The following is a 57,671-nucleotide window of genomic DNA, read 5'->3' as shown; positions in this document are numbered from 1 at the left end:
GGATCAGCAGGTGCCGATTCTTAGTTATCAAGGGCAGACTTTTCGCTTGATTAGTGTCTTCAAAGCTAGTCAAGAGGAAGAAGCTAGAGCCTTATGGAGAGAATTAACGGATAACCGGGGTAAAGCCTGTGTTTTACTAGAGGAACCGGAACGCTTTAGCGTCTGGGGTAAAATCCGTTTAGAGCATCTGGGTACTGACACAGGTGGTCATGGGAAAACGGGGATTTTAATCCAAGCCAGTCTTTTGCTGTTGCAAGGTGTTTATATCGATATTGAAGAGTTTTTAGGTGCTAAACAAGCTGCATTATTTGAGAAAGATATTGCCGAAGCATTAAAGCAGAAGCAATTTCCCCAAGCATCTTCTTTAGAAGCGGTTAAATATTTGGTATCTACTAATCCTTTGCCGACAGCCAAAATACCTGATTGGCAAGAAAATCATGTAGTTATCCTGTTACAAGAACTCCATCGATTAGGAAAGGCGTATTTTGGCAACGCTAATTTTACCAAACAAGTGATTTATAAGCTAGAAGATATGCCAGAAGCCGAGCGATCGCTGTTTATCAGTTGGCTAAATCAATCGCCACTGGGTAAACTATGGCAGTAGCATGGAAATTTTTTAACAAAATTCCTGCCACTGGCACTTGCTTTTGCTGTCCGATTGTGTATTACTTGGCAGACACACTGCTACATATACAGTCTTTTAACTCAAAATATTGCCAGAGTGCATCTACATAAGTCTTGCCCTATGAATAACTCTTACGAGAATTCGTTCCTTTCTAAATCAATTTTCACGACTCAGAACATTGTCTTAACTAATATTGGCTGGGCGGTACTGGCACTGCTATACTTTTTGTTGTTTAGTGCCAAAGTTCCCGGAGCAAATGGCATAGAAAGCCGGGCCCAGTGGTATGTGATTGGCACAAATATTTTTGAAGCTTTAGCTTATTTGGCTGCCAGTATCTTATGCTTGAGGAACTGGCTGAGTCCGCAAATCGTCAGTGGACGGAATGTTTGGCTCTTAATTGGGCTAGGTATGCTTTCCTATTTCGTTGGGGGGATAATTTTCGGCTATACGGAAATAGTTTTAAAAGATGAACCGGATGTGTCTGTAGGCGATATATTTTTTGTACTGACTTATCTATTACTTGGCGCAGGCATGACTTTAGCTGTGGCTTCCAGGCGAATCAACCTGGAAAAATGGCAGTGGCTAATTGTCTTAGGAATTGCAGTATTCGGTAGTTTGTTGGCATGGTGGATTTCTATGCAACAGGAAAAACCCTCAGAACTGCTAATCGCTATTTTGAACTGGTTTTACGTAGTTAGCGATGTGGTTTTGTTAATTATTGCTACCACTCTGCTGTTAGCCTTTTGGGGGGGAAGAGTTTCCCAGTCTTGGCGAATGATTGCAGCCGCGGCCTTTTCGCTCTACATTGCAGATATGTGGTTTAAATATGCCCAAGGCCCCAATTATCAAAGTGGGGAGATATTAGAAGTGTTTTGGGTGTTTAGTGGAGTGTTATTTGGCATGGGCGCTGTCTTAGAATATGACGCATCATTAAGACGAACGCGGCGTACCGGCGGACGGAAACGAACTTAGTAAAGATTTTTGGTATCTACCGTGAGAAAATTAACAGAGTCTGACAAGCAAGAAATTCTTAAGTTATATCGAGAGACTGCCGAAACAACCTCAACTTTGGCAGACCGCTATGGTGTGAGTAACTCGACAATTAGTCGCCTGCTCAAAAGCACTTTACCAGAAGACGAGTATGAATACTTAGTCTCTTTAAAGCGGGCTGCGAGAACTCCTGAGGGAAGGGCACAGGTAAGCTACGAGCAGTTACCCCTGCTGATTCAACCAGAGCCGGAGATACCGGAGATAGAAGTTCCACCTACTGAAAGCCAACCCTTGGAAGTGCCAAAGGTTGAGCCACTGCCACGTCGGGTAATTCGTGTAGATGAGGAACTTTACTCAGAGGAAACGGCGGAGTCAATCGCCGCTAGTAGACGGGTGCGGCGACGCCCCTCGGTGTCGGAAAAACCGAAGCTACGAGTAACAGAGAAATTAGAAACTCCAGAGCAAAAGCCGCCGGAAATAGTCAGCATCTCCATCCCACCGCTAAAGAATGAACATCCAGGTGCGGCCGTCATCGCGCAGATGCTGGGCGAAGATTTGCTAGACGAATCAGAGGATTTGGATGATTTAGAAGATGACGATTTAGAAGATGACGATTTTGAAGAAGAAGACTTTGATGATGATGACCTGGATGACCAAAGGCCGTTAGTCACAAAACGAAGACCAGGTGAAGCATCAGTTCAAGTTTTACCTCTGTCGGTAGCCAATTTGCCTAAAACTTGCTATCTGGTAATTGACCGTTCCTCGGAATTAATTACCCGACCTCTCAAGGACTTTGGTGATTTGGGGCAAATTCCCAGCCTGGAAACTCAGCAAAGAACTCTGCCGGTGTTTGATAATCATCGCGTCGCCAAGCGTTTTTCTACGAAGCGCGATCGCGTGATTAAAGTTCCTGATAGTAAAATGCTCCATAAGGCTCGGACTCATTTGCAAGCTAAGGGCATCACACGATTGCTGATTGATGGTCAGGTCTACTCGTTGTCTACGACGGTTTAGAGGTCATGGAGACACCTGCTGGCTATGGTGTGGTATTGGTGACAGCTGGCAACATGCAGGAGGCAGAAGCAATTGCAAATGCCCTTGTGGAAGCGAAACTCGCTGCTTGTGTGAGTCTGTTACCAATCCACTCAATTTATACCTGGCAAGGGGAACTGCATAAAGAGCAAGAATGGCAATTAGTGATTAAAACTGACTTGGCGCAATTTCCGGCAATGGAGGCCAAAATTCAGGAACTGCACTCCTATGAAGTGCCAGAAATTATTGCTTTACCAATTGTTGCCGGTTCTCAAGCTTACTTGCAGTGGATTTCTCAGCAAGTTAAAAGTAAAGATTGAGGAGTTAGAATTTCCATAACTCCTCACTCTTTACTCTCAACTACTAACTCTAAGCGTAAACAGCTGCTTCAAAACGAGTTGCCAAGTTAATAATGTCCTGCTTACGAGCAATCTGGTTCATCCATTGTTGAGGAATATTTTCCACCCCGTAGTAAATTCCCGCTAACCCACCGGTGACAGCAGCAGTAGTATCGGTATCTCCGCCTAAGTTGACAGCTTTCAACACCGCTTCAGAATAAGACGAGCTATTTAACAAGCACCACAGGGATGATTCTAAGGTATCAATCACATAGCCACCAGAATTAATCTCTTCTAAGCGAACTGTCATCTGACCACGTACCAGCAGGAACATCCCAAGTTCCATAACCCAGCATTGTTGTCACTGGAGATTTTACTCGTTCAGCGCTGCTGGTGAACTCTACTGGCACACCCAACGCATCACCAACACATAAACCCATCAAACCAGACAACGTTTTTGCAGCGGTTAGCATTCTTCAAGCAGCATGAAACTTTTCTACAACTGATTTTACTTGCGAAAAGTCGCTGATTAAACGCTTGGTAAGCTGTTCCACATTTAACTTTCTCCCATTAGGGCGGGCTTTCCGGTCCACCCCACAAGAGTTAGGTTTAATTAGGTTATGCAATTTAGATGTTTTTCAGCTTATAATTTTTAATTCCAAACTAACTGTAAACAGCCCTTGCAAAACGCTCTGCCAAGTAAATAATGTCTTGTCTACGAGCAATTTGGTTCATCCATTGTTGAGGAATATTTTCCACGCCGTAATAAATACCCGCTAACCCACCTGCGACGGCAGCAGTAGTATCAGTATCTCCGCCTAAGTTGACAGCTTTCAGTACCGCCTCAGAATAAGACGAGCTATTTAATAAACACCACAGCGATGACTCTAAGGTATCAATCACATAGCCACCAGAATTAATCTCTTCTACTGGTAACTTGGCAATCTCACCACTGAAAATTCTGCCAAAATGCGGCTTCTCTAACAAAAATTCTCGCACAGAATAAATTGTTTGGATGTCTTGCAATGCTTGTAGATAAGCTGTTTGGAGGTCAGCCCCTTCTAGTAGCGCCACTGCAATACTAATATAAATGCCGCAGGCCATCTGCGATCGCGCATGAGCATGAGTAATCGCCGAAACATCATGCACCCGCGCCAGCAATTCGCCTAAAGTCAAGTTTCTGTGACAATAAGCCATCGGCAAGATTCTCATCAAAGAACCGTTGCCATTACTATTTTCAACCTTACCACCCGCCTGATGGGGAACAACTCCCTGTTTCAGGCGCATAATTGCTGTATGGGTAGTTTGACCAATATCAAAGACATCGCCGCGAGGAGTCCAGTAAGCCTCTTTGTACCAGCGCCAGAAGGAATTGGCTATGGCATCCAACGAATATCCTCTACAAAGACATTCTGCCAAGCAAAAGCTTAAGGAACTATCATCTGACCAAGTTCCTGGTGGTTGATTCCATGTGCCATAACCCAGCATTGTTGTCACTGGAGATTTTACTCGTTCAGCACGGCTAGTAAACTCCACCGGCACACCCAACGCATCACCGACACATAAACCCATCAAACCAGACAACGTTTTTGCAGCGGTTAGCATTATTCAATCTCCACAAGAATTGCTCAAAATTAACTTTATAGATTTCCTCTATAGCTTGTTGCAACAGATGCTACAGCCTACTTTTTCATCCTATGTGAAAAACTCGGCAAAAATTGTTAATCGCGTATTTTATTTCCCATATACCGACCTAGTTTTAGTTCCAAATGTTGCGCCAGTTTCAAAAGCGTCTATCTGGGGAGAAAAAACTAGAATGAAAAAATATTTAAATGTAATTATAACAGCTTATTTAGAAATATAAGGGATAGTTAGCCTGTAAGGCTTATGCATCAATAATAACAGTCACGTCGCTTATCTACGAGACCGGAGGCGAACGCTCCGAATTCACGCATTCACGCATTAATAATCCTCATAAATAAATTTAGTTGCTCTGTATCATGAGTCTGTTTTGGTCATATAAGAATAATTGGGAAACATTTGGAACATGAACGCACGATTTTCGGACTGGAATATAGACGAGTGCCATTATCCCACAACTTTCTGTGGATGTGCCCATCACTAATAGAACTAATGCCTATTTAACTGGTGGTTATTCTTTTGTAGAAAAAGATGGCTAACCAACTCCTATAGGTAAGAGATATTCAGTAGTGTTAGCTGCTGGTGTTGAATCGGAAGTTGCTAACAACTTCCGATTCAACACTAATGCCAAAGTCGGACTTGGTGCCTACCAAAATAGCGATACTCCTGCTGTTAGCATCAATGGCGGTCTTGGCGATCGCTTCAAATAAATAAAAGATAATTGAGTCCTTAGTCGCTTTATACTTTACTAAGTACTCAGGACTCAGCACGGGCTAAACGCCCCGAAGAAAGCTAACAAAACTTACTACTCCAAAAAGCTGGTTTGGTTAAGTGTTACATAACTGACAAAGCCTGCTTTTGCCGTGGTAAAATTAGACTATTCCTCATTATTCCGGCCGGATTACCGGAGATCAACTAGCCGAAGGGTGCTGATTCGGCGTCTACTAATGCTTTATTGAGAATACTATACAAGTCTAATGGTTAAATCTGCTCCTTCCCCCATCGCTAGCCGTAAGCCTTCCAAAGTAGAAGGAATCAAGGAAAATAGTAATTTTTTGCGTGAACCTGTAGCAAGTGAGATCCTTGAAGACACTACCCATTTTACCGAAAATGCGGTGCAGCTTTTGAAGTTTCACGGTTCTTACCAGCAGGATAACCGTGACAACCGCACCAAGGGACAGGAAAAAGATTACCAGTTTATGCTGCGGACAAAAAATCCGGGTGGTTTGGTACCACAGCAGCTGTATTTGGCTTTAGATAAACTAGCTGATGAGTATGGCAACCACACCTTACGAGTAACTACCCGTCAAGGTTTCCAAATGCACGGAATTTTAAAGAAGAATCTTAAGACAGCAATTGCCACAATTGTCAAGAACCTGGGTACGACTTTGGGAGCTTGCGGTGACATTAATCGAAATGTGATGGCACCACCAGCCCCATTTAAGAATCGCCCAGAGTATCAGTATGCTTGGGAGTATGCCCAGAATATTGCTGACTTGCTCTCAGCACAGACAGGCGCTTATTACGAAATTTGGCTAGATGGGGAAAAAGCAATTAGTGCTCAAGAGAACCCAGAGGTGAAAGCAGCCCGACAGCGCAATGGCAATGGCACAATTATCCATAACAACGAAGAACCAATTTATGGTACACACTACATGCCCCGCAAGTTCAAAATTTGCGTGACGGTGCCAGGGGATAATTCGATTGATTTATATTCCCAAGACCTGACGTTGGTAGTAATTACTAATAAAAAGAAACAGCTAGAAGGATTTAATATTTTTGCTGGTGGTGGTTTAGGTAGAACCCACGGTAAAGAAGAAACTTTCGCTAGGTTAGCAGACCCCATCGGTTATGTGGCGAAAGATGACGTTTACAACATAGTAAAAGCGATTGTTGCTACCCAGAGAGATTATGGCGATCGCACTGATCGTCGTCATGCCAGATTAAAATATCTAATCAACGATTGGGGCTTAGATAAATTCCGTGCCCAAGTTGAAGAATATTTCGGCAAATCAATTGAAGCCTTCAAACCACTACCAGAGTTTAAATATCACGACTTCCTTGGCTGGAACGAACAAGGTGATGGCAAGCTATTCTTAGGAATTTCTATTGACAATGGTCGAATCAAGGATGAAGGTTCGTTTCAACTGAAAACCGCTTTGCGGGAAATTGTCGAACAGTTCAACTTGTCCATCCGTTTGACAGCCAACCACAACCTAATTTTTTACGATATCGAACCAGATAGGAAGCAAGCTATTCAAGACATTCTCAGCCGTCACGGTGTCGGAGACGACCCTAGTAAAATTGAACCTTTAGTGCGGTATGCAATGGCTTGTCCGGCTTTACCGACTTGCGGCTTGGCAATCACAGAATCAGAACGCGCAATACCGGGGATTTTGGAGCGGATTCGTGCCTTGTTAGATAAAGTTGGTTTACAAAATGAGCATTTTGTGGTAAGGATGACAGGATGCCCCAACGGGTGCGCTCGTCCCTACTTAGCAGAATTGGGCTTTGTCGGTAGCGCTCCCGAATCTTACCAATTATGGTTAGGGGGTTCGCCAAATCAGACGCGACTGGCGCAACCTTACACAGAGAAGCTGCACCATAATGATCTAGACAGCTTCCTAGAGCCGATTTTTGTTTACTTTAAGAAATCTCGGAAATCTAAGGAAAGCTTTGGTGATTTTTGCGATCGCGTTGGTTTTGATGCCATCCGCGAATTTGCAGCTAGCTATGATCCCCAAACAGCCAATGCTGGAAACAAATCGCGCCATCGGGTAAATTTGAAAGAAGAGGTTTATAGTAAGTTGAAGCAAGTAGCAGAAAGTCAAGGTAAGCCTATGACTCAGTTAGTGACTGAAGCGCTAGAGACTTACTTCCAAAATCTTTCTTGACACTCCTACGGCTGTGAAACTAACAAAGAACGCTCAGTTTCACAGCAGTGGGATTCTGGAATCACAGGAGTTCTAATGAACTTACCCTCATCAAACATCTTGACCGTTTGCCCAACGGCTGCACATCCTCTTAAGAGAACGACTTGAGCGGCTGCAACATCTCTGTTTATATATTGAAATGAGCAGTGGATGCTGTTGGCGAAGTCAAAAGTAGACAGGGGTTCGGTCAGGGCGATTGTTGAAGAGATCATAGAGGAGTATGGTGAATGAACGACGTTGTAGAAAATGGCAACAACGTAAAACTTTTATCCAGTAAACCTTGTAGACGTTGTAAACGACATAATGTCAGCTGTATAGCCGCAATTGCTACAAACATGAACACGTTCTGACAAGTCTTTTTTACCTGTTTCAGTATAGAGTTTAGGTAACACATCCACAGAAAACCTGAATTATGGTAACGACAGCAAAATTTGCAGAAACTAGGGATGTGCTGCAAAACATTAGCTGGCAGACATTCAAAGCCATGCTGGCAGATATGGGATCTGAGCGAAATAAAAGGCTAGCTTATGACAACGGAATAGTAGAAATTATGACGCCGCAGATGCCACACGAGAACTCAAACCGTCTCATTGAAGGTTTTGTTCTTGTGCTGTGTGAAGAATTTGGTTTAGAAGTTAAAAGCGCTGGCTCGTTGACTATGACGCGAGATGATTTAGAACGAGGAGCCGAGCCGGATAGTAGTTACTATATCCAAAACGAATTGTTAGTCCGCAACAAAGAAAATATTGACCTGAGTACAGACCCACCACCAGACTTAGTATTGGAAGTAGAATACTCCAAACCGAAGATAGACAAGTTGACCCTTTATGCTTCAATGGGAGTCCCAGAATTCTGGCGGTATAACGGAAATGTGTTGAGAATTTACACCTTTAACAGTGGACAATACTCGCAAAGCGATCGCAGTCCAACTTTTGCGCCCGTGCTAGTGACGGAGATTCCCCGATTTATCCAAGAAAGCAAGAAAGTTGGACAAATAGCAGCAACTCGTGCTTTCCGTAGCTGGGTTAGACAGCAGATGTCTACAGCAGGACAATAATTTATTAAGAAAAATGTCTCAACTGCAAAGAATTGCGATCGCACCTGACCAACTCCAACAAGGGCAAATTTTACTTACAAAAGAACAACAGCATTATTTGGGGCGTGTGTTGCGCTTGCGTGAAGGCGATCGCTTTATTGCAATGGATGGTAAAGGAAAATGGTGGTTAGCGCAGTTAGCAAGGGAACAAGCAGAGGTTTTAGAACCACTTTTAGTAGAAACTGAATTACCTATATCTATTACGCTGATGGTGGCGTTGCCTAAAGGCAATGGCTTTGATGAAGTGGTGCGGTGTTGTACAGAGTTGGGAGTAACTTGTATTGCACCAGTATTGAGCGATCGCACTTTGCTTCATCCTAGTCCTCAAAAGCTTGAACGCTGGCGGCGCATCGCAGCTGAAGCCGCCGAGCAATCAGAGCGCTCTTTTGTGCCGACAATTTTAGAGCCTGTTACTTTTAGCACTGCTGTCACTGCTAATCAGACAAGTCACCGTTACATTTGTGAGGCTCGTGGAGAGTATCCCCATTTAAACAAAATGCTGAGTAGCATCTCTGGCGAGATTGTCATTGCTACTGGCCCAGAGGGGGGATGGACAACACAAGAAATCGAGAATGCGAAGTCAGCTGGATTTCAACCTGTTTCTCTTGGTCGGCGCATCCTGAGAGCAGTTACGGCTCCAATAGTAGCATTATCCTTGATTACCGCAGCTTGTGAAGTATAAATGATTTATAGCTCACGCAAAAGAGATTTTGCGCGAGACATCACTCCAGCGTGCATTTAAAGTAAGTGATGATTGAGCAAGTTGCGATCGCTTTTGAGCATAAAGACTATGAAACAGCTGCTAAATTACTCAAACAGCTGCAAAAAGAATCGCCCGAGAATCCTTGGGTGCAATATTATCTCGGTCGGCTACATGAAGTATCTGAAAAGCGCCAAGATGCAGAAAAAATTTATCGGCAACTGCTGCTAGATACAAGGAATGCCAAAATAGTGACGCTCGCACGTCAAGCTTTGCGACGGCTACAAGAAATGGAACAAGAAGAAAGACAAAGAGCCATTTCTCAAGCAACAGCCCAACCGAATAACACCCAACTTGGCGTACTAGTCTTAGAACCACTCACTACCGAGATGAAAACAGAAGCGTCTCGAAAATTTGCCCAGATTATGCAGTTAGACCCCTACACTGCACGACTGGTACTACCAAGCCGTGGTTGGAGGTTGTACCGCACTGGCCAAGTAGGAGAACTAAAATTTTATGGCAAACAGCTACAGCAGGCTGGCATTCCTTGCTTTTGGGCAACAATAGCTCAAATTCAGCAAATTCAAGTTTATCAAATCAAATATTTCCAAGAATCTACCCCACAAGCTACTATTGTTTGCTGCAACGAGGCAAATCAACTCGGTTCTCTCAGCTTTGACTGGTCAGAAGTGACAGCAAAAGTAGTGGGGCTTTTGCCCATTTTTGAACAAGTTGTAGATGTTGATGCCCACCGTAAACTGGAATGGAAAACTCAAACACAAGACTATGCTCACTTTTGTGATTTACACCTACCTGGTAGACGTTGCATTCTCCGACTTTATGATAACGGCTATCAATTCCAACAAGGTTTAGAAATTATTCCCCAAGCTAGCCAAAATACAATCAGAATTAATTGGAATAATTTATCGAGTTGGATTGACCAGCAACTACCTCAAGTCAAAATTTGGTCAGATTTTACGCATTTTGCAGATACAACATTAGATAAAACAGAAATGCTGGGTCATATCAAGTCTCATATTCATCTGTTTCGTAGAGAACAGACTAATTGGGACTCGGCTTTTCATTTATATAGTGGACTGGTGTTTATTAAATAATTCGTAGACAAGTATAAAATGACGCGCTTTATACATGAAAAATTCGCCAAGGACTATCTGGAAGAATTACTAAAAGATTACGGAGAAGTCAAGCCATCAGAAAAAGTTTCAGGAGAGATTAAAGAAATAGATGTTTTGTTTACTCCTTCTAAACAGCAAAGCTCTAATTTACAAGTGCTAGGATTGCTAGGAAGATTTGCTGAACATCCTGCAATATTAGAACCCTCAATAAAGGTCGGGTAGGACGGGTAGTTTTAGATGAAAAAGTCTCGACCCTAAAAGATGCAGTTGTAGTGGAGAAAATTAAGCGATCGCTCCTACTTTGGAGAATTCACCCATCTACAACTGGCAAAGTTATCTTAACCTTGCATCTTCACGTTTAACTTATAGAGACCGTAAATTTACGGTCTCTATCAATTACTTAGGCGTTTTAACCTGACGTGCCATGTCTAGGTAAGCACTCATATTTGCCCCTGGACGGCGACGACCATTAGAGCTAATAGCCGAAGGAGCGAGATATTTAGGCGCAAAGGTTGTTTCAGTTGGCTGCTCTTTGAGTACTTTGGCTGCTGCGGCTTTTGCCTTTTTGCCAGGTTCAACTTTAAGACCCTCAGCAGTCTGGACTAGCGTAACATCGGGTGGTTTGGGATTTTTAGCTGATTTTTCCTTACTCTTAGTTGCTGCGGTTTTTGTTCCGTTCAATGATTCTGGTTTGGATGGAGTTGGTGCTTCTGATCCAATTGTCTGTGCTACTTTCTTAGCATTCGATGTAACTGTCTCTGCTATTTTCTTGGCATTCGATGCTACGTCTTTAGCAGCATCTTTGGCAGCATCTTTGGCTTCGTCCAATTCTAAGAAGTAGCCGTTGCTTTTCTTCTTCCCTGGTAACAGTCCGGTAATGAAACCCAGAATACCGTTAAGAAAACCCTGAATACCCGAACTTAACTTTTTGATAAAATCCATTACAATTACTCCTGCCTTTTACCTTTTATATTGGGAACTCGACCGTAATCGTTAAAAATTACGACAAAATGTTACATTTTCTACTTTGCGTCACCCCGTTCTGGTGACAACCCTTAATAGGTTTGTGCTTAATTAACATTGTAGTAAAACTACAGGGCAAATGTTCTATTGCAGGCATTTGCAACCTGCATACACCGAGAACTAATTATTAAATTTTACTGTAACTAAGAGCAAGATTCTGAAAGCAAGCTTTATAATAATTAACATTTCTTTGTTTGATAAATATTTAATTGAAGTTAAGCAAGCAGTTTACTCTCAACCAGTGGGGGGAGTGTCATACCCTATTGGCAGATGGGAGATTAATTAGTTAACTTTTATACAAACTATCTTTAGAAGCATTTCAGTTTTGTTTGCAAAAATATCTTTTAACAGTTTCGCGTAATTGCTGAATTACACGATGGTAGTATACCATAATTCAAGAAACTGAACAGGAGGTGATTACTGTTGGCGTTACGACGATCGACTTTTAGACTATACCCTACTAAACAAGTGAATGATTTATTGCACTATCATAGGCGGTTACACAAGGAACTTTATAACGCCGCAGTACATAATAGAGTCAATTCTTATAAAAAGTTTGGTAAGTCTGTTTCCTACTTTGAACAGCAAAATTGTTTACCTGAGTTTAAGAACGTTTGGATAGAATATAAGCAAGTTAACTCCCAAGCATTACAAGCAACTTTGAAGCGTGTTGACTTCGCTTTTCAACGTTTTTTCAAGGGATTAGGGAAGTATCCCAGATTCAAATCAATCAGACATTATTCTGGTTGGAGTTATCCAAGCTTTACAGGTTGGAAAGCCCATAGTACAGGCGATAACGGTTATTTGGAATTGGCTAAGATTGGTCAAATCCAGATGCGGGGTGAAGCTAGGCTATGGGGGCATCCTAAAGCGATGGATGTTGTTTACCGTAATGGTAAATGGTATGCAAGTATCCTTTTGGAAGTTGATGAAATCTTATTTAAAAATGTCCGACATACTGATACGGGAATAGTTGCTATTGATTTAGGATGCAATGATGCTATTGCTTGGACTAATGGTGTTCGCGTAGCGTCTCGTAGAGAAGAAAATGGATTGATACCAGCACCTCGATTTTTGAGAAAGGCTGAACATAAAAATAAATGTTTAGGTAAAGCTAAACGTCGTAAACGTTCACCCAATTTCAAAAATAAAATAAAGGCTTCTAGACGATGGAACTCAGCCCAAAAACAGGTTAGTAAACTAAATAGACTTGTTGCTAACCAAAGGCAAAATTGGGTTCATCAAGAGACTACACGAATTATTGGCTGTAAATGAACATTGAAAATCAGCAGCGCAATCCCGTGTTATTAGTACACGGGATTGACGACACAGAGGCAGTTTTCCATAAAATGGCGGCTCACTTAAGACTACAGGGTTGGTCTGTATATTCCCTGGATCTGGTACCTAATAATGGTGATGTGGGTCTTGATGAATTGGCAAAACAAGTAGCCAATTATGTTACAGCTACCTTTGCACCAGAACAACCCCTGGATTTAGTAGGCTTCAGCATGGGAGGAATTGTCAGCCGTTACTATGTTCAGCGACTAGGAGGAATTAACCGCGTTCAGAGGTTTATCACAATCTCTTCGCCCCATAATGGAACTGTGGTTGCTTATGGTTCCTGGCGTCCTGGTTGCGTACAAATGCGCCCCGACAGCATTTTTCTCAAGGATTTAAATTCTGATGCTGCAATATTGGGGCAGCTAGATTTTACGTCTATCTGGACACCTTATGATTTGATGATTGTCCCAGCGAATAGTTCACAAATGTCCGTAGGAAACGAAGTAATAGTACCAGTTCCTCTACACCCTTGGATGCTAACAGACCCCAGGAGTTTAGCAGTAGTGAAAGCAGCTTTAGCAGAGGGTATTAAGCTGCCCTTGCTTAAGAAAGTATCCAGTCAGTAGCCAGGATGCTTGTTACGCTTGCATTTCTTAATTTTGAATGCGTAAATGTGTGAATTTTTTAAGTCCTATCCCCAATTTGTGTATGTTCGTAACTCCCAAAAATCGCCTCTGGGTGACGATAATACTTGAACTCCATTAGGTTATAAAAGGGATCTTCTAAAAAGAAAGTACGATGCTCAAGAGGAGACCCAACAAAGCGATTTTTGGTTTCTTCGCGAAAAAGTAGCTGTTGTTGTTGTGCCCTTTCTAGTAAGTCTTGCCAATCACGTTCTTGGCTAAAAATTAGCCCAAAGTGCCTGGGATAGATAGTGTGTTGCGGTGTCAAGGGTTCTTTAGTGACGTGAGCCACTAGTTGATGACCGTAGAGATTGAGAATCAGGGCGTGCTGGTTTTCACGACCAGGAATGCAGCCCAAGCCATCCACATAATATGCTTTTGTTTGGGCAATTTCAGTCACAGGGAAAGCCAGATGGAATAAAGTTTGACTCATAGTTTATGTGGAAAAGACTAGTAGTTGATGCTAAGTAACTGGGCAAGAAGAAATCAAACTATGTTACGCAATGTAAAATTAATTAAATTGGCTCGTAGTAAGCCGCTCCAGCCCTTACTACAAACATTTAATTATTCACGCCCACCAGCTTATCTATAATTTATGCTGTTAAGTCTTGATTGTGGTTAACTTGAACACAGTTTTAATTGACATTAACTTATATTCTTTATTCTAATGACTAAAATTGGGGCCTGAGTAGCAGTTCAGCCGTCACACCATGCGGCTATACTAATTTAGGTTTGCATGAACACACGCTTAGGAACGTAGATTTAATAACTTATAACTTTATTAGAGTGTGTTGGGTGCGTTACGCGCTCGAATAGTCCACCCAATTAAACAAAAGTTTTGCATTTTGTTTAATCCACCTTCTTTAGTCAATATTGGATTGTATATCTAAGACAATGTTTGTAATTTTACACTCAGCTTTCAAAGCGATGCCTACGCTATTGGGTTAATAATACAAACATATTACTTGATCTGGGGAGGTGTCAGAAATTCAGCACTAAGTGTGAGAAATTCGTTATTCTGTTGATATTCAGACAAAATTACTCATGATTAATTGCTGATGTCATCCTTAATTGATTCTGTTAATCCCTGGTTGGTAGCGGTAGGATTAAACACAATTCTATTGGGTTTAGCTGGGATTGCTCCGAAAAAGCTGCTTACCCCAGCAGGATTATTCCACGCTTGGTTTCTGGCTATCCTAATTTGGGTAACTTTAGGCTGGCAAGGATATGTAGTAGTAATGTTCTATTTTCTGGTTGGTTCTGGCGTTACCCGCATCGGTATGGCGCAGAAGGAGGCTGAAGGAATTGCCGAAAAGCGTTCTGGTGCAAGAGGCCCAGAAAATGTTTGGGGTTCGGCTTTGACTGGGGCGCTGTGTGCCTTGGGAGTAGGGTTGATAAATTCGGGATTTATTGTACTTAGTCCCCAATTCCTAGTCTCCAATCTCCAGTCCCTATTATTGTTAGGCTATGTAGCGAGTTTTAGTACCAAGCTGGCTGACACCACTGCTAGTGAAGTCGGTAAAGCATATGGTAAAAGCACCTTTCTAATTACCACACTTCAACCAGTGCCTCGCGGTACAGAAGGGGCGGTAAGCTTGGAGGGAACTTTAGCTGGGATCGTAGCTTCTGTAGCGATCGCATTTGTTGGTTGGGCAGTTGGTTTAATTGATCTATTAGGAGTCGCTTGGTGTGTGCTGGCAGCATTTATTGCCACCAACATAGAAAGCGTGATTGGAGCAACGCTGCAATCTAAGTATACTTGGCTGACCAATGAAGTAGTAAATATTTTCAATACATTAATCGGTGCGATCGCGGCTGTGCTACTTTCCTGGACATGGATAAGTATCATTAAGTAAACCGGTGAGAATAAACAATTACTCATTAAGGTCGCCTCTGGGAAGATTTTTCTACGTCAGTTCCTACAACTTTGGTGACATGAGCAAGCCAGTATCGGGAGTTTTAGTAACTGGCGTAGAAAACTGGCAACAAACAGTTATTAATGTGTTTTGCTTTATTTTCGTCTATCTACCTACCTGATTATTTCTCTGAATCTATAAAGATTTGGTTACACAAGTTGCTTTGCCTTACAACTAAGATTTTCAATCCTGTTTTGTCCCCCCTAGACTGTAAAAGTGATTATCGGAAATTATATTATTTACTAGCTATATAATTTTTTGACCATTTAGATGTAATTAATTTCATGGAATCTTTATCATATTTATCCATCAACGACTAGATGATTTCTATATGATTCAACTTAAAATTCCTATAAGTGTTTAACCATTATCGCATAATTAGTTCATGGAATCTTTATCATTCTTGACAATTAATGACCAAATAATTTCTATTGAGTCAGCAGTAAAGTACCTGCAAGCCTCTGGAAAATTGGGACAGTTTATTGGGGATATTCTTCGCCAGTACGTAATTGAGTCAGAAATCCGAACACGAGACGATGTTGAGATTGGTACAGCAATAACTGAACAGGCAATTATTGACTTTAGGCTAAAAAATCAACTGACTGACCCCCAAAGTTTTCAAGAATGGTTAAAGACCAACAACACAGATTACGCTAGCTTTCACGCATCGGTTACTTTTGGTTACAAGTTAGAAAAGCTGAAAGCTGTAGTCACGGAACCAAAACTCCAAGAATATTTTATTGAGCGCAAAATCTTTTTGGATCGGCTAGTAGTTTCTCGGATTGTTGTTGATAATCGAGAATTGGCAGACGAACTCCAAACCCAAATTGAAGAAGGAGGTAGTTTTGAGCAACTAGCTAAAGAGTATTCCCTTGCAGATGACCGAATTGTGAACGGCATGATGGGAATCATCAGCCGAGGAAGTATGCCGGATATATTACGGGCAGCTATTGATGTGGCGAGTCCTGGGCAATTGATCGGGCCAATAGAAATCGTTGGCAAAGACTCTCCCCAAGGAGAAGGGCCTTATGGTTTGTTTCGAGTAGAACAATTTCTCCCAGCGTCTTTAGAAGATACTCAACTAAAGCAAGCACTACAAAATGAGTTATTTGAGAAATGGCTAGCAGAGAAAATTCAAAAACTGACAGTCAAGTTACAAGTGAGTTAAAAATTCTGGATAATGAATCTTTACGATTAAAAGTGCTAGCTTCTTTGCCTTGGAATCAGCCACCGTTATGCTGGCTGACTCCTGAGCAACAATCCAAATTGGAAAATGAGTGCCAAACCCGTCAATATCGTCTCGGAGAAAAAATCTGGTCTAACGATGTCGGCGGTTATCAATTCTTAATTGTCGCTGGGAAAGTTCGCTTACGAGAAGAGGGGGTTGGCAAACCTTTAACAGCTCTAGAAGTGGGCGATTGGTTTGGTGACTTACAAAAGCTGTCTGCGGATTTTAAAGCTGTAGCTGCTAGTAAAGAAGTGGTAGTAGTGTGTTGGGATAGTGCGCTGTGGGCAGAATTTTCTCACCCACAAATTCAGGAGTTCTGGCAAGTGTTACCAGTAGGCATGGAGAGAGAAAAAGAGACATTTTCCTTTTCTTCGGCTGCTTCACTAGCGCCAGCCTCGGAGGGGACTTCCAGCCCCCACAGCCTCCAACCCCAAAGAGGACTTCCAGCCGCCAATCTAATCGTCTCAAATTATCCGTTTGTTGCCAGCTGGAACACCGCAGCTGCCTGTTTAACAATGGTGGCGCAACAGTTAGAAAATTCTGTGCAACTGGAATGGGTGCAGCGCCAACTCAGAGGACAACGCCCAAAACAGGTTGTGGAAGCAGGAGAAAAGTTAGGGTTATTGTTGCGGCGGTTAGAAGTGAGTTGGGGTGAGTTGCGACAACTGTCATTTCCAGCTTTACTGCTGTGGAATTCTGACTCACCCCATCCATCCTGGGTGGTAGCCTATGGAGTTAAGGGCGATCGCCTAATTATCGCTAACCCTCTAAATCCGGAACGGACTTGTGAAAGCTTGCCGCAGTCTATAGTTGAAGCGTCTTGGGATGGACGATTGTGGCAAGTAGAACTCATATCCCAGCAAGAAAAATTTAACCTCAGTTGGTTTACCCCAGCAGTCTGGAAGTATAAGGGATTGCTAACAGAAGTATTGTTAGCATCTTTTACCTTGCAACTTTTGGGATTAACAACCCCACTAATTACCCAAGTCGTCATTGATAAAGTGATGGTGCAGGGGAGTTTGCCGACTCTCGATGTGATGGCGATCGCACTTTTGTGCGTAGCCATATTTGAGTCCATGCTGGGCATCCTGCGCCTATTCATCTTTACCCATACAGCTCGTCGTCTGGATTTGAGTTTATCAGCACAGCTATTTCGCCATCTGATGCGTCTGCCTTTGGCTTATTTTGAGTCGCGGCGCGTTGGAGACACAATAGCACGAGTCCAGGAACTCGAACAAATTCGTCAGTTTCTCACAGGTACAGCATTAACTGTGATTTTAGATAGCATCTTTGCTGTGGTCTACCTAGCATTGATGTTTTACTATAACATCCCACTCACCTTTGTCTCCTTAGCAGTACTGCCGCTATTTGCCACATTGACGATAGTTGCAACACCAATTCTGCGTAACTGGCTCAACGAAACTTTTAACCGGAGTGCCGATAGTCAATCATTTCTAGTGGAGACAATCACAGGGATTCACTCCGTTAAAGCCCATGCAGCAGAACCAGTAGCCCGCGATCGCTGGGAAGGCTTATTTGCTCGCTTCATTCGCACAGGTTTTAAAGCTTCTACTACCTCCAATATCAGCAGCAACATTGGTGACTTTCTCACCAATTTTTCCACCATGCTGATTCTCTGGTTTGGAGCCAAGTTAGTCATCGAACAAAAGCTCACAATCGGGCAGCTAGTTGCATTTCAAATGCTGTCTGGTAGAGTCACAGGCCCACTTTTGCGCTTAGTACAGTTGTGGCAAAACCTCCAACAAGTGCTACTTTCTGTAGATCGGATTGGTGATATTCTCAACGTCCCCCCAGAAGCAGAACTGGGAACTGGTCTAGTTTTACCACCCCTGAAAGGACAAGTCACCTTCGAGCAAGTATTTTTCCGCTACCGGCCAAACTTTGAAGCAATTCTGCGCGGAATCTCTTTCAATGCCGAACCAGGGCAATTTGTTGGCATTGTCGGACGTAGCGGTTCTGGTAAAAGTACCCTGTCTAAGCTATTGCAACGCCTCTATCAAATTGAATCAGGACGCATCCTTATTGATGGTTTTGATATTAAAAGTGCCGATTTAGCCTCACTGCGGCAACAAGTTAGTGTAGTTCTCCAAGAAGACTTTTTATTCAACGGTTCCATTTTGGAAAATATCACTCTCGGTAGTCCTGACATTAGCGCAGAGCAAGTAGTAGAGGCGGCAAGATTAGCAGTAGCCCACGACTTCATCAGTCAATTACCCTACGGTTACGAAACGAATGTTGGTGAACGCGGTACCGCTTTATCTGGCGGACAGAGACAACGTATTGCCCTAGCAAGGCTATTTCTTTCCCAAGCGCCGATTTTAGTTTTGGATGAAGCTACCAGCGCTTTAGATAGTGAAACTGAACAGCAGGTACTGCAAAACCTGCAAAAAATTTCCGCTAATCGTACCGTGTTCTTGATTGCTCACCGCTTTGCTCCCCTCAAACGTGCTGATTTGATTTTGGTATTGGAGCAAGGTGTGATTGCCGAACGTGGTACTCACTCACAGTTGTTACAACAAAAGGGTTTGTATTGGTCACTATATCAACGACAACAAGCAAACATTTAGTAGATTTAACTAGCTTTTAGCTTGTACCTACTTGATAGATAGTCTTTGGCGAATGGAGTTATGCTTCATTTGCCATTTGATTTGGTTGCAAACTCGGTGTTCCGCTTGATAATGATCAGATGTCTTTAGACGAAACTAGAAAATGAAATCAGCACACGAACGCGAACAATTAATCAAAGATATCAACGTACTGCTAAACCAAGCTTATGACAGTACTCTAGATGAGATTTACGCATTACTTCAAAAAATCGAAGATGAAGATTTAAAAGCCTATGAGCTAGCAAAAAAATCCGCCTCGGTTGACGGCTCAGTGTCATGGGAGGAAGCTAAAAAAGAACTTAAACGAGAAATAAAAAAGGAAGTTGCGTAAGTCATAATAAAGTTGAAATATTAAAGGCAGCATTAAAACAACTTAAAAAATTATCGCCAGAACTTCAAAAACGCATACAAGTTAAAATTGATGATTTAGCCACAGAACCCCGTCCGAGCGGGGTAAAAAAGCTAAAAGTAAAGAAAATGCTTATAGGATTAGAGTAGGTGAGTATCGAGTTATATACGATATTTTCGATGATATTCTAGTGGTGAATGTTGTGGAAATCGGACATCCTAGCAAGGTTTATCAGGATGTAACGTGAGTTACGAAGTTAAATTTTCAAGCTGTGCTAATAGTGCCGCTTGGGGCGAACAATTATAGCTAATCAAAGTTGAAATTAAATATTATTGTATAAGTAGGTAGGCGTAATTAAATATAAGATCAAACCTCACCCTCAATCCCTCTCCTTATTAAGGAGAGGGAAGCCGGAGGCAGGGTGAGGTTTGATATTTAATTTGATCCACTTACTTAGCTTTTTAAAGAATAAATCTGGGCATTTTTCCTGCATAATTTCTTTTTCTAAAGTCTTAATTAATACACTATAAAGATTTAAGAATCACTTCAGTAATTTACTCTTAATAAAAATCACATTTATCAGAAGGTTTTTTGGTAATAAAATTAGCATTTTCTTATGAAATTCCATAGTAATTATTGACAATAGGGCTGATAAAAATCTTTTCCTTGGTAAAGGTTTTAACGCTTCAAACTGCCAAAAAACGATTGATATCTGTGAGAAAGAAATACTTATGCTCCGTGATGATGTTAATCACAATCTGTTATCAACTCAACAGCTAAATGCTTCTTCAACATCCTCATTAGATACCTTTAATACGAAGGATCACTACAGCCTCAACCTCAGCAAAGGTAGTAGCTACAACTCAGCCAATTCTGATGTGCATCTGCTAAAAAATGGTGCCTCCGAAAATAGCAATAACGCTACTGCTAATGCTTTTAGCACTAGTAATTATAACTCCACCAATGGCTATGGTTTAATTAATGCAGCAGCAGCAGTGGCTAAAGCTGCTGGTCAAAATACCTTTGCTGATGTTCCTGATCTTGGTGGCAATAATTGGGGAGCAGACCTTGTTAAAGCACCAGAAGCTTGGGCACACGGATACACAGGTAAAGGCGTTGTTGTTGCTGTTGTAGATACTGGAGTTGACTACAACCACGAGGATTTAAAAAATAACATCTGGACGAATAGCAAGGAAATTGCCGGTAACGGTATAGATGATGATGGCAATGGCTACGTTGATGATAATTACGGCTGGAACTTTGCTAGTAATAGCAACAACACTCTAGACGACAACGGTCATGGCACTCATGTTTCTGGGACGATCGCTGGAGAGAATAATAACTATGGTGTCACTGGTATTGCTTATGATGCCAAGATTATGCCTGTCAAAGCTTTAGATGACTCTGGCTCCGGTTCTTACAGTTCCATCGCTAAGGGCATTCATTATGCTGTGGACAATGGAGCTAACGTGATTAACCTCAGTTTAGGAGGCGCATCTTCTAATGGCACTTTAGAGTCAGCAATTGACTATGCCAGCAGCAAAGGAGTGATTGTCGTCATGGCAGCAGGTAATGATGGTGGCTCATCACCAGATTATCCCGCCAGCTATGCATCCAAGTCGGGAATTGCCGTTGGGGCAGTCGATAAGAATAATAAGCTAGCTGACTTCTCTAACCGCTCTGGAACGAATGAAATTTCCTACGTCACAGCCCCAGGAGTCAAAGTCTACTCCTCAGTTCCAAATAATCAGTATGCTACTTATAGCGGTACGTCGATGGCTGCTCCCCACGTTGCTGGGGTAGTTGCCCTGATGCTTAGTGCTAACTCCAAACTGACTGATGCCCAAGTCCGTGAGATTGTCGCAGACACCGCCGGAAATAGTACACAAACTACAAGCTCTAGTTTGAATATTTCTCATGTCAGTTCTCTAGCGAGTCAGGTGATTGCAGACACAGCCGGAAATAATACACAAACTACAATCTCTAGTTTGAATATTTCTCATGTCAGTTCTCTGGCAACGCAGGCGATGTCTGACGACAACCTGCTACCCATCAATGCACAAACTACAAATTATCTCACATCACAGACAATTTCTAGTTTTAATAGTTCTAATTTTGGTTCTCTAAACGGCGAGGCAATGTCTAGGAGGGGCTACGCCGAAGCAAAACCAGCAAAATATCTGACAGCAACCGAAGATAATAAGGGATTAGCCGATCCCGAATTATGGTCGCAATTCCAAAGCGATGAGAAGATTCTGGGCGGCACCCATGTGGATAGCAATGATGATAATCAAGATGAGAATAATCTTGATTTTCTCAAACTACTAACTAGGTGAGTTGAATTAAATATAAAACCAGTGTAGCTGTAGAGCGATCGCTCATCTATCGTAAATGAATGTAAGGGTAAAGCGCATTGCTAAACCCTTACGTTTTAGGTGTGGGTTGTGGGGTGCGTAGGCTAGTAAAAACCGCAGGCATCGCTTTTGCAATGGTTGTGAAAACAACAGAGGCTACAAACCTATCTAACCGAAAATGCCTCGTTGAACCGCCGTGTCACAGGCTCAGTAATGAATGTCAAAATTGACTTTTTACGAGTGACAATTTCACCTGTAGCGGTCATCCCTGGTGTAAATTCTACTTCTTGATTCCGCACGTTCACTGAGTGTTTACTTAGCTTAATTCTTGTCGGAAAAACTAAGCCTAATTCTTTATCAACAATTGCATTCGGACTCACTTGCATGACTTCGCCCTCCACAATGCCAAATTCCTGGAAGGGGAAAGTCGCCATTTTTACTTTTGCCTTCATTCCTTGACGAATAAATCCAATATCGCGGTTGAGAACTTTTACCTCTAGGAGCATTTCTTCCCCTTCCGGCAAAATTGACAGCAATTCTTCACCTGATTGTACTGGCCCCCTGGTGGCTTTAACTCTGTAAATCGTACCAGCAACGGGAGCCTCGATAGTTTCCAAAGCTTGCTGCTTTGTCGCCTGCTCTAATTGACCTTGAACAGTTGTCAGTTCTTCTTTACGCTTGTTGAACTGGGTCAAAATTTCACTTTGGCGTTCTGATGCTAGACGTTGGGCTTGACTGCGTGCACCGTTGTAAGCTTGTTCTGCTTGACGAATTTCTTGGACTTGGCCAGAAATATCTTTTTCTAATGATGTGACTTTATCTTGAGCCTCTGTGATTTTATTCTGGGCGTTGGTCACTTCATCTTGTGCTCTAGTGATTTCTGTCTTTGCACGAGTTAATTTTTCTTGAGCATCCAAATAATCGACACGAGGTACAGCGCCAGGAGTAATTAGGGTGCGTAAGCTTTTTTCCCTTTCTTGTGCAAGGACTAAATTACTTTCAATTTTAATTCGGATGCTATTTGCGTTCACAAGGTTGGTTTGAGCATTCCCAACACTACTTTTGGCATTAACTAAGTTGTCTTGCAACCGAGTCAAACGGACTTTGGCTTGATTGAGCAGTGCTAGTTGGCGGTTTGCTTCTGCTTCCGCCGCAGCTTGACGCGCTTGAAAGTCTTGCAGGCGGGAGCTTAAAAGTTCATCTTGTACTTTCGTCCCAGCAGTTTTGCCTCCGGTACGTTCTGCATCCAAACGTTGTAAATCCTCTTGAATCAATCTAGCAGATTTGGCTAGGCGGGAAACATCGGTTTTCTGCAAGTCTGGATCTTTTTGAATCAGAATTTGACCTTTAGTAACGTGATCGCCTTCTTGCACTTTCACGCCGACAATTGACCCTCCACCCAAGGATGTTACCGGTCTTACCTGTGTGGAAGCAATTAATTCCCCTGGTGCTGTTGCTACTTCATCTATTTGCGAGAAGTGCGCCCAGGCGATCGCCCCGAATACGATGACGCTCATCGTTCCCGCTAATAATCTAGTGTACAGGGGTGGCAATTCCTGTACCGCCTTCCCTAATTCATAGGTGAGTTGTTCCTCTGGTTGGGCGAATCGCTCTTTTGTCTGACGTGCTTGAGCAGCATTTGCAGCTAGGGAAGATTTCATAGAATTTTAGATTTTAGATTGGGGAGTGGGGAGTGGGGAGTGGGGAATGGGGAATGATTTATTGTTTGTTTGTCATTTATATCCTTTCTTCTACTCTCTACTCCCTACTCCCCATTCCCCTTTCAAACTGCTAGATAGCGCCGCAAAAAATTTTCTAATGTCTCTAACTTGAAGTTATAAATTGCCTCTAAAGTAGCAATTTCATCTTTTGTACAGAAAAATTCATTTGCTAGTAATGTGCGATAAGTTCCTAAAGCTTTTTGGATTTGGGGATTAAATAAACCCAATGCACTCTGTAACCCATCAACGGCCAATAATGGTGAGTTAATTATTACTGGCTGTTTGTTGAAGATCCGACCAAAAATCCGGGGAATATCTTCTCGTAATAAAATCTCCGGCCCTCCCACCGATAAAATCTGGTTACGAGCGCCTTCAACTGTCACAGAATCCACCACTATCTTTGCTAAATCATCGGTACTGACAATTGAGGTACGGTTTTTGCGATCGCCGATCAGCAGATACAATCCCGTTTCCCGAAACCTTTCTACTAGTGGCAGCAAGTTAGATGCTAATCCAGCTGGGCGTAAAATAGTGTAATTTAAGCCACTAGCTGACAAATATCGCTCTACTGCTCGTTTGGCTTTGAACACAGGAGCGTCTTCATATCCGCGATCGGCTCCTAGTACCGAAATAAAGACAAAATGCTCTACGCCATTGGCTTTTGCCTGGTCAATGAGTTCAATATTAGCGCGGTAATCTAAAGATAGGGCATCGCTATCAGAACCGTGAGCGCTGATAATATACCGTACACCCCGACTAGCTTTCTGGATATCTTTTTCCTCTCGCAAGTCACCGATGAAAATTTCTGCACCCCGATGTTCTAACTCGCTGTAGCGCGAGGTCAGGCGAACAAATGCCCGTACAGACTGTTCTCGTTGTCGTAGGAGTCGCACAACTCTGCGACCAATTCCTCCCGTTGCTCCAGTTACTAGAAACATATAAATACCTAAATTGAATAGTTACAGTGTTTATAGTTCTCGAAATGCTCCCTATCTGCTCAAAGTCCCTTCAGCAATACTTAAACAGAATCTCAGCATATTTTTATACTGAGTCATCATGCTCAAGATATCCTCACGCCAACCAAGCCAATAGTTCACACCTTATTTAATCTTAATCTCTAAAAATTATCCCCCATATTTTTAATAAATGTGGGGGCTAGGGTAATGGAATTAGTTTTACTGGCTTAACAAGTTAATAGCTTGTTTAAGCGACATCTTAGCCTTGTGCAAGTTCAGGAGGTTCTCCTGGTCGTCAAGTAATCTCAAAGGGATAGTTGTCCTGAGTGTGTGAATTACTCGAATGAGTCAGCTATCAAGCATATTGCTATCTTGATATGCCATTTTGCTTGCGGAAAATACCGAAATGAGAAAGCAAACAGACCTTTTGAGTAAGTCAAATGCCATTTTGCTTGCGGAAAACACCGAAATGAGAAAGCAAACAGACCTTTTGAGTAAGTCAAATGCCATTTTGCTTGCGGAAAACACCGAAATGAGAAAGCAAACAGACCTTTTGAGTAAGTCAAATGCCATTTTGCTTGCGGAAAACACCGAAATGAGAAAGCAAACAGACCTTTTGAGTAAGTCAAATGCCATTTTGCTTGCGGAAATTATTGTTTAGTCCTCTTGAGAGGACTTTGGCTATTAGCCGTAGGTTTCTAACCTATGGCGGGTGATGGGTTCAAATGTGAGATTTTAGTCCAGAATTTCTGTCTCGTCAGTTGTAGACGCGTAGGCGTAGCCCGTCGTAGACATCGCTTGCAATTAGGACTTACGCACTGTACAAATGCATCGCGATCCCAATTAACGATCTTGAGGAAGTTTTCAGGCTTTTCTTAATTATCCTGCGATGCCTACGGCGGTAAACTACGTAAATAGATCATGCTGTAGGGGCACAGAGCAAAAGCTCATGCGTGTCAACTTAACGTAAAACCCATGTCCCACAAGGAACTGAAGTTCCTTGGCTTTTAGCTCAAGTAATCTTCATATTACTAAATAATCTGAAAAATCTAGAACTTACGCAAAATATCTCTCAAACTCTGATTTGGTATTTCTTGTCAATACGTAAGTCCTAGCAATTACAAAATTTGGTTAATCTATGAGAAAGTTTCTGGATCAACACCAAGCGCTTTCAACCTTTCCGTTAACATTTTCACCTGTTGTTCTACTTCCACACGTCGCTGTTCTTCAAAAGCCGTGCGTTCTTCGGCTTCCCTAATGCGTTCTTCTGGTGTTAGCAATCTTTGCCCTTCCTCGTCATACCAGTACAGCCATTCCCGCACGATACCTTGATAAATTCCCCGTTCTCCCCCAATTCCTAAACCAATCTCTGGTAGCCAAACGGGATTTCCTGACATTAAAATATATTCCCCATCAACTAAGTGATACACCTCCAAAGGTGGATTTTTACGACGAAAGGGACTATATACAACGTAGTACAAAATTCCTAATTCTTTGGCATAAAATTCTTTCTTGGTGCTGTATTCTTCCCGATATATTTGGGAAACAACTTCTAGCGCTAAAATTGGCGGTTTATTTTCTTCCCATAGCACATAACTTAGACGTAAGTCCTCATCAATAAAGCGTTTAACTCCTAAACTGAGAAACCCATCAGGGACAATTGCTGGTTTATCTGGGTGATAATAAATACCCATATCAACACCAAAGAACCAATCCCAGCGATCGCACCAAACCAAAGCTAGGATCGTTTTCAGCAAGCCGGGAATTAAATTTTGGAGTTCATTATCCACAGAGGTATCATCTGAGTCGGGTAGTTCTTCGGAAGATGGCAAACAATGCAACGGATTGTAGTTTAACATGAGTGGTTTTACCAAATCTGATTGTACCTTGATTGTAGGAAATGTATCGATAATTAAGTAGATATACAAGGGTAAAATGATTGTGCATTCCAGTATCCACATTAATCTGACGAAAATCAGCCTCTTGGATAAATATGACCAATATTAGCGATGTCTACGACGGGCTACGCCTACGCGCTGATTTTGATAGCCCTTGGAAAGAAATTATAGAAGCTTATTTTCCCCAAGCAATGCATTTCTTTTTTCCAGAAACTTCTGCATTAATTGATTGGGAACGCCCCTACGAATTTCTAGATAAAGAATTTCAGCAAATAGCTCGTGTAGCTTGCCTGGCGTAGCCATAGCCGAACAGGGTAAGCGATATGCTGATCAATTAGTCAAAGTTTGGCAAACCCAAGGGGAAGAACTTTGGTTATTAGTCCATGTTGAAATTCAGGCACAAAAAGAAGATAACTTTCCTAAGCGGATGTTTACGTACAACTTTCGCATATTTGACCGCTTTGATCAACCAGCAACGAGCCTTGCAATTCTCTGTGATCCAAACAGAGAATGGCGACCAAGTAATTACAGTTACAATTATCCCAATACTCGCTTAAATTTTGAATTTGGCAGTGTTAAACTTTTGGATTACGAAAATCGCTTTCAGGAGTTAGAAAATAGCGATAATCCATTTGCAACTGTCGTCATGGCGCATTTGAAAACGCAGCAGACACGTTCATCACCTGAACAACGCAAAATATGGAAGTTTAGCTTAATTCGCAGGCTATATGATTTGGGCTTAGAAGAGCAGGATATTCGTAATCTGTATCGATTTATCGATTGGGTTATGATATTACCAAAGGCATTGGAAAATCAGTTTTGGAAAGAGTTTAAACAATTTGAGCAGGAGCGGACTATGAGATATATAACTACAAGTGAACGCATCGGCTACGAGCGCGGAAAACAAGAAGGTGAACAAAAAGGTCAACAAAAAGGTCAACAACGGCTGATTTTAAGGTTACTACAAAGGCGAGTGGGAGAATTATCACCAGAATTGCAAGAGCGCATCCAATCTCTTTCTTTAAATCAGTTAGAAAACCTTGGCGAAGCTTTATTAGATTTTACTGCTACGGAAGATTTACTTAACTGGTTGCAAACAAATCAATCAGCTTAAAATCTATTTTTATGAAATTTGAGCAGGAGCGGACTATGAGATATATAACGACAGGTGAGCGCATCGGCTACGAGCGCGGAAAACAAGAAGGTAAACAAGAAGGTGAACAACGGCTGATTTTAAGGTTACTACAAAGACGAGTGGGAGAATTATCACCAGAATTGCAAGAGCGCATCAAATCTCTTTCTTTAAATCAATTAGAAACCCTTGGCAAAGCTTTGTTAGATTTTACTGCTACGGAAGATTTACTTAACTGGTTGCAAACAAATCAATCAGCTTAAAATCTATTTATATGAAAATTGTAAAAAATACATTTACTCACTTACCACATACAGCATTTTTGGGAAGCATCTCAGTGAAAGCAAATATACCAGACAAGAAACAAGATTCTTGCTCCCTCTCCGTGGGTTCGGAGAGGGTTGGGGTGAGGTATTACAAGGCTTTTTACACTCATTGAGATGCTCCCGATTTTTGGGATCAATTCGATGAGTTTTTTGCTTTAACGAATCAAAAGTTACGAGTGAGTAATAAAAAGGGCAGGTATAAAACCCGCCCTCAAAGCAATAAATATTTAAACTAAAGTAGCGATCGCAACTTAATTAGCGATTTGAGGCGCACTCAAAGAAACCTTTAGCGTTTCTTCTTTTTGCTGTGCTAATGTCGGCACGGAACCACGCAATCTTGCTGTCAATTGTACCGTTGTGGAGTCGTACATCTGAGTCAGCAATTTGGGATAGAAACCAATACCAATAATTGGCACCAGCAAACAGGCAATGATAAATATTTCGCGGGGTTCGGCATCTATCAAAGCTTGGTGAGAAACTAATTCCTTGTTCTCTTCTCCGTAGAAAATTTCTCGCAACATCGACAGCAGATAAATCGGAGTTAAAATAACTCCAACTGCCATCAATAATACGACAATGACTTTGAAAGTAGAGCTATAAGCATCGCTAGTAGCAAAGCCAACAAATACCATTAATTCTGCCACAAAACCGCTCATCCCTGGCAGTGCCAAAGAAGCCATCGAACAAGTGGTGAACATGGCGAAAATCTTCGGCATTCTTTTGGCAACACCGCCCATTTCATCCAACATCAGGGTGTGTGTGCGATCGTAAGTTGCGCCAACCAGGAAGAATAAACTCGCCCCAATTAACCCGTGGGAAACCATTTGCAAGACTGCCCCACTCAATCCCAAATCGGTGAAGGAGGCTATACCAATCATCACAAAGCCCATGTGGGAAATTGAGGAATAGGCAATTTTTCGCTTCAGGTTGCGCTGGGCAAAGGATGTCAAGGCAGCGTAGATGATATTAACTACCCCCAAAACCACCAACACTGGTGCAAAATAAGCGTGGGCATCGGGGAGCATTTGGGCATTCATCCGAATTAAAGCGTAACCGCCCATTTTCAGGAGAATACCTGCCAACAACATATGCACGGGGGCTGTCGCTTCGCCGTGGGCATCAGGTAGCCAAGTGTGCAAGGGAATAATCGGCAACTTGACGGCGTAGGCAATTAGGAAGCCAGCATAGGCGGCTAGTTGGAAATTGAGGGCGAAGTCTTTTAAGGCGAGCGATCGCATGTCGAACGTCACCGTATCGCCGTAAAATCCCATTGTCAAGGCAGACAGCAAAATAAACAGCGAACCACCAGCAGTGTATAAAATGAATTTGGTCGCTGCATACTGCCGCCTTTTGCCTCCCCAAATTGACAGTAGAAAGTATATCGGCACCAGTTCCAGTTCCCACACCAGGAAAAATAACAGCATATCCTGGACGGCGAACACGGCAATTTGACCGCCATACATCGCCAAAATCAAGAAGTAAAATAGCTTGGGCTTAAAGGTCACAGGCCAAGCTGCTAAAATCGCCAGCGTGGTAATGAATCCAGTCAAAATAATTAGGGGCATCGACAAGCCATCTGCCCCTACTGACCAATTCAAATCCAGTTGCGGTACCCAAGGGTAACTCTCCACCAACTGCAAATCTGGATTAGAGAAATCATACCCAGTATAAAAAGCGTAAACAATTAGTGCAAAATCGATCAGCCCTACGATCAGGGAGTACCAGCGCACTGTTTTGCCTTCTTTATCCGGGATGATGGGAATCAGTAGCGATGCCGCTATCGGCAACAGAATAATCGTCGTCAGCCACGGGAAATTAGCTGTATTCATCGCAATTTGTCTGCTATCAAAATCATGTTTGGCAAAAACTCACTAGTTATTAACTAACAGCTTTTTGGTGATTTAGTCTTCCTCGTTAGGTTGATTTAATTAAATTGGTAATCTCCGATTTTTTCTCTTGGGAGTCTTTTTTGACACTTGCGCGTGCGGAATGTGGGTTGTGATACTCCCAGTCAAGTCAACAATTTACCCTAAAAAAGCCGATAAAATTATAGTTTAGTGGTGCGATGTCTACGACAAGCCGCTCCGCGTCTACGCGTAGCCTAACCTATCGCTAAAAATACAAAATGCTGTTTGGTGGTTGTTGAAAAAAGCGATTTGGTGCCAAAAAGCATAACAGGAGAACTAAGCATAATGATAATCGCACAAATTGAAAGTCAAATTCGTTATGTCACCAACGTAAATGGAGAAACAACAGATGTACTAATCCCTGTAGAACTTTGGCAACAGCTGATAAGTTCCATAAATTCTGATAACGTCAGTGGTTTAGCTTGGATTGATGAACAAGAGCCAAAAGCACAAATATTAGCCGATTTGCAAGAGTCTGTGCGACAAGCAGCAGTAGGACAAACTTTCCCAGTTTCAGAGCTTTGGGACGATATCGAAGCCTAGATTTATGGCAGAAGTTCGCTTTACACCTCCCTTCAAACGCCGTCTCAAAACTCTGACTAAACGCTATCGGCAAATTTAAATTGATATTCAACCCATTATCGATCAACTAGAGGCTGGAAATTTTATCGGTGATCAAATCTCTGGGATAGACTTGACCGTTTTTAAAGTTAGAGCAAAAAACAGTGATATCCCGACGGGTAAAAGTGGTGGATATTGGGTGATTTATTAAGTTGTCTCACCTGAATCTGTCTTACTTCTACTCATTTATGCAAAATCGGATCAGGCGGATGTGAGCTTAGAAAAGATTGAAGATGGAATTAAAAAGACATAGCCATACATAGATAAAGCGCGATCGCTCGCGATCGCATATCAATTATTTACAATCACCGCTATGCTGATTTTGGAGGTAATTTGGATGTAGCTTTCATTATGGTGGAGGTTATACAACCAAGTAAAAAAGTTGGTGGGACTGAGGCGGAAGGTTGGGTTGATCATCTTAACCGAATATCACATCTTCTCCCCTTGGGAGATGCCCGTTGTAGGATGCAAAGGAGGGCTGTAGGGTGAACGGGGACTCAGCACTGATTCAGGATTCAGCACTGTTTCGGTTAGCAATAAAAAATCAAAAAATGTAATATTGACAGGCATCCTGGGTATCGAATAGATGTAAATTAAAGTAAGGGCAGCTTACCTCGCTTGAGCATACAGGCAGTATCGACCCCGTTATTAAAAATATTTAGATTGGTAGCAGTATTATGTTGGCTCAATTCCAGAGCTTGTATCCCAAGGGCAGTCTGATTTCTGAATTAGTACAAATTTTTCAAGGAAAATATATTGTCCGGGCAAGCGTGCAAATTGAAGGCGTAACCCGTGCTACGGGTATGGCAGCAGCAGAAACAGTAGAAGCAGCAGAAGACCAAGCCAGAACTAGAGCGCTGATAGTTTTGGGTATTACAAATGCGCCACCAGAATCAGTGGCATTTACCTCAGATCCAATTTCCCCGGCGCAGCTAAACCCTTCCTTGAACACCAAAGGTGGATTGAATGAGCCTGCTGCCTATTCCTCTACAAAAGATGAGGATTTTCTTGGTAGTCAATGGTCAGTGGTCAGTGACAAAGAAATATCTCTGCCGCCTTCCAGAGTACGGAACATCAAACCAGAAGTAGTTACAAGCAGTAACGAAGAGTACGGGTACAGTAATACTGTGCCGCCAGCAAGTGATACCTATAGTCAGGATTTAGGTCAAAACCTTCCTCTGAGTGCCAACCGGGAGCTAGAATTTGATCTTCGGGTTGAAAACTTGGAAATGCCCTCTGATAACCAGATGGAAAATCAAAGCTTTCCAGCAATTTCTGTGAATAATGTTACACCATTTACACCTCGGAGTTACAGCCCTCAAGAGGATATCGCCACCCCGCCAGCGACAGGAAAGAGAAAGAAGAAAGCTGATCCCGTGGATTTATCGGATGTAATTGCTAAAACAGATGTCGAACTTCAGCGTTTAGGGTGGACACCAGAACAGGGACGAGAGCATCTGATTAAAACCTACGGTAAACGGGGGCGCACCTTGCTAACTGAAGAAGAATTGCATGGATTCCTTAAATACCTCCAATCTGAGCCAGATCCAATAGCGGGATTTTGATTTGTCCTTTGTCATTAGTCATTAGTTATTTGTAAGGACTAATGACGTAGGCTGTTGAAAGAGTAACGAAGCTATGGAACCTGTGAATTTTTCTGAAGTAATTGCTCAAACAGATTGTGAAATGCAGCGATTAGGGTTGACAAAAGAACAGGGACGGGATCATCTGATTAAAACCTATGGGAAGCGATCGCGTTTTTTGCTAACCGATGAGGAATTACTAGACTTCGGGCAATACCTTGCATCTCAACCGACACCAACATTACACGAAGTTCTGATTGCTAAAATTAATTTTGAAATCAAACGGTTATGGTGGACAGAAGAGGAGGGACGGGAACATCTCAAAAAAACTTATGGGAAGCGATCGCGTACCTTACTGACAGAAGTAGAATTACTAGACTTCTTCCAATACCTTCTATCTCTACCTACAATAGAATCCCTCACGGATTTTGACGCGGAATATGAAGAGTTCCAAGATTTCTCTACATACTCAGAAGAATCAGACAATGTAATTACTAGAATATCTTCTGAGGATTTATCTCGGATATTGGCTAAGACCAATGTCCAAATGCAGCGTTTAGGCTGGACAACAGAACAGGGACGGGAGCATCTGATTAAAACCTACGGTAAGCGATCGCGTTTTTTGCTGACCGATGATAAATTGCACAAATTCCTCCAATATCTCCAATCTCAGCCAAGTCCACCAGACCAACTTTGATGGATGAATAAGTTCGTAGTAAGGACTTTAGTCCTTGATTTGAGCGCTAAAGCGCTCACTACGAACCTAGCAAACTTGACTTGACAGACCACTAGCGGGATTTTAGTTAGTCATTTGTCCAAATCTGGTATTAAGTACCTGAACAAGTCCACCCATTCCAAAAATAACCCCTCTTCACTTATAAAGAGGGGTTATTTTTAGGGTTTAAGGGAATTAAAACTGGTAAATCACCATTTAGCAATCGTGACTATTAATTAACAAGAGCAACTGCTGGGCGGCTACCAGCAGCGTGACGATCAATTACTTGGTCAATTAAACCGTATTCCCTGGCTTCCTCTGGCGACATGAAGAAGTCACGTTCAGTATCTTCAGCAATCCGCTCAATTGGTTGACCTGTATGTTCAGCTAAATAGTCGTTTAGCCGCCGCTTGTGGTAGAGAATTTCCCGCGCCTGAATTTCAATATCAGTCGCCTGTCCTTGAGCGCCGCCTAGAGGTTGATGAATCATAATCCGAGAATGGGGTAGACTCATCCGCTTACCCTTAGCACCAGCGCTGAGGAGAAAAGCCCCCATACTCGCCGCCAATCCGGTACAAATTGTACAGACATCAGGGCGAATATGTTTCATAGTGTCAAAAATGCCCATACCAGCCGTCACCGAACCACCGGGAGAATTGACGTACATATAAATGTCTTTCTCCGGGTCTTCAGCATCCAAATACAGCAGTTGGGCAACAATCAAGTTAGCAATGTTATTGTCAACTTGTTGTCCCAAAAATATGATGCGCTCACGTAACAGCCGTGAGTAGATGTCAAAGGCGCGTTCACCTCGACCCGATTGTTCAATAACGATAGGAATCATGGAAGGGTATTTGTGGCTACTTTAAATACATTTTATCGGTGACAGCACAAAACTGGGGTTGATCTCTACTGTTCCCAGCTAGATAAATTAAACCTTTCTGGTTTTTCCTTCTCTAATAAGGGCGCAAAAGGTGATTATGCAATAGATTCAACCTCTAAGGGCACTAAGGGCACTTTTTTGCGGCATAAGCTGTCTAATAGAATATCCCGACTTCGGGAAGAACAAATCAAAAAACTCCCACTCTCCCCAATCTCATATCTCGGCCTTTACTGCACATCCTTGGCGATGTGGTGATTAGACCGATAACCGAAATCAGACTTGCTTAAGGAATTACCTAAAAGATGCAGTAGCATTTTAAACATTTTTTTAGGATTTGCCTCAGCAATTATTAAGTTATTTTTGTTAAATTCGGTAAATCCATAGTCCGAGGTGTACTTAGAATAAACCAGTTCTACTTGAAATGCTATCCACCCAAAGAGAGACGTGCCATGCTGGAAAAATTTGTACAAGCCGCCATTATCACCTTCTTGCTCCACCTGATAGCAGGAGTTAGCCCAAATACTTTAATTCAGACAAAGACAGCATCACCTGTGCGAGAAACGCCAGCAAATATTGTTAGCTTGGTATTGCAATCTTTTCAATAAGAATATTTCAGGAATTTCACAGGTGTCGGCGATGTCAAAGAATTTTGGATTTTAGATTTGCAATTTTTAATTGACTGCACCCACTCTTGGGATGCAGCTTGGGGATTTTAGATTTGAGAGCAGCTATAGCGGCCTGGCTCGAACCGAAAAACCAATTCCATAAGCCAAAATCCCAAATCTCAAATTGGTACGGTCAAAGACATGCACTACTACTTTCTAGTCAAGGTTTAATTCGCTCGTAGCGTTTCTTGCGTATGTACTTAGCCTAGACGGCTAATACTCCTGGGAACAGGGTAGACTGAGCAAAGAAGGCAACTATTTGCATTTGATCATGACTAATCGCCTTGCTGAAGCTAAGAGCCTCTATCTCCGCAAACACGCCGAAAACCCGATTGATTGGTGGTCTTGGTGTGACGAAGCACTTGCAACTGCAAGGGCGCAAAATAAACCGATTTTTCTCTCCATTGGCTATTCTAGTTGCCATTGGTGTACTGTCATGGAAGGCGAGGCTTTTTCTGATATTGCGATCGCACACTACATGAATGCCAATTATCTTCCCATCAAAGTAGACAGGGAAGAAAGACCTGACCTCGATAGCATCTATATGCAGGCTTTGCAGATGATGAGCGGTCAAGGGGGTTGGCCTTTGAATATTTTTCTTTCCCCAGAAGATTTAGTGCCGTTTTACGCTGGTACTTATTTTCCTGTAGACCCGCGCTATGGTCGTCCGGGATTTTTGCAGGTGTTGCAAGCCCTTCGCCGTTACTACGACACAGAAAAAGCGGACTTACAGCAACGCAAATCCCTAATTATTGAGTCTCTGCTCACGTCTGCGGTGTTGCAAGACGCTGCAACAACTGAGCTTGAAGACCATGAATTACTCCGCCAAGGTTGGGAAATCAGCACAGGTGTAATTACTCCTACTCAATCTGGCAACAGTTTTCCGATGATTCCCTACACAGAATTAGCACTGCGGGGAACTCGATTTAATTTTGAATCTCGCGATGATGGTAAGCAAGTTTGTACCCAACGGGGGCTAGACTTAGCACTGGGAGGCATTTATGACCATGTGGGCGGTGGTTTTCATCGCTATACTGTTGACCCGACTTGGACAGTACCCCATTTTGAAAAGATGCTCTACGACAATGGACTGATTGTGGAGTTTCTAGCTTCTTTGTGGAGTACAGGAGTACAAGAACCAGCCTTTGAGCGGGCAGTTGCTGGTACTGCGCTATGGCTAAAGCGGGAAATGACCGCGCCGGAAGGTTACTTCTATGCTGCTCAAGATGCCGACAGTTTCAGTGAATCCACGGCAGTAGAACCAGAAGAAGGAGCCTTTTACGTCTGGAGTTACAGCGAACTACAACAGCTGCTAACACCTGAAGAACTAACGGAATTAGAACAGTTTACGGTGACACCTAACGGCAACTTTGAAGGGCGTAATGTCTTGCAAAGACGCTATTCAGGGCAACTGAGTGCAACGCTAGAAACGGCACTGAGCAAGCTGTTTACCGCTCGCTATGGCGTTAGTTCTGAGTCGCTGTTTCCCCCGGCTCGTAACAACCAGGAAGCAAAAACCACTAACTGGCCAGGTCGCATTCCCTCGGTGACAGATACGAAAATGATTGTCGCTTGGAATAGCTTGATGATTTCTGGGCTGGCTAGGGCTGCTGGGGTTTTCCAACAACCGTTATATCTGGAATTAGCAGCAGGAGCGGCGAATTTTATCTGGGAAAATCAGTTTGTCGATGGGCGTTTTCACCGACTCAACTATCAAGGAGAACCAAGCGTTTTAGCTCAGTCTGAAGATTACGCTTTCTTTATTAAAGCTCTCTTGGATTTACAAGCTTCCAACCCTGAGCAAAAGCAATGGTTAGAAAAAGCGATCGCTATTCAAGATGAATTCAACGAATTTCTCTGGAGTGTAGAATTAGGTGGTTACTATAACACATCAAGTGATTCGAGTCAAGATTTAATTGTCAGAGAACGTAGTTACGCAGATAATGCTACACCATCAGCCAATGGAATAGCGATCGCTAACCTTGTGCGTCTGGCCCTACTCACTGATAATCTAGATTATTTGGATTTAGCAGAACTTGGCTTAAAAGCTTTTAGAAGCGTCATGCATCGCGCTCCCCAAGGTTGTCCCAGCTTATTTACAGCTTTGGATTGGTATCGTAACTCTACCTTGATTCGCAGCACCACTGAGCAAATAAACGCTTTGATCCCCAAGTATTTGCCGGCGGCTGTGTTTGCCATAATATCTGATTTACCAGAGGGAAGCGTTGGGTTAGTTTGCCAAGGTTTGAAGTGTCTTGCACCAGCAAAAAGTGTAGAGCATTTATTGCAGCAAGTGGAGCAAAGTCAAAATAGGGGAGTAGGGAGTAGGGAGTAGGGAGTGGGTAGAGATGAAGAAGGTGGCGCTATTAGCTTTAGCTGCTGCAAATTAACCGCAATTGTGTTAGCTGGGGGTAAGAGTTCTCGCATGGGTCAAGATAAAGCCTTGATTCCCATTCAAGGAGTGCCGTTGTTACAGCGAGTTTGTGGTATTGCTGAAAGCTGTGCTGATGTTGTTTATGTAGTAACTCCCTGGCCAGAACGCTATCAAGACTTGCTTTTGCCTGGTTGCGAGTTTATTCGGGAAGTATCTTTGTCGGGAGAATCTCTAGCCCACGGGCCTCTAATTGGTTTTGCCCAAGGACTAGCCGAAGTACAGACAGATTGGGTGCTGCTGCTAGCTTGCGATTTGCCGAGGTTGCGGGTTGAGGTGTTGCAAGATTGGGTAACTAAACTTGATAGCGTGGGAGATGATGCGATCGCAGCTTTAGCTGATCATCCCAAAGGCTGGGAACCTCTGTGTGGTTTCTATCGCCGTCGCTGTCTGCCACAACTTCTAGAGTTTATCAATGCAGGGGGGCGATCGTTTCAACAGTGGCTTCGGCAATATCCTGTAGAAGTTTTGCCTTTAACAGAACCGGAAATGCTGTTTAACTGTAATACACCAGAGGACTTGGCTTTAAGTTAATTTCGAGTAGAAAAAATGCTAGTCTTTAACGATTAGTTTGCTTTTCTATAGCCCTACTTAATCATTCGTGAACAACAAGATCCCCGACTTCTCTAAGAAGTCGGGGATCTGAGTCTTGTGATTTGAACGAAATCAAAGCTGAGTTTACTAGTGTCAAAAAAGGTAAAAACTTAATCGTGAACTGGGCCTGCGGAAACTCTGCTAATAAAGTCATTTTTCCCATCAAGATCGTTAGGATCTATCAAAACATAAGTAATTGCTTTCTTACTACTGGGTTGTTTTACTTTGGGAACTTGAGAAATAGAGCCATCTGCATTAACCACAGGTGGAGACCCACTCATCATTATTGGTGAACCCCAATAAACCACCCGCCAAACATTTTATTGACAAGACCTCGCCCTTTATCTGTGTAGGATAAGTATTCAACTGTGGTTTTAATAGGCGGTTGCGTTAAACTGGAAAACGTAATTTTATTTGCTAACTCAAGCGCCTTTTGTGCTGACACAGTAATGTTTGGTAAAGGAACTGCTGATTTGAATTCACCTTCATAGCCTTGAAGAATTTTTTGGGCATTTGGAGAAATATCAACAGGTTGATCTAGTCCTAGCGTAAGAACTGGGTTTATTTCATCTATCGTAGCTTTGTTCTGAGCTATCTTGGTTATGGTCTGAGCGCGTGAATTATAAGTGTAAATTAAAGCTAAAATTGGGATTGGCAGTACCAAAAGTGAAATTATCCATTTACGCTTCATTTTTATAATTATTAATATTTTTATTTATAATTTTACTTTCTCTGCGCCCTCTGTGCCCACCGTACCCCTACTCGTTGGCGCAGCCCAAGGTAGAGAAGAGTCAGTGCTTGCACTCACAATCAAATCTCTACCTCAGCCAATGCCTCATGGCTGAGGTAGAAGCATTTTCAATTGCCGATTCCACAAAATAGCCCTAACGTGGAACTGCTAACTATATGTATTAAGGACGCGAGGAGTGATCATGGGGCAGACACAGGAGTTAGGACAGATTATCATCCTGAATGGTGTCCCGCGATCAGGGAAGTCGAGCATTGTCGCAGTCATCCAAGAGACATTTGATGGTGTGTGGATGAACTTGGGTGTCGATAGGTTTATGCAAATGACTCCCGCACGATACCTACCTGGGATCGGTCTGCGGCCAGGGGGAGAACGCCAGGACATCGAACCCCTCGTTCCCATTCTGTACAGCGCCATGTATGAGTCCATCGCCGCCCACAGCCGCTTGGGTCTGAATGTCGTGGTTGATGTCGGACACCATGACGCCTACGCAATAAAGCGGGGCATTCTGGCCGATAGTGCCCGGCGTTTGAACGGGTTGCCGGTCTTGTTCGTAGGCGTTCATTGCCCGATCGAGATGATTATGGAACGACGACAAAACACGGGGTGGAACGTGGTCAGTGCAGCCGACTCCCCAATGCCACATCCGGTTGAGTTATGGCAACGTGAAGTCCACATCCCTGGCATCTATGACCTGGAAGTTGATACCTCGTTGTTAAGCCCAGGTGCGTGTGCGGAGGTGATACGCCAGCACCTCGCAGATAATCCAGCACCGTCGGCATTCCAACGACTCGCTGCACACCATACTTAAGCTGTAGTTATGACTGTGTTTAGTATTTCTTATAAGGTGAAAGTTGAAAGGGAAATTCGATCCCTTTCACTACTTCTGGAATAAGTCTACTTAACCCGACAGAATTTGCGATCGCTATCACTTTCAGGATATTGCCAAGAATAGGCAAAATGGCTAACTCCCTTCAATTGGGGAGCAAATTGGCGAAGTGCCTGCATTTGTACTTCTAGGGATGGACGATTACTGACGGATTTTCCCCACTGACCGGCTATAGCAGGCATTATCTGCGTACCCGGTTTTGCCATACTCAAAACTCGCTGCACTTGCGCCACAATACAACTAACATTACCGCAAGTCCCATAAGACATGGGATGCCACTCTAATGTAGTCGGGAACCGATCCCAAGGTTGCAAACGCGAATCATAGCCTTGTCCGACAGTTTGGTTGCCATCAGGGAAAAACACCACTCCTGCGGGAATACCTTGCTGCTTTGCTGGGTAAGTAGCTAAGGTGACAAAATCTAGAATTCCTTGCATAGCGTGGGCAACGGCAAGCTGCCATAACTGCCATTGTAAAAGTGGTTGTCTGTTGGTTACAGGCAGGATTGAGCTTGGCGCTAGTGGGGGAATGCGTCCTTGCCAGAGGGGTTCTCCTTCCTGGGGATAAAGTTTATCGACTTCCGTTATATCTCCACCAGTGACGTATCCCTTACTCAAAAAGCGGCGAATTAAGTCCAGCCCTTTATAATTTTGTGCCCGTTTAAATAAAGCTTCTTGGGTTGCAGGACTAAATAGCCATAAATCTGAAACTTTGGTGGCGATAGAATCACTTCCAGCTTGTCGGGGATAGCGCACGTAGTCTAATAGCAAGCCATCTGGGCGGCGGCGCAAAACTTCTTGTACTAATTGGTAGTAGTCGCGTTTTGCTTGCGAGTTGTAGGGGTCGATAAATACTTGAGAGCCGTTATCTACAACATATAGGCTAGTTTGACCTTTGCCATTACGAGCGATCGCACTTTCTCGATCTCGGCGCTGGGCGTAAGTATAGCCGAAATTTGTGGTAAACATCCAGGCGTAGACCTTCAAACCGCGTTCCCGACCTTTTTTAATTGCTGTGGCGAGTATATCGATGTTTTCTGCCCCTGGAGTGCGAATCACAGAAGGCCAAACCGTCGGGTTAGCTCTTGCTGGCAATAATACCTGTCCGTCGTAAAATACTTCTAAATAAACTTGGTTATAGCCACGGTTAACAATCCGATCCATAATCTGATCAATTGTTCCTGGCTGAATGTCACAGGGATACAAGCGCAACCAAATGGCTTGGATTTGCGGCCAAGTCCGAGTGCGGCACTCCTGTAATTCCTGTCCCTGTTTTTCTACCATATTTTGGTAGCGCGTTTGAGCATCTTCCTTGTCTTTAAGGGCTGACAAACGTAACTTTTCTTTTTCTTGCGCCGTCGCTGATGATAACTGACAATACTCAGTTGCTTGTGCGCTTGCTGGTTCGCTTCCAAAGTTGGGGAGCAACGAACTACTAGTGAAAACAACAGCGAATAGCCACCGCCAAAATAATGTTGATCTTGTAACGTTCAAGGAATGGTTAGACATACCTACCAGTAGATGGACACATTAACAATTTAAAATTCACGCATTCACACATTCAAAATTGAAGAAAGTTTCAGATTCTTATTTATGAGCGGAGTCGCAGCCACCGTTGCGCTAAAGGGTGTCCCAAGGGGAGAAACTTTGAGCTACGTGTTGACATTCGGTCTTAAACCCTTTAATTTACGATAATCATCGACCCAACTCAGATAATTGTGGCCAACGTGTATCGAATTATATAGTTAAGTAGTAAGGGTTTTAAAACCTATTTTTTTAAGACTGCTAAAGACCTATTTGTGTTGCCGGATTTTTTTATCAGACATAAACGCATACAGGGCAGCAGAAAACACCTGAATACACATCAACCTTAGTCTCCTATTGGGTAGATTTTGCCTCTACCTTGGTTAGTGAAAATCTGCCAAAACCAGTAGGATTTTTGAACCAAGAATACCCTGACTTTTAGCTGTGTGAACTATAGCAGGGGACTCTAAACAGGGGATAGGGAACAGGCTTGAAAGTCTCTTGGTATCCGGGTTTTCTGTTCAGCTTATGTCCTAAACTACCTGACGACAGCTATAAAAGCAACATTTGCTATTTTTGAATGTGGTGCTGAGTATGCTTCTTATGCCATTTTTACCCTAGAAGGAATTTTAATATGCATCGTCGTTGGCTCTTATCTGCTTTAGCACTTTTGATGAGTATAGTTTTAGCTGCTTGCACGACTGCAACCACTCAGCAGCCACAAACAAAAGTCACAAACCCTACGGAGACGACAAACACAAATTCTCAGCAAGCACCAAAAGGATCAGCAAAAAGAGTTGTTGCCCTTTCTTCTCTTTCTGCTGACATTATCTCTCGACTTGATCAAACAAAAATTGTCGGAATCACTGGGAGCAGATTATTTAAAAATGACTCAAGATTCAAGGATATTCCCCGTGTTAGTGAAGGCCAAAATCCGCCCAATTTAGAAAAAGTGGTCGCGCTCAAACCAGATTTAGTTATTGGTGCAGAAGGTTTTTCTAACATCCCAATTCAAAAACTTCAGCAGCTAGGAATTCCGACTTTTCTCAGCAAGGTGAATAACTGGGAATCTTTAGGAGAACTTACTAAAACACTTGCTAAATTAATTGACGTTGATCCTCAGCCTTTGTTAAATCGTTACAAAACTTTCTTGCCAGAAAAGCCAACTCAGGGTTTTTCTACTCTAGCGCTGGTTAGCCGTCAACCAATTTTAGCCCCAAATAAAAATAGTTGGGCGGGGGATTTACTGGTGAAATTCCAGGCGAAAAATATAGCAGCAGATTTACAAGGGAAAAGTCCAGTTGGTGGTTATGTGACGCTTTCGGCTGAGAAAGTTTTAGAAGCAAATCCAGAGGTGATAATTTTGGTTAATCCCCCGCAAGGAAATTCGGAAGCAGCGCTTTTAGATTCGCTGAAAAAGGAAGCTTTTTGGCAGCAACTCCAAGCAACCAAAAATAACCGAGTCTATGTGTTTGATTATTTTGGTTTGGTGAATCCAGGTAGTATAGATGCAATTGAAAAGGCTTGTCAGCAACTTAAGCAAGCGTTGTTTGCACCATAGGACATTTAGCTCGATAAACCGTTGCGGGTCTGAATCCCTGACTGATAGCGTACTCCTGCGGAGGACAAGCTACGCTTTTAGCGTCTGTCTGCGACACGCTGCGCGAACGTAGAGAACGTCTTGATTCTGACTCCTGAATTCTGACTTCTGAATTCTTCTTCAATAATTTACATGTTGGCATAAAATCGTCATTTCTTTACATCATCCGGAGGATTACAACTTTATTTTGTAGTTATATATATTCCGATCGCACTAGGTAACGCTTACAAATGAATCGGGTTGCTCGCCGTGGTGTTTCTTACTTACTGTGTTTGGGATTAGTAGTCACTTTAACAGTTTTTTCATTCTCTTCACTGCCCGTCTATTCCCAAAAAATAAGCCCTTTAACTACAGAAATTCGCGGCGTTTGGCTTACTAATGTTGCTAGTGGTGTACTATTTGTCCCTTGGGGTATTAATCGCGCTGTAGATCAATTATCCGCTCTCAACTTTAATACAATTTATCCTGTCGTTTGGAACCGAGGGCATACTTTTTATAAGAGTGCTTTAGCTAAAATTGCTACAGGCTCTGATACTCAACCTTTGCTCAACTTTATGCACGGTGGACAGGATGTTTTAGCAAAGATAGTCACACTTGCTAAAAATAAACATTTGAGAGTCATTCCCTGGTTTGAATACGGATTCATGACGCCGCATTATTCACAATTAGCAAGGCGTTATCCCGACTGGTTGACAATTGGGCAAGAAGGTATAAACTCTATCCAAGATGCCCCACCAGAAGAAATCAATAATCTTTTGGTGAGTAAACAGGCTTGGTTGAATCCTTTACATCCACAAGTACAAGAGTTTATCCAAGGGCTAATTTTGGAAGTAGTCAGGGATTACGATGTGGATGGTATTCAGCTTGATGACCATTTTGGGATGCCTGTACAGTTTGGCTACGATCGCTTCACTATAGAACTCTACCAGCAAGAACATCAAGGCAAAAGTCCCCCTGATGATCCTTTTAACTCAGAATGGATGCGTTGGCGGGCAGACAAAATTACTGATTTCATGGCAGAAATCTATCAAGCTGTGAAGGCGGTTAAACCTAATGTCAAAATATCTTTGTCTCCTAACTATCAAGCTTTTGCCTATAAATACTATTTGCAAGACTGGGAAAATTGGGTAAAAAAAGGTTTAGTTAATGAGTTAATTTTGCAGGTGTATCGAAATGATAAAAACTCTTTTATCGCTCAACTGGAACAACCATCTATAAAATTGGCTCAAAGTCTCATTCCTGTAGGTATTGGTATCTCAACGGGAACAGTGCATAATCCTGTGAAAATGGCACAAGTTAGAGAACAAGTTCAGGTTGTGCGCGATCGCAATTTTGATGGTATCTCCTTTTTCTACTGGGAAAGTCTGTGGGGTTACATCGTACCTGAATCACCCCAACAGCGACGCAAAGCTTTTTTTGAGATGTTTAATCTTAAAACTGCCAGACTATTACATTGAACCTATGGCGTGGCGATGAATATTTGTCTCTTCAGCTTGGGCTATTGCTGTCCCCGTGGGTTCTGCTGTCGGGATTCACATGCGATTGTAACTTGCCGTTCCCTTTATTAAGAATAATAAACTTAACTCATATATACTGGTGGTTGTACTGAGATATATGGAAGAATCTTAAGAAACTGTTAAAAATCAAATTTAGTCAGGTCGCCCTAATCTGCAAATGTATTTTCACCTTCAAAAAGCCGGATTTGTTAAGCTGACTCCTACTTAGCTTTCCTAGATTTCTGACAATAAGTAGAGAAAGATCCAAATTTCGATGAGCAACAGCTGACAAGACTTTGCTATAGGCGCTAAATTGCATCTACTACAAGCATAACTACAAGAGAGCGCCTAGAAGAGTTAGTAATACCAGACAGGGACTCTCGCATGAATATAAATCCAGTGGAATCAACTATAGAGTTGACAAAATTATCATCTCCTGAGATTCTGTTTGGCACAGAAGGAAATGAGAAAAGCAGTAGCGAGCAGTTTCTACTGAGCATGTACAATTCTGTGCAAGTATCAATATTTGTAGTCGATGTTCTGGAGGACGGAGATTTTCGATATGTGGCACTTAATCCGACTCATGAGCGGTGGATAGGCATTCGCTCAGACGATCTCCGGGGCAAAAAACCTGAGGATATTCTCTGTGCGATCAATGCTGCTAAGGTGCGTCAGCATTATACTGACTGCGTGCGATTCGGCAAAACTATTTCTTACGAACAATGTTTGCAATTCCAGGGAATTCCTAGTTGGTGGAGTACGACTCTCACGCCGCTAAGGGATAGTAACTCTAGGATTTATCGACTGATTGGTACTAGTAGCAATATTACGCCTGTGAAGCAAGCAGAACAAGCAGTTGGACTCCAGGTTGAACGGGAGCAACTGCTAGAAGCGATCGCCCGACGGATTCACCAATCTGTAGAATTAGAGACAATTCTGGATCAAATAACCAAAGAACTCCGGCAGTTTTTGAATTGCGATCGCGTGCTAATTTATCGCTTCGAGGCTGATGGCAGTGGCGTAATCATTGCCGAGTCAAGTGTGGCCGTCGGTGATCCACTGTTGGGAAAAAATATTACCGATCCCTGCTTTAGTGGCAAACATTCACAACACTATGGACGAGGTTGCATTCAAGTTGTCGAAGATATTTATGCAGCCGGTTTGCATCCTTGCCATATAGATTTTCTGGCATCTTTGCAGGTGAAAGCCAATCTAGTCGTGCCGATTTTCAAAGGGCAAGATATGTGGGGACTGTTGATTGCCCAGCATTGCCACCAACCGCGTCAATGGCAGCAAACAGAAACTGACTTGACTCTTCAGTTGGCAACTCAAATCGGCATTGCTGTCCAACAGGCAAAACTTCATCGGCAGATTAAGGATCTCAAAGCGAAGATCGAGTTGGAACAACACAAGCAGATCAATCAGTTGCAGCAGGTGCGAAACTTTGAAGGCTTGGTGCGACGTATGACAGAACAAATCCGCGACAGTCTGGATGAAACTCAGGTGTTGCAGACTGTTACCCAGGAATTAGCAGAGTTACTGAACCTTGATCGTTGCCAAATCGAACTCTATAGCAGTTGCCAAACGCTGGTGACTATTACCTACGAGTACACCACGAAGCTACCACAGTCTCAAGGATTGACTAGACAGATTGCAGACCGTCTAGAAGTTTATCAGCCCCTATTGCAAAAACAACCTTTGCAGTTTTTGGAAATTGTGCCAGGATGGCAACCAAACTTGTTAGTTATGTCCCAGATGGCTTGTCCAATTTTCGATACTCAAGGGCTTTTAGGAAATATTTGGTTGACAAGACCGACACAAGAGGCATTCGATGAATTTGAAATTGAGCTAGTGCAGCAGGTAGCAAATGAATGTGCGATCGCGATTCGTCAAGCCCAGCTTTACAAACAAACCCAGGCACAGGTAAAAGAACTAGAAAAAGGCGATCGGCTCAAAAACGAATTTCTCAGAAGTCTGTCCCAAGAACTACGGACACCAATAACTAGCATCAGCCTTGCAGTCCAAACCCTCGAAACTGTTCTCACACCAGCAGAAATATCAAATATAGAAATAGTTCCGCAACTCTTGCAGATTCTGCATAACGAGTGTGGGCGAGAAAGCAAGTTAATTAACCACCTACTCACACTCACATATCTCGAAGCCGAACCCGAACCCCCAACTTTGATTGCCATTGACTTACAAAGCTGGCTTCATCCCATTGTCGAGTCTTTTCGAGACCTCACCAACTGCCAGCGACAGCATTTAAATCTGAGGGTTGATCATGCGCTGCCGCCTTTGGAAACAGATATCACCAATTTCGAGCGGATTGTCACCGAGTTGTTGAACCATGCCTGCAAATATACGCCAGCAGGCGAATACATCACAGTCTCTGCTCACTTAACAGAGAATGCAGTAGAGCTTAATATTACCAATTCTGGTATCGAGTTTACCAGCAATGAACTGTCACGCATATTTGAGCCTTTCTATCATCTTTCCGAACATGATCCTTGGAAACATAGCGGTACTGGACTGGAACTGGCATTAGTCCAGAAAATGGTCAGACATTTAGGCGGCTCAATTTATGTGCATAGTGCAACAGGTCAAACCACCTTCACCGTCAAATTTCCCCTTTAATTCCTTTTTTGGGCGCGGCACTAGCAAATCTGTCCGAAGGTGTGCTATGATTCTTAATTGTGCGGGTGACTAGCTCAACGGTAGAGCAGTAGACTCTTAATCTATTGGTTGCGGGTTCAAATCCCTCGTCACCCACTTTTTAAGTATTTTCAAGGGATTTCTAAAAAATAAATTATCCATCTTGTGGGGTGGGCTGAAAAGCTCACCTTTTGCCTTATAAATAAAATTCCAGTTTTTACCACAGCTTGTGCATCCGTTACAAACAAAGTAACAGATGTTAGGAATGAAGTTGTTGTCGTTACCACAGCTTATCTATTTGTAGCAAACGCTTATGCTATCGTTACCACAGCTTAAGCAAAACTTATCAATGAACTTGTTGTCGTTACCACAGCTTGTCTATTTGTGGCAAACGCTTATGTTGTCGTTACCACAGCTTAAGTAAAACTTATCAATCAACCTGTTGTCGTTACCACAGCTTGTCTATTTGTGGCAAATGCTTATGTTGTCGTTACCACAGAGTGTAGGTTGGGGAGCCACTGCGTCCTTGCGGTTTCCCGACTGTAAAGCAAGTGGCGTTTGAGGAACGTAGCTTGCCTCCCGCAGGGTAAGGGACTGACAAATAAAAAAATATTCAATTATTTATTGTGGGGTGGGCGACACGAGAGCCCAGTTTATATGGCTCTCGTGTCGCCCACCCCACAAGTAGTAGTAATTTATTTCTTGGAGTTCCTAACCCAACATTATCAAGAGTTCGTTGGGTTTCACTTCCCTACGGGACGCTGTTTGCGAAGGTTCAACCCAACCTACGAATATTCTTAGTTTTCGTCAAGGTTGGTACGATGCGATGACCAGAAATACTGTACCTTTTAAAATTTGGTTAAACCCTTGGGTTAAACTATTGCTACACTGTAAAGTTTTTAATTTATTATGACTAAATCACCAGTAAAAACTCTCTATGTAACAGACTTTGCATTGTGGATTCAGCAGACCGTCAATAGCTTAAAATCCCAAGATTATAGCAATGTAGACTGGGAAAACTTAATTGAAGAGATAGAAGGATTGGGGAGGAGAGATAGACGGGAATTAGAAAGTCGTTTGACAACTTTATTTGAACATGCCTTAAAACGGAATTATGTAAATTTACCAAAATGTTATGGCGGTTGGGAAGCAACAATTAGCCGCACACAACAGGAATTAAATCGTATTCTTCGAGATTCCCCTAGTCTGCGTAATTATTTCTTAACTATATGTGAGGAATCTTATCAAAATGCACATAAAAATATGAGTAAGGAATATCAAACAAAATTTCCTGATGATTGTCCTTTCCCTAATGATGTAGAGACATTATTGAATGAAAGCTTTTGGTGTTGTTAAAAACCTGTAGTTATTAGTCATTAGTCATTAGTTTTAGAGAAACCACGCGCACTCTTTAACGTGGTTTGAATTAGTCCTAATCATTAGTCTTTTTTCGCTTCTTTACCTGCTGGTAATTCTGCTAAATGATGATCAATAATGTCTGGTAGTTCTTTAGGCTTTACCACAGATGTGGTTCAAATAAATAAAAAATGCTATAAATTCATCTTTGCAGAAATTCTTTCATAATTTACTTAAAAAAGAATGGAAATCAAACAAATTTGCGTGATTGGGGCTGGAATTAGCGGCCTGGTAACAACTAAAACTTTTGTCGAGGAAGGCTACGACGTTACTGTATTCGAGAAACAAAAAGGACTTGGTGGTGTTTGGGAAAAATCTCGAAGTTATCCAGGATTAACAACCCAGAATACGGGTGACACATATAGTTTTTCTGACTATCCCATGCCTGCATCCTACCCAGAGTGGCCGACAGCAGAGGATATGCAGAATTACCTAAATTCATACGCCCAGAATTTTGGAGTTCTTGAAAGAATTCGCTTCCAAACGGAAGTTACTAATGTTTCCCGAAAAACTGGAGAACGACCAGGATGGGTAGTTACTATCAGAGTCAAGGAAGGTAATGGGGGTGAGACAAAAGAGGAAAAGCACGAATTTGACTTTGTGCTAGTGTGCAATGGAATATTTAGTTTCCCTAATTTACCTTCCTTGCCTGGTAGGGAGGAGTTCGCAGCATCTGGAGGACGAGTACTCCATTCTACTGAGTTTAATGATGCTTCAATCATTGAGGGTAAGCGCGTAGTAGTAGTGGGTTTTGGCAAATCTGCCTGCGACATTGCGACTTTAGCGGCGAACATAGCCAAAGAATCCACCCTTGTCTTCCGTCAACCCCTGTGGAAGATTCCTAGATTTTTCCTGGGTTTAGTAAACCTGAAGTATGTTTTATTAACCCGCTTTGCAGAAGCTTGGTTCCCCTACCGTCAGATGGGACGGATTGAAAGATTGCTGCACACTCTGGGTAAGCCACTAGTGTGGGCTTTCTGGCGGACTAACGAGATGGTGCTACGCCTGCAATTCGGTCTTGATAGCTGCGACATGTTACCCGAACATCCGATGAATCAGGCTAACTGTCAAATTACCATAGCTCCTCCAGATTTCTTCAAGTACGTACACTCTGGTAAAATTCAGGCAATTAAAACCAGCATCGCCAAGTTTATCCCTAATGGTGTGGAATTAACCAATGGTCAGCAGTTGCAGGCAGATATAGTAATTTTTGGTACAGGATTTAACCAGGAACTTCCCTTTCTCGAAGAAGAATATCGCCGACAGATAATTGATGAAGATGGTAATTTTAGCCTTTACCGTTATCTGATTCACCCTAATATTCCACAAATGGGTTTTGTTGGCTATAACAGCAGTTTCTATTGTCAGTTGACATCAGAAGTTAGTGCTTGGTGGCTGCTAGAGTATGTCAAAGGCAACTTATTATTGCTTTCGCCCTCAGCAATGTATCAAGAAATAGCAGCAAATATGGATTGGATAAAAACTCAATACAATAATGTTGTAGCGAAGGCAACATGCATCTCCTCGTTTTCCTTGCGTTACACTGAGCAACTCATGGAAGATATGGGTGCTAATAATCAACATGGTGTCTGGAAAGAAATTTCACAGATTATGATGCCTGTGGATTCATCCCTCTACAACAAACTTCGACAGGAATTGAAGTTGCAAAGACTGAAAAATGTTAATGATTCTCCTAACCAATTAACGGAATCTTTGTGAATTAGACATAGGAGTGAAAAAAAATGTAGAGACGTAGCACTGCTACGTCTCTACAAGGGTTCTGGGTAACGCATATTTAATTTCTGGAGATGTCTATTCAAAACAGGCAGCTAAACTGACTCCACTGAGGAAGCACCGAAACGATAGCCTTTGCCGTAGACTGTGTGAATCAGCGCAGTTTCTCTACCTACCTCAATCTTACGACGCAGCAAACGAATTAATGCTGCGATCGCATTACTACTGGGTTGTTCTTCCTCTTGCCACAAATTTTGCATAATCTGGGCATGAGTCATTAGTTGTCCAGTGTGTTCCATAAAGTATTGCAACAACTGGCTTTCTTTTTGCGAAAGCTCAATTATTCGTCCTTGGGAATAGGCTACTTGATTTTCACAATCAAGTTCTAAATCAGCGACAATCAGCCGCCCGGTGGTGGTTTCATGAGTTTGGGAACCAGAACGACGCAATAAAGCCCGGACTCTGGCTAGTAACTCCCGCAGTTCAAAAGGTTTAACCAAATAGTCGTCAGCACCAGCATCTAAACCTTGTACGCGGTCATCTAGGGTATCTTTAGCTGTGAGAAACAGCACGGGAGTAGTTTTGCCTTGGCGGCGCAATTGTTGACAAATTTCTAACCCCGTTTTTCCTGGCAGCATCCAATCTAAAATTAGTAGGTCATAACTACCTGCTTGTGCAAATTCGCTGCCACTTGTCCCATCGTAAGCGGCATCTACAATATAACCCTCACGAGTTAATAAGCGACTCAAGGGTTCAGTTAGTTCAACTTCATCATCAACTAATAAAATTCTTATGCTGCTTGTGGTAAGCATATAGAGATATTCTTAATATTATTCAACTGCCGGAACGCCAAGGATACTAAGAAAAAGAATGCTGACTGTTGCATTGCCAAAAGGGGAATTACTTAAAAATAGCATCCGCCTGCTACAATCTGTGGGATTAGATTTTAGTGCTTTTTTAGATTCAGGAACTCGCCAACTTCAAATTCCTGACACTAAGGGAGTTGCCAAAGCTTTGCTGGTGCGGGCGCACGATGTACCCGTTTATGTAGAATATGGTCAAGCACAACTGGGTGTTGTTGGTTACGATGTGTTGCGGGAGAAGCAGCCGCAAGTTGCCCACTTGGTGGATTTGCAGTTTGGGCATTGTCGGATGTCAGTGGCGGTAAAAGCATCTAGTTCTTACCGATCGCCTTTAGATTTACCACCGCATGGTAGAGTTGCTTCCAAGTATGTCAATTGCGCTCGTGAATATTTCCACAGTCTAGATTTACCTGTGGAAATAGTGCCGTTGTATGGTTCAGTGGAACTAGGCCCAATTACTGGAATGTCAGAAGCGATCGTGGATTTGGTTTCTACAGGGCGGACTTTGAACGAAAATGGTTTGATTGAAATTGCTACTCTATATGAAAGCACGGCGCGGTTGATTGCCCATCCTCTGAGTTACCGGCTGAACACGGGTAATCTAAGTGATGTAATTGCCAAGCTGCGGTCAGCCGTTTTGGTAGGAGTTTAATAGTTACAGTCACAGGGAAATTTTGCACATTTAGAATGCTTCACAATTTTTTTTAATGACAAGAACAGCTTTTCCCTACAAGGGCTACGGTGTACACACAAGTCGAATATAGAGGGTAACTTTTGTCATTTATCTCGTATCTCGTGTATCTCGTTCCCAGTCTCCGACTGGGAACGAGTAAAACACGGGTAATCTAAGTGATGTAATTGCCAAGCTGCGGTCAGCCGTTTTGGTAGGAGTTTAATAGTTACAGTCACAGGGAAATTTTGCACATTTAGAATGCTTCACAATTTTTTTTAATGACAAGAACAGCTTTTCCCTACAAGGGCTACGGTGTACACACAAGTCGAATATAGAGGGTAACTTTTGTCATTTATCTCGTATCTCGTGTATCTCGTTCCCAGTCTCCGACTGGGAACGAGTAAAACACGGGTAATCTAAGTGATGTAATTGCCAAGCTGCGGTCAGCCGTTTTGGTAGGAGTTTAATAGTTACAGTCACAAAGAAATTTTGCACATTTGGAATGCTTCACAATTTTTCTCACTAAAATCATGATTTAATCACGATTTTTTTCTTAAGGGACTGACAAATAAAAAATATCTTTCGTAAGGGCACAGCAATGCTAAAGCCCCTACAGCATGGTCTATTTACGTAGTTTACCGCCGTAGGCATCGCAGGATAATTAACAAAAGCCTGAAAACTTCCTCAAGATCGTTAATTGGGATGACGATGCATTTCTACAGTGCGTAAGTCCTAAATATATCACCCTCAACATCTGAGGCAGGAGTAAGAGTTGGTTTATCCTCAGATCATAAGGTTAAGTTATTCTGGAGATAGCCACACTGCTGACTGAATATTACATTTAAATTTATTAAGAAAAGTTAATGAAAGCTGGAAACATTGATACAGAAGTGGCGAGGCTAGAAGCCCTCCGCCAGTATCAAATTCTTGACACCGAACCCGAAGAAGCCTATGACAATCTTGCTGAGTTAGCGGCATTTATTTGTGGTACTCCTATCTCCTTGGTAAATTTCATAGATGAAAACCGTCAATGGTTTAAGGCAAAAGTCGGTTTAAATGTATCAGAAATGCCCAGAAGTATTGGGTTATCTTACCTTTGCCAAGAGCGGCGTAATTTTGTGGTCGTTCCTGACACCCTAGCTGATGAAAAATTGGCAAATAATCCGGTAGTAACTGGCTATCCTTATGTGCGGTTTTATGCAGGTGTACCCTTAATTACCCCAAAGGGAGATATGCTAGGAACTCTGTGTGTAATTGACCAAGTTCCACGGGAATTGAGCCAAAAACAAGTGGAGGCGTTTGTAGCTCTGAGTCGCTTGGTAATCGACCAACTAGAACTCAGACGTCATGTAGCTGAGGTATCTCAAGTTAGCGAGAAACTAATGGCGCACGAGCAAGCAGCCCGCAGCCAGTCTGAAGCTGCGAGAATCCGCATTGCTAATTTGCTCGAAAGCATCACTGATGGGTTTTTTGCCTTAGATAAAAAGTGGCAGTTCACCTACATTAATGGTCAAGCAGAACGGCTGTTGCAAAAAAACCAGAATGAGCTTTTGGCTAAAAATATCTGGGAGGTATTTCCAGAAATCATCAGCACAACATTCCATCATGAGTATCACAGAGCAATTTTAGAACAGGTGAGTGTGGAATTTGAGGAGTTTTTTCCTTCACTAAACTGCTGGTTTCAAGTCCACGCTTATCCTGCAAAAGACGGCTTATCCGTTTATTTCCAAGACATTACTCAACGGCGGAAAACAGCAGAAGCACTACGAGAAAGTAAAGAACGTTGGCAATTAGTATTACATGCAAATAATGATGGTATTTGGGATTGGAACCTCAAGACTAATGAAGTGTTCTTCTCAACTCGCTGGAAGGAAATGCTCGGCTATAAAGACCACGAAGTTTCCAACAGTTGGGATGAATGGGCAAAACGAATCCATCCCGATGAACGAGATTCGGTACTTCAAGCTTTCCAAGACCACTTTGCCAAGAAAACACCGTTTTACGTCTGTGAATATCGAGTCCAATGCCAAGACGGCAGCTATAAATGGATTCTAGATCGAGGAGAGGCACTTTGGGACGCATTGGGTGATATAGTGCGGATGGTTGGTTCCTATAGTGATATCACACATCGCAAGCGGGTAGAAGAGGAATTAAAGCGGCAGAATCTGCGATCGCAACTATTTTCTGAAATCACCCTGAAAATTCGAGAATCTTTACAAATAGACGAAATTCTTCAAACTACAGTAACAGAGGTACAAAAACTACTACAAGTTGATCGAGTTTTGATTTTTCAACTGGAGGCTGATGGTTCTGGAACAGTAGTTCAAGAAGCCGTGTTGCCTGGTTGGCCGGTAATTCTAGGAAAAAATCTACTCGACACTTGCTTTAAAGAAGAATATTTAGAAAGATATCGCCAGGGAAGAATCAGTGCCATTGAAGACATTCAAGTTGCTCATATCCAACCTTGCCATCGAGAATTTCTTGATCAATTTGCTGTCAAAGCTAATCTCGTAGTACCAATTATTGTCAGGGACGGCATTTGGGGCTTGTTGCTGGCTCATCAGTGTGCCGCACCTCGACAGTGGCAGAAGTTTGAGACGGAGTTATTACAGCAACTAGCTAACCAAATTGGGATTGCTTTATCTCAAGCGCAACTATTAGAAAAACAAACCCAGCAAAGTCAGGAACTGGCTCGATCTAATGCGGAATTGGAACAGTTTGCCTATGTCGCTTCCCATGACTTGCAAGAACCGTTGCGGATGGTAACTAGTTATTTACAACTACTAGAGCGAAGATACAAAAATCAACTAGATGCCAATGCCGATCAGTTTATCGCCTACGCAGTAGATGGGGCGCGGCGGATGCAGACCCTAATCAACGACTTGTTGAACTATTCCCGCCTGAGCAGCCGTGGACAGCCCTTTGTGCCAGTTAATTGTAGTGCAATCTTAGAACAGGCGATCGCTAATCTTCAAATTGCGATCGCGGATAGTAAAGCAGTCGTCACTCATGATACTCTACCTGAAGTGATCGCTGATGCTACCCAACTAACACAAGTATTTCAAAACCTGATTGGCAACGCGATCAAATTTTGCCGTGATCACCAGCCACGAGTTCACATTGGGGTAGCCAAAAAAGATGTAAATCTAGATGGAGAAAGTTTAAATTTTGTCCCGTCGGCAGATGAATGGTTGTTCTGGGTGCGCGATAATGGAATTGGTTTGGAATCCCAGTATGCTGAACGTATATTTATAATTTTTCAGCGCTTGCACGGTAGAGGCAAGTATCCAGGTACTGGAATTGGTCTGGCAATTTGTAAGAAAATTATAGAACGCCACGGTGGCCGGATCTGGATTGAGTCAAAACTGGGTCAAGGCTCGACTTTCTACTTCACAATTCCAGATAGAGCTCTTAAGCAATGGTGAAAACCATAACAGCAATTATGCCTATTGAGGTTTTGTTAGTAGAGGACAATCCCGGCGATGCCGAACTCACACGCATTGCCCTCGAAGATAGCAAAATCTCGATTCACTTAAACGTCGTCGAAGATGGTGTAGAAGCAATGGCATTCTTGCGAAAACAGGAAAAATATGTCAAAGCAGCCCATCCAGATATCGTCCTGTTGGATTTAAACCTTCCTAGAAAAGATGGGCGGGAGGTATTAGCAGAAATGAAAGGAGATGAAAACCTCAAACGAATTCCTGTAGTAATTTTGACGACCTCCCAAGCTGAAGAAGACATCCTCAAAGCCTATAACCTTTCTGCCAACTGTTACATAACTAAGCCAGTGGATTTCGATCAATTCGTTAAAATTGTACAATCAATAGAAAATTTTTGGTTTGCGATCGTAAAGCTGCCACCGGAGTAGTGGAAATGGCAGGTAAACATATTAAAGTCTTGTTAGTAGAAGATAACCCTGGTGATGTATTATTATTACAGGAGTTTTTAAAAGAAGTTACCACAGTTGTAGTTGAGTTGATACCCGTTGAGCGGCTTGATGAAGCACTCAACTACCTAGCAAAGGAAATTTTTGATGTAATTCTGTTAGACCTCTCGCTGCCAGATAGCGGGGGGCTGGAAACCTTTGTCATCGCTCACCATCACGCAAAAGCGACTCCGATAATTGTGCTGACAGGTATAGACGATGAAACCCTGGCAATTAGGGCAATGCAGCAAGGAGCGCAGGATTATTTGGTGAAAGGGCAAGTAACTGGCGACTTGCTGGTGCGCTCAATGCGTTATGCGATCGAGCGTCAACGGGCAGACGACGCACTCCGCCATAGTGAGGAGCGATTTCGGGTTGCCCTGAAAAACTCTCCAATCTTTGTCTACAACCAAGATAGGGAGTTACGGTATACCTGGGTTTACAATCCCCCCGATGAAGTGACTGTTGAGGAAATATTGGGCAAACAAGACTTGGATATCATCCCAGTAGAAGATGCTCAACGTTTGATCTCAATTAAACGTGGGGTGCTAACCACAGGCATAGGAACGCGAGAAGAAGTATCAATTACAATCAAAGATATAACTCGATATTACGATTTAACTGTCGAGCCATTGCGGAATGAGTCGCAAGAAGTTGTCGGCGTGACTTGCGCCAGTATCGATATTAGCGAACAGCAAGCTGCGCTACGCGATCGCAAATTAGCACAAGAAAAAATCCGCGAACAAGCAGCATTACTTGATGTCACCACAGATGCTATTTGCGTGCGGGATTTAAACAATCAAATTATCCTCTGGAACAAAGGCGCAGAAACACTTTACGGGTGGCAAGCTACAGAGGCTTGGGGCAAAAATGCTAGTGAGCTTTTGTTTGACGAACCTTCACCAGAAATCGAAGCGGCTTTGTTACAAGTTCTTAGTAAAGGGAAGTGGCAGGGCGAATTAACTAAACTTACCAAAGCTGACAAAGAAATCCTCGTTGCTAGTCGCTGGAGTCTGGTGTGCGATGAACAAGGGAAACCCAAATCAATTCTCACCGTTGACACAGATATTACCGAGAAAAAACATTTAGAAGCCCAATTGTTTCGCGCTCAACGCCTGGAAAGTATTGGCACTTTAGCTAGTGGCATTGCTCACGACCTCAACAATATCCTGACACCGATTTTGGCAGGAGCGCAACTGTTACCACTGAAATTTCCTGATGCAGATGAGCGAACTCGCCATCTATTAGAGATTTTGGAAATCAACGCTAAACGCGGCGCTGATTTAGTCAAACAAGTGCTGTCCTTTGCGCGGGGTGTTGAAGGTAAGCGCATCAGTTTGCAACTCAAGCATTTGATTGTGGAAGTTGCCAAGATTCTTAAAGAGACATTTCCCAAATCCATAGAAATCAGCACTGATGTACCGCAGGATTTGTGGATGGTTTCAGGAGATAGCACCCAACTGCATCAAGTGCTGATGAACCTCTGCGTTAACGCCCGCGATGCTATGGCCAATGGCGGTAGTTTGAGTATCTCTGCCGAAAATGTCTTGATTGACGAAAATTATGCCCGGATGAACCTGGAAGCCAAAGAGGGGCTTTACACAAAGATTACTGTCTTTGATACTGGAGTTGGGATTCCTAAAGAAATCTTAGATAGAATTTTCGAGCCATTCTTTACCACAAAAGATGTGGGGCAAGGCACAGGGTTAGGACTTTCCACCGTACTTGGGATCATTAAAAGTCACGGAGGTTTTCTGGAGGTGTATAGTGAACTAGGAAGTGGCACTACCTTTAAGGTTTACTTGCCAGCAGTCGGGGGAATGGAAACATTCAGCCCTGACGAAGATTTGCCACCACACAGAGGACATGGAGAATTGATTTTAGTTGTGGACGATGAAGCTGCCATTCAAGAGATTACCAGAACATCACTCGAAGATCACAACTACAAAATCTTAGTTGCCAGTGATGGCATTGAAGCGATCGCGCTATACGCTCAAAATATGGAGAAAATTAGTGCCGTCCTCATGGATATTATGCTGCCCTCGCTAGATGGTTTAACTGCCATCCGTACCCTGCAAAAAATCAACCCCCAAGTCAGAATTATTGCCAGCAGTGGACTTATGTCTGACAATAAGCTCAGTACAGTAGCTGCGATTGGTGTCAATACGTTTTTGTCGAAGCCCTATACTGTCAACGAATTATTGCTTTCTTTACAGAAAATCCTATCGGAAGTCAAGTAATTACGTAAGTAAGCTGATAGCTGTGAGTACAAAAGGCTGCTTCCCTGATCTGAGTGCGAATTGCCTGGATTTGATATGATTGAGCGGCTAACACACTCCTGTTTGGGAGAGTCAGGACTGGGAATTTTCCTAACCCAATGCCCTATGCCCCATGCCCCATGCCCAATCCCTTTTACTATGCCTCGGTTTCTCAGATTAATCATCAATATAGTAATCTTAGGTGCATTGTTACTCATATCCCAGCAAGTTTGGGCGCAAGATTGGCGTCCGGTTCGCGGTGGCATCCCTTTTGGTATCAGTGGTATGGCTTTGATAGAACAACAAAGCAATAGGCTCGATTTTCTGATTGTCCATGACAACAAACAAAAAAACCAAGGTCGTTTAGCAATTATCAGCATTAAGGGTAAAAGCCAACCTGAATATTTCCCCTTGAACTGGCCAAATAACATAGAATTGCCCATCGACTTAGAAGCTTTAACATCTGTTCCCGATAAAACAAAATCATCTTTTATCGCTTTAAGCAGTTAT

General features: G+C 42.7%; 49 protein-coding genes, 1 tRNA gene and 5 pseudogenes (2 of these 55 cut by a window edge). 41 read left to right on the top strand and 14 right to left on the bottom strand.

What is annotated here, in order from left to right:
* The 4 genes from HWQ23_RS04030 to cutA form a co-directional block, all read left to right on the top strand.
* Positions 1-604, top strand: the 3' portion of a protein-coding gene (locus HWQ23_RS04030) for an Npun_F0813 family protein (RefSeq protein WP_292823853.1). It extends 56 nt beyond the left edge of the window; only the last 604 of its 660 coding nucleotides appear in the window; its start codon lies beyond the left edge, outside the window; it ends in the stop codon at positions 602-604.
* A 141-nt stretch (positions 605-745) separates the two neighbouring features.
* Positions 746-1,597, top strand: coding sequence for a hypothetical protein (locus tag HWQ23_RS04025; protein WP_292823850.1), 852 nt, complete (start codon positions 746-748; stop codon positions 1,595-1,597).
* A gap of 21 nt (positions 1,598-1,618) precedes the next feature.
* On the top strand, positions 1,619-2,629 hold the full coding sequence (locus tag HWQ23_RS04020; protein ID WP_292823848.1) for a helix-turn-helix domain-containing protein: 1,011 nt from the start codon (positions 1,619-1,621) through the stop codon (positions 2,627-2,629).
* A 5-nt stretch (positions 2,630-2,634) separates the two neighbouring features.
* Positions 2,635-2,967, top strand: coding sequence for a divalent-cation tolerance protein CutA (cutA, locus tag HWQ23_RS04015; protein WP_292823846.1), 333 nt, complete (start codon positions 2,635-2,637; stop codon positions 2,965-2,967).
* A 49-nt stretch (positions 2,968-3,016) separates the two neighbouring features.
* On the opposite strand, the pseudogene HWQ23_RS04010 reads toward cutA, so the two are convergent.
* Positions 3,017-3,458, bottom strand: a pseudogene (locus tag HWQ23_RS04010) (ADP-ribosylglycohydrolase family protein).
* Between the two features lie 190 nt (positions 3,459-3,648).
* Positions 3,649-4,590: an ADP-ribosylglycohydrolase family protein gene (locus tag HWQ23_RS04005; protein ID WP_292823843.1), complete on the bottom strand. Its 942-nt coding sequence runs from the start codon at positions 4,588-4,590 to the stop codon at positions 3,649-3,651.
* A 473-nt stretch (positions 4,591-5,063) separates the two neighbouring features.
* Between HWQ23_RS04005 and HWQ23_RS04000 the strand changes: the two are divergent.
* Both HWQ23_RS04000 and sir read left to right on the top strand, forming a co-directional pair.
* Positions 5,064-5,336: pseudogene (locus HWQ23_RS04000) on the top strand (hypothetical protein); the annotation flags it as partial.
* 267 nt (positions 5,337-5,603) lie between these two features.
* Positions 5,604-7,520: a sulfite reductase, ferredoxin dependent gene (gene sir, locus HWQ23_RS03995; protein WP_292823840.1), complete on the top strand. Its 1,917-nt coding sequence runs from the start codon at positions 5,604-5,606 to the stop codon at positions 7,518-7,520.
* A 5-nt stretch (positions 7,521-7,525) separates the two neighbouring features.
* On the opposite strand, the gene HWQ23_RS03990 is transcribed toward sir, so the two are convergent.
* Complete coding sequence (locus HWQ23_RS03990; RefSeq protein WP_292823837.1) at positions 7,526-7,771, bottom strand: hypothetical protein; 246 nt, start codon at positions 7,769-7,771, stop codon at positions 7,526-7,528.
* A 200-nt stretch (positions 7,772-7,971) separates the two neighbouring features.
* Here HWQ23_RS03990 and HWQ23_RS03985 point away from each other — a divergent pair, with 200 nt between their 5' ends.
* From HWQ23_RS03985 to HWQ23_RS33355, 5 genes and pseudogenes are all read left to right on the top strand, one after another.
* The gene (locus HWQ23_RS03985; protein ID WP_292823834.1) at positions 7,972-8,616 is read left to right on the top strand and encodes a Uma2 family endonuclease; all 645 of its coding nucleotides are present in this window, start codon (positions 7,972-7,974) and stop codon (positions 8,614-8,616) included.
* Positions 8,617-8,629: 13 nt separating this feature from the next.
* Positions 8,630-9,337 carry a 16S rRNA (uracil(1498)-N(3))-methyltransferase gene (locus HWQ23_RS03980; RefSeq protein ID WP_292823831.1) on the top strand — a complete coding sequence of 236 codons (708 nt, stop codon included), beginning with the start codon at positions 8,630-8,632 and terminating at the stop codon, positions 9,335-9,337.
* A gap of 68 nt (positions 9,338-9,405) precedes the next feature.
* Positions 9,406-10,470, top strand: coding sequence for a tetratricopeptide repeat protein (locus tag HWQ23_RS03975; protein ID WP_292823828.1), 1,065 nt, complete (start codon positions 9,406-9,408; stop codon positions 10,468-10,470).
* Positions 10,471-10,488: 18 nt separating this feature from the next.
* Positions 10,489-10,695: pseudogene (locus tag HWQ23_RS03970) on the top strand (DUF4351 domain-containing protein); the annotation flags it as partial.
* On the top strand, positions 10,686-10,853 hold the full coding sequence (locus HWQ23_RS33355; protein WP_365740528.1) for an after-VIT domain-containing protein: 168 nt from the start codon (positions 10,686-10,688) through the stop codon (positions 10,851-10,853). The pseudogene HWQ23_RS03970 and the gene HWQ23_RS33355, both read left to right, overlap by 10 nt.
* A gap of 34 nt (positions 10,854-10,887) precedes the next feature.
* On the opposite strand, the gene HWQ23_RS03965 is transcribed toward HWQ23_RS33355, so the two are convergent.
* Positions 10,888-11,433, bottom strand: coding sequence for a hypothetical protein (locus HWQ23_RS03965; RefSeq protein ID WP_292823825.1), 546 nt, complete (start codon positions 11,431-11,433; stop codon positions 10,888-10,890).
* Positions 11,434-11,937: 504 nt separating this feature from the next.
* Between HWQ23_RS03965 and HWQ23_RS03960 the strand changes: the two genes are divergently transcribed.
* Positions 11,938-12,789 (top strand): RNA-guided endonuclease InsQ/TnpB family protein, encoded by an 852-nt coding sequence (locus tag HWQ23_RS03960; protein ID WP_292823822.1) that lies wholly within the window; start codon positions 11,938-11,940, stop codon positions 12,787-12,789.
* Positions 12,786-13,421, top strand: coding sequence for an esterase/lipase family protein (locus HWQ23_RS03955; RefSeq protein ID WP_292823819.1), 636 nt, complete (start codon positions 12,786-12,788; stop codon positions 13,419-13,421). Before HWQ23_RS03960 ends, HWQ23_RS03955 begins: the two co-directional genes overlap by 4 nt.
* Positions 13,422-13,479: 58 nt before the next feature.
* Here HWQ23_RS03955 and HWQ23_RS03950 read toward each other — a convergent pair whose 3' ends face one another.
* Entirely contained in the window at positions 13,480-13,911 is a 432-nt protein-coding gene (locus HWQ23_RS03950) for a VOC family protein (RefSeq protein ID WP_292823816.1), read from the bottom strand.
* Positions 13,912-14,536: 625 nt separating this feature from the next.
* On the opposite strand from HWQ23_RS03950, the gene HWQ23_RS03945 reads away from it, so the two are divergent.
* The 7 genes from HWQ23_RS03945 to HWQ23_RS03915 all read left to right on the top strand — a co-directional run bounded on the left by HWQ23_RS03945 (position 14,537) and on the right by HWQ23_RS03915 (position 21,934).
* Positions 14,537-15,334, top strand: a complete 798-nt coding sequence (locus tag HWQ23_RS03945) for a TIGR00297 family protein (protein ID WP_292823813.1) — start codon at positions 14,537-14,539, stop codon at positions 15,332-15,334.
* Positions 15,335-15,338: 4 nt separating this feature from the next.
* Positions 15,339-15,515 carry a hypothetical protein gene (locus HWQ23_RS03940; RefSeq protein ID WP_292823810.1) on the top strand — a complete coding sequence of 59 codons (177 nt, stop codon included), beginning with the start codon at positions 15,339-15,341 and terminating at the stop codon, positions 15,513-15,515.
* A 264-nt stretch (positions 15,516-15,779) separates the two neighbouring features.
* A complete protein-coding gene (locus HWQ23_RS03935; RefSeq protein ID WP_292823807.1) occupies positions 15,780-16,562 on the top strand; it encodes a peptidylprolyl isomerase in 783 nt (260 codons plus the stop codon).
* Positions 16,511-19,210, top strand: coding sequence for a type I secretion system permease/ATPase (locus HWQ23_RS03930; protein ID WP_292823804.1), 2,700 nt, complete (start codon positions 16,511-16,513; stop codon positions 19,208-19,210). The genes HWQ23_RS03935 and HWQ23_RS03930 overlap by 52 nt, the downstream gene beginning before the upstream one ends.
* A gap of 142 nt (positions 19,211-19,352) precedes the next feature.
* A complete protein-coding gene (locus tag HWQ23_RS03925) occupies positions 19,353-19,580 on the top strand; it encodes a hypothetical protein (RefSeq protein WP_292823801.1) in 228 nt (75 codons plus the stop codon).
* Positions 19,581-19,737: 157 nt separating this feature from the next.
* Positions 19,738-19,845, top strand: a complete 108-nt coding sequence (locus HWQ23_RS33570; RefSeq protein WP_375466497.1) for a type II toxin-antitoxin system RelE family toxin — start codon at positions 19,738-19,740, stop codon at positions 19,843-19,845.
* 484 nt (positions 19,846-20,329) lie between these two features.
* Complete coding sequence (locus HWQ23_RS03915) at positions 20,330-21,934, top strand: S8 family peptidase (RefSeq protein ID WP_292823797.1); 1,605 nt, start codon at positions 20,330-20,332, stop codon at positions 21,932-21,934.
* Positions 21,935-22,116: 182 nt separating this feature from the next.
* Here HWQ23_RS03915 and HWQ23_RS03910 read toward each other — a convergent pair whose 3' ends face one another.
* Together HWQ23_RS03910 and HWQ23_RS03905 are read right to left on the bottom strand one after the other, a co-directional pair.
* Entirely contained in the window at positions 22,117-23,613 is a 1,497-nt protein-coding gene (locus tag HWQ23_RS03910; protein ID WP_292823794.1) for a beta-barrel domain-containing protein, read from the bottom strand.
* Between the two features lie 122 nt (positions 23,614-23,735).
* Entirely contained in the window at positions 23,736-24,611 is an 876-nt protein-coding gene (locus HWQ23_RS03905; protein ID WP_292823792.1) for an SDR family oxidoreductase, read from the bottom strand.
* Between the two features lie 424 nt (positions 24,612-25,035).
* On the opposite strand from HWQ23_RS03905, the gene HWQ23_RS03900 reads away from it, so the two are divergent.
* Positions 25,036-25,290 carry a hypothetical protein gene (locus HWQ23_RS03900; RefSeq protein WP_292823790.1) on the top strand — a complete coding sequence of 85 codons (255 nt, stop codon included), beginning with the start codon at positions 25,036-25,038 and terminating at the stop codon, positions 25,288-25,290.
* A 475-nt stretch (positions 25,291-25,765) separates the two neighbouring features.
* Here the strand turns inward: HWQ23_RS03900 and HWQ23_RS03895 are convergent, their stop codons facing one another.
* Positions 25,766-26,488: a Uma2 family endonuclease gene (locus HWQ23_RS03895; protein WP_292823787.1), complete on the bottom strand. Its 723-nt coding sequence runs from the start codon at positions 26,486-26,488 to the stop codon at positions 25,766-25,768.
* 134 nt (positions 26,489-26,622) lie between these two features.
* Here HWQ23_RS03895 and HWQ23_RS03890 point away from each other — a divergent pair.
* Both HWQ23_RS03890 and HWQ23_RS03885 read left to right on the top strand, forming a co-directional pair.
* Positions 26,623-27,641, top strand: a pseudogene (locus HWQ23_RS03890) (DUF4351 domain-containing protein).
* A gap of 35 nt (positions 27,642-27,676) precedes the next feature.
* A complete protein-coding gene (locus tag HWQ23_RS03885; protein WP_472850381.1) occupies positions 27,677-27,922 on the top strand; it encodes a DUF4351 domain-containing protein in 246 nt (81 codons plus the stop codon).
* A 314-nt stretch (positions 27,923-28,236) separates the two neighbouring features.
* On the opposite strand, the gene HWQ23_RS03880 is transcribed toward HWQ23_RS03885, so the two are convergent.
* Positions 28,237-29,814 (bottom strand): NAD(P)H-quinone oxidoreductase subunit 4, encoded by a 1,578-nt coding sequence (locus tag HWQ23_RS03880; RefSeq protein ID WP_292823784.1) that lies wholly within the window; start codon positions 29,812-29,814, stop codon positions 28,237-28,239.
* Between the two features lie 363 nt (positions 29,815-30,177).
* Here HWQ23_RS03880 and HWQ23_RS03875 point away from each other — a divergent pair, with 363 nt between their 5' ends.
* The 3 genes and pseudogenes from HWQ23_RS03875 to HWQ23_RS03855 form a co-directional block, all read left to right on the top strand.
* A complete protein-coding gene (locus HWQ23_RS03875) occupies positions 30,178-30,435 on the top strand; it encodes a hypothetical protein (protein ID WP_292823781.1) in 258 nt (85 codons plus the stop codon).
* A gap of 755 nt (positions 30,436-31,190) precedes the next feature.
* Positions 31,191-32,078: a hypothetical protein gene (locus HWQ23_RS03865; protein WP_292823778.1), complete on the top strand. Its 888-nt coding sequence runs from the start codon at positions 31,191-31,193 to the stop codon at positions 32,076-32,078.
* 529 nt (positions 32,079-32,607) lie between these two features.
* Positions 32,608-32,793: pseudogene (locus tag HWQ23_RS03855) on the top strand (hypothetical protein); the annotation flags it as partial.
* Positions 32,794-33,043: 250 nt separating this feature from the next.
* On the opposite strand, the gene clpP reads toward HWQ23_RS03855, so the two are convergent.
* The gene (clpP, locus tag HWQ23_RS03850) at positions 33,044-33,655 is read right to left on the bottom strand and encodes an ATP-dependent Clp endopeptidase proteolytic subunit ClpP (RefSeq protein ID WP_292823775.1); all 612 of its coding nucleotides are present in this window, start codon (positions 33,653-33,655) and stop codon (positions 33,044-33,046) included.
* A gap of 488 nt (positions 33,656-34,143) precedes the next feature.
* Here clpP and HWQ23_RS03845 point away from each other — a divergent pair, with 488 nt between their 5' ends.
* From HWQ23_RS03845 to HWQ23_RS03835, 3 genes are all read left to right on the top strand, one after another.
* Positions 34,144-34,299, top strand: a complete 156-nt coding sequence (locus HWQ23_RS03845) for a hypothetical protein (RefSeq protein WP_292823772.1) — start codon at positions 34,144-34,146, stop codon at positions 34,297-34,299.
* Between the two features lie 331 nt (positions 34,300-34,630).
* Positions 34,631-36,694: a thioredoxin domain-containing protein gene (locus HWQ23_RS03840; protein WP_292823768.1), complete on the top strand. Its 2,064-nt coding sequence runs from the start codon at positions 34,631-34,633 to the stop codon at positions 36,692-36,694.
* Between the two features lie 30 nt (positions 36,695-36,724).
* A complete protein-coding gene (locus HWQ23_RS03835; protein WP_292823982.1) occupies positions 36,725-37,324 on the top strand; it encodes a molybdenum cofactor guanylyltransferase in 600 nt (199 codons plus the stop codon).
* A 170-nt stretch (positions 37,325-37,494) separates the two neighbouring features.
* On the opposite strand, the gene HWQ23_RS03830 is transcribed toward HWQ23_RS03835, so the two are convergent.
* Together HWQ23_RS03830 and HWQ23_RS03825 are read right to left on the bottom strand one after the other, a co-directional pair.
* Positions 37,495-37,668: a hypothetical protein gene (locus HWQ23_RS03830; RefSeq protein WP_292823766.1), complete on the bottom strand. Its 174-nt coding sequence runs from the start codon at positions 37,666-37,668 to the stop codon at positions 37,495-37,497.
* A complete protein-coding gene (locus HWQ23_RS03825) occupies positions 37,668-38,075 on the bottom strand; it encodes a hypothetical protein (RefSeq protein ID WP_292823763.1) in 408 nt (135 codons plus the stop codon). Before HWQ23_RS03825 ends, HWQ23_RS03830 begins: the two co-directional genes overlap by 1 nt.
* 241 nt (positions 38,076-38,316) lie before the next feature.
* Here HWQ23_RS03825 and HWQ23_RS03820 point away from each other — a divergent pair, with 241 nt between their 5' ends.
* The gene (locus tag HWQ23_RS03820; protein ID WP_292823760.1) at positions 38,317-38,943 is read left to right on the top strand and encodes a chloramphenicol phosphotransferase CPT family protein; all 627 of its coding nucleotides are present in this window, start codon (positions 38,317-38,319) and stop codon (positions 38,941-38,943) included.
* Positions 38,944-39,029: 86 nt separating this feature from the next.
* Here HWQ23_RS03820 and HWQ23_RS03815 read toward each other — a convergent pair whose 3' ends face one another.
* The gene (locus HWQ23_RS03815; protein ID WP_292823757.1) at positions 39,030-40,529 is read right to left on the bottom strand and encodes a family 10 glycosylhydrolase; all 1,500 of its coding nucleotides are present in this window, start codon (positions 40,527-40,529) and stop codon (positions 39,030-39,032) included.
* Between the two features lie 649 nt (positions 40,530-41,178).
* Here HWQ23_RS03815 and HWQ23_RS03810 point away from each other — a divergent pair.
* The 6 genes from HWQ23_RS03810 (at position 41,179) to HWQ23_RS03785 (ending at position 49,427) form a co-directional block, all read left to right on the top strand.
* Positions 41,179-42,105 carry an ABC transporter substrate-binding protein gene (locus HWQ23_RS03810; protein ID WP_292823754.1) on the top strand — a complete coding sequence of 309 codons (927 nt, stop codon included), beginning with the start codon at positions 41,179-41,181 and terminating at the stop codon, positions 42,103-42,105.
* A 269-nt stretch (positions 42,106-42,374) separates the two neighbouring features.
* Entirely contained in the window at positions 42,375-43,601 is a 1,227-nt protein-coding gene (locus HWQ23_RS03805; RefSeq protein ID WP_292823751.1) for a glycoside hydrolase family 10-like protein, read from the top strand.
* 423 nt (positions 43,602-44,024) lie between these two features.
* Positions 44,025-46,274 (top strand): sensor histidine kinase, encoded by a 2,250-nt coding sequence (locus HWQ23_RS03800; protein ID WP_292823748.1) that lies wholly within the window; start codon positions 44,025-44,027, stop codon positions 46,272-46,274.
* 63 nt (positions 46,275-46,337) lie between these two features.
* Positions 46,338-46,409 (top strand) — tRNA-Lys (locus HWQ23_RS03795).
* A gap of 792 nt (positions 46,410-47,201) precedes the next feature.
* Entirely contained in the window at positions 47,202-47,648 is a 447-nt protein-coding gene (locus HWQ23_RS03790; protein ID WP_292823745.1) for a DUF29 domain-containing protein, read from the top strand.
* Positions 47,649-47,891: 243 nt separating this feature from the next.
* On the top strand, positions 47,892-49,427 hold the full coding sequence (locus HWQ23_RS03785) for a flavin-containing monooxygenase (protein ID WP_292823742.1): 1,536 nt from the start codon (positions 47,892-47,894) through the stop codon (positions 49,425-49,427).
* Between the two features lie 110 nt (positions 49,428-49,537).
* On the opposite strand, the gene rppA is transcribed toward HWQ23_RS03785, so the two are convergent.
* Entirely contained in the window at positions 49,538-50,254 is a 717-nt protein-coding gene (gene rppA / locus HWQ23_RS03780) for a two-component system response regulator RppA (protein ID WP_292823739.1), read from the bottom strand.
* A gap of 58 nt (positions 50,255-50,312) precedes the next feature.
* Between rppA and hisG the strand changes: the two genes are divergently transcribed.
* The 5 genes from hisG to HWQ23_RS03755 form a co-directional block, all read left to right on the top strand.
* The gene (gene hisG, locus HWQ23_RS03775; protein WP_292823736.1) at positions 50,313-50,957 is read left to right on the top strand and encodes an ATP phosphoribosyltransferase; all 645 of its coding nucleotides are present in this window, start codon (positions 50,313-50,315) and stop codon (positions 50,955-50,957) included.
* Between the two features lie 884 nt (positions 50,958-51,841).
* On the top strand, positions 51,842-54,403 hold the full coding sequence (locus HWQ23_RS03770) for a GAF domain-containing protein (RefSeq protein ID WP_292823733.1): 2,562 nt from the start codon (positions 51,842-51,844) through the stop codon (positions 54,401-54,403).
* On the top strand, positions 54,397-54,846 hold the full coding sequence (locus HWQ23_RS03765; protein ID WP_375466493.1) for a response regulator: 450 nt from the start codon (positions 54,397-54,399) through the stop codon (positions 54,844-54,846). The genes HWQ23_RS03770 and HWQ23_RS03765 overlap by 7 nt, the downstream gene beginning before the upstream one ends.
* A 5-nt stretch (positions 54,847-54,851) precedes the next feature.
* Positions 54,852-57,143, top strand: coding sequence for a hybrid sensor histidine kinase/response regulator (locus HWQ23_RS03760; RefSeq protein ID WP_292823976.1), 2,292 nt, complete (start codon positions 54,852-54,854; stop codon positions 57,141-57,143).
* Positions 57,144-57,320: 177 nt separating this feature from the next.
* Positions 57,321-57,671: the start of a hypothetical protein gene (locus tag HWQ23_RS03755; protein WP_292823974.1), read on the top strand. The gene runs 561 nt beyond the window's last position; the window shows 351 of its 912 coding nt (coding positions 1-351); its start codon is at positions 57,321-57,323; the stop codon falls past the right edge of the window.

It is taken from the genome of Nostoc sp. JL33, assembly GCF_017114985.1.
Taxonomy (GTDB): Bacteria; Cyanobacteriota; Cyanobacteriia; order Cyanobacteriales; family Nostocaceae; genus Nostoc.
Note: the sequence above shows the minus strand (reverse complement) of the source record. Positions and strands in the feature narration are given on the sequence as shown.

Bases quoted from the DNA above. Each gene is read 5' to 3' on its own strand.
- HWQ23_RS04025 (WP_292823850.1), top strand. From the start codon at position 746: ATGAATAACTCTTACGAGAATTCGTTCCTTTCTAAATCAATTTTCACG.
- cutA (WP_292823846.1), top strand. From the start codon at position 2,635: ATGGAGACACCTGCTGGCTATGGTGTGGTATTGGTGACAGCTGGCAAC.
- HWQ23_RS04005 (WP_292823843.1), bottom strand. From the start codon at position 4,590: ATGCTAACCGCTGCAAAAACGTTGTCTGGTTTGATGGGTTTATGTGTC.
- sir (WP_292823840.1), top strand. From the start codon at position 5,604: ATGGTTAAATCTGCTCCTTCCCCCATCGCTAGCCGTAAGCCTTCCAAA.
- HWQ23_RS03990 (WP_292823837.1), bottom strand. From the start codon at position 7,771: ATGATCTCTTCAACAATCGCCCTGACCGAACCCCTGTCTACTTTTGAC.
- HWQ23_RS03985 (WP_292823834.1), top strand. From the start codon at position 7,972: ATGGTAACGACAGCAAAATTTGCAGAAACTAGGGATGTGCTGCAAAAC.
- HWQ23_RS03980 (WP_292823831.1), top strand. From the start codon at position 8,630: ATGTCTCAACTGCAAAGAATTGCGATCGCACCTGACCAACTCCAACAA.
- HWQ23_RS03975 (WP_292823828.1), top strand. From the start codon at position 9,406: ATGATTGAGCAAGTTGCGATCGCTTTTGAGCATAAAGACTATGAAACA.
- HWQ23_RS03965 (WP_292823825.1), bottom strand. From the start codon at position 11,433: ATGGATTTTATCAAAAAGTTAAGTTCGGGTATTCAGGGTTTTCTTAAC.
- HWQ23_RS03955 (WP_292823819.1), top strand. From the start codon at position 12,786: ATGAACATTGAAAATCAGCAGCGCAATCCCGTGTTATTAGTACACGGG.
- HWQ23_RS03950 (WP_292823816.1), bottom strand. From the start codon at position 13,911: ATGAGTCAAACTTTATTCCATCTGGCTTTCCCTGTGACTGAAATTGCC.
- HWQ23_RS03945 (WP_292823813.1), top strand. From the start codon at position 14,537: ATGTCATCCTTAATTGATTCTGTTAATCCCTGGTTGGTAGCGGTAGGA.
- HWQ23_RS03935 (WP_292823807.1), top strand. From the start codon at position 15,780: ATGGAATCTTTATCATTCTTGACAATTAATGACCAAATAATTTCTATT.
- HWQ23_RS03930 (WP_292823804.1), top strand. From the start codon at position 16,511: ATGGCTAGCAGAGAAAATTCAAAAACTGACAGTCAAGTTACAAGTGAG.
- HWQ23_RS03925 (WP_292823801.1), top strand. From the start codon at position 19,353: ATGAAATCAGCACACGAACGCGAACAATTAATCAAAGATATCAACGTA.
- HWQ23_RS03915 (WP_292823797.1), top strand. From the start codon at position 20,330: ATGCTCCGTGATGATGTTAATCACAATCTGTTATCAACTCAACAGCTA.
- HWQ23_RS03910 (WP_292823794.1), bottom strand. From the start codon at position 23,613: ATGAAATCTTCCCTAGCTGCAAATGCTGCTCAAGCACGTCAGACAAAA.
- HWQ23_RS03905 (WP_292823792.1), bottom strand. From the start codon at position 24,611: ATGTTTCTAGTAACTGGAGCAACGGGAGGAATTGGTCGCAGAGTTGTG.
- HWQ23_RS03900 (WP_292823790.1), top strand. From the start codon at position 25,036: ATGAGAAAGCAAACAGACCTTTTGAGTAAGTCAAATGCCATTTTGCTT.
- HWQ23_RS03895 (WP_292823787.1), bottom strand. From the start codon at position 26,488: ATGTTAAACTACAATCCGTTGCATTGTTTGCCATCTTCCGAAGAACTA.
- HWQ23_RS03885 (WP_472850381.1), top strand. From the start codon at position 27,677: ATGAGATATATAACGACAGGTGAGCGCATCGGCTACGAGCGCGGAAAA.
- HWQ23_RS03880 (WP_292823784.1), bottom strand. From the start codon at position 29,814: ATGAATACAGCTAATTTCCCGTGGCTGACGACGATTATTCTGTTGCCG.
- HWQ23_RS03875 (WP_292823781.1), top strand. From the start codon at position 30,178: ATGATAATCGCACAAATTGAAAGTCAAATTCGTTATGTCACCAACGTA.
- HWQ23_RS03865 (WP_292823778.1), top strand. From the start codon at position 31,191: ATGTTGGCTCAATTCCAGAGCTTGTATCCCAAGGGCAGTCTGATTTCT.
- clpP (WP_292823775.1), bottom strand. From the start codon at position 33,655: ATGATTCCTATCGTTATTGAACAATCGGGTCGAGGTGAACGCGCCTTT.
- HWQ23_RS03845 (WP_292823772.1), top strand. From the start codon at position 34,144: ATGCTGGAAAAATTTGTACAAGCCGCCATTATCACCTTCTTGCTCCAC.
- HWQ23_RS03840 (WP_292823768.1), top strand. From the start codon at position 34,631: ATGACTAATCGCCTTGCTGAAGCTAAGAGCCTCTATCTCCGCAAACAC.
- HWQ23_RS03830 (WP_292823766.1), bottom strand. From the start codon at position 37,668: ATGATGAGTGGGTCTCCACCTGTGGTTAATGCAGATGGCTCTATTTCT.
- HWQ23_RS03825 (WP_292823763.1), bottom strand. From the start codon at position 38,075: ATGAAGCGTAAATGGATAATTTCACTTTTGGTACTGCCAATCCCAATT.
- HWQ23_RS03820 (WP_292823760.1), top strand. From the start codon at position 38,317: ATGGGGCAGACACAGGAGTTAGGACAGATTATCATCCTGAATGGTGTC.
- HWQ23_RS03815 (WP_292823757.1), bottom strand. From the start codon at position 40,529: ATGTCTAACCATTCCTTGAACGTTACAAGATCAACATTATTTTGGCGG.
- HWQ23_RS03810 (WP_292823754.1), top strand. From the start codon at position 41,179: ATGCATCGTCGTTGGCTCTTATCTGCTTTAGCACTTTTGATGAGTATA.
- HWQ23_RS03805 (WP_292823751.1), top strand. From the start codon at position 42,375: ATGAATCGGGTTGCTCGCCGTGGTGTTTCTTACTTACTGTGTTTGGGA.
- HWQ23_RS03800 (WP_292823748.1), top strand. From the start codon at position 44,025: ATGAATATAAATCCAGTGGAATCAACTATAGAGTTGACAAAATTATCA.
- HWQ23_RS03790 (WP_292823745.1), top strand. From the start codon at position 47,202: ATGACTAAATCACCAGTAAAAACTCTCTATGTAACAGACTTTGCATTG.
- HWQ23_RS03785 (WP_292823742.1), top strand. From the start codon at position 47,892: ATGGAAATCAAACAAATTTGCGTGATTGGGGCTGGAATTAGCGGCCTG.
- rppA (WP_292823739.1), bottom strand. From the start codon at position 50,254: ATGCTTACCACAAGCAGCATAAGAATTTTATTAGTTGATGATGAAGTT.
- hisG (WP_292823736.1), top strand. From the start codon at position 50,313: ATGCTGACTGTTGCATTGCCAAAAGGGGAATTACTTAAAAATAGCATC.
- HWQ23_RS03770 (WP_292823733.1), top strand. From the start codon at position 51,842: ATGAAAGCTGGAAACATTGATACAGAAGTGGCGAGGCTAGAAGCCCTC.
- HWQ23_RS03765 (WP_375466493.1), top strand. From the start codon at position 54,397: ATGGTGAAAACCATAACAGCAATTATGCCTATTGAGGTTTTGTTAGTA.
- HWQ23_RS03760 (WP_292823976.1), top strand. From the start codon at position 54,852: ATGGCAGGTAAACATATTAAAGTCTTGTTAGTAGAAGATAACCCTGGT.